We start from the raw sequence: 57,671 nt of genomic DNA, 5'->3' as shown, positions 1-57,671 counted from the left end.
TGACCAGGCTTCGTTTGTCGATCGGGTCGTCATGGGCCTGGGCGCTCTTTTCTTCCAGGATGATCTGGGTCACCACACGCATGTTGCTGTCGATGAATTCCGAGATGGACCGCGACGAGACCTCCAGGAACTCCTCGAGCACCCTGGGATCCTGCGTCAGGTTGAAGGCCATCTTCATCCATAGCTCCCAGGCGGTGTTCTGTGTCGACCTCGCGACATTCATCAGCAGCTCGGACAGCCCTCTGCGGGCGAGCTCCCTGGCCGTGTCCACCATGTCGGCCGAGACGTAGGGTTGCACCGGTTCTCCGGGGCGCTGCAGATTGGCGTTCGCCCAATGCAGCAACTCTGCGCGGTTGGCGCGCCGGCACGCCGCGAGGATGACCGGGTCCTCCAGCAGCTTGGCATCTTCCGGTGAAGAGAACAGCGCCTGATTGAGGCGCTCGACCCACTCCGGCGGCAGCGCCTGAGCGAGCTCGGCGCCTTTGCGCATGAGTTCACGAACGGCTTCCGATGGGCGTGGCCAGGAGGATGGCGTACTGGTCATGGGCGGTGCAAATCACTCAAAAATCACAGAGGAAATGGTGCAGTTCGTACCTTGGCGCAAGGTTGGGGGAAACCTAGCATGAACTCACTGCCTGAACAAAAAATACAAGGAGGCGCCGTGACGCTCCATGTTCTTTTTTTGGGGTTTAGCGCAGTGGCAAGCGGGCTTGTTCGCCGGTGCCCGTTGCCCGGACAGCGACCCGCCTGCGCCAACCGTTCCTTCAATCCGGAGTTCTTTCAATGTCAGCCTCTCGCGATACCTTCAGCCTGCCCGTCGTAACCCGCTCGACTCCAGCGCAAGAGATTGCACTGCTGAGCGACCAGGCAGGTGCGGTGATCATCCGCAACTTCATGACCCCCGAACAAGTCGCACGGATCAACAACGAACTGGACGCTCCCCTGGCCGCGCTCGAGGCCGGCTCCAAGCACCAGCACGAGCTGATCGCCGAGTTCCATGGCCGCCAGACCAAACGGCTCACCAACCTCGTCACCCACAGCAAGACCTTTCGCGAGGAGATCCTCGATGACGACCTCTTTCACGACCTGGGGAACGTGCTCTACGCCGCGGAGTGCGGTGACTGGTGGCTGACCACGGCCCAGTTGATCGAGATCGGCCCAGGCAACAAAGCGCAAATGCTGCACCGCGACATGGCGCAGTACCAACCGTTCGTGGCCATGAATAAACATGCGCCGCGCACCATCACCAACCTGATGCTGGCGCTGACCGATTTCACCGAGGAAAACGGTGCCACGCGCTTGATCCCCGGGAGCCAGGACTGGGATGACTTCGACGATGTAGGAACCCCAGAAATGACGATCCCTGCCCTGTTGAAAGCAGGAGATGCCGTGCTGTTCGGCGGGAAAGTCGTTCATGGCGGCGGGGCCAACGTGACCGCTGACTTCTACCGTCGCGGGCTGACCATCCCGATGCAGGCTTCGATCATCACGCCTGAAGAGGCCTACCCGTTGATCGTGCCGCTCGAACTGGTCAGAACGCTTGCTCCGCGCGTTCAGAAGATCCTTGGCTTCCGCTCCCAGTACCCCAATGGCAGCCCAGGCCTGTGGCAACATAACTACGCAGACCTGGCCGACTATCTCCAGCTCTAGAAGCCTTCCACGCTGGCTGGCCTGGCCCCGAAGGCGCCAGGCCCAACCGCGTCCCCGGACAAGCAAAGAGGCCGGTGAACACTTTCATTCCTGGCGGGGCATTACTCCGCGACGTGAAAACAGCAGCGGCGTGCCGTCGGCGTTGAACAGCGCCGCCGTCAGCGAGAGGCCGTCAGCCGTCGGTGCTTCCTGGAAACTGTTTCCACCATCCCTGCTCCGTACCTTCAGTCCGTCAAGCCCGACCGCCAATACCCGCGCGCCAGCCACTGCTATGGATGTGACAGAGCCCTTGCCTTGCGTTGGCACTCTGCGAAAAGCCTTGCCATCGGCAGAGCCCTGCAACAGGGTGCCACGCTGACCACCCAGCAGCAGACGCCCATCGGCCAGCACCGCGCCAGACCACAGGGTGCCTTCATAGCCGGTATCCAGGTAACGCCAGTTCTTCCCCTGGTCGTCGGAGCGCAGCACCTGCCCATGCTCGGCCGTGGCGTACAGGCTGCTGTGGTTGTCGGCAAACAGCCCCATCAGGTTGAGGTCGGCCCGCTTGGCTCCTGAAGGCGCTTGCAACGGCTGCTCCGTCCATGTCTTGCCGCCATCCTCGGTGGTCAGCACCAACGACCAGAGCCCTACCGCAACGCCCTGCCGGGCATCGAAAAAGTGCACGGCGAACAGCGGCCGGTCTTCTTCGCTCGACAGGCGCTGGACCTGCCAGGATTCCCCGCCGTCGGCGGTGGACAGGATCGCGCCCCAGTGACCCACCGCCCAGCCGTGCCTGGCATCCACGAAGGACACACCCGTCAATGGCGTGGATAGTGGGACCGAGCGTGCCTGGCGCCACTGCCTGCCCTGGTCGTCGGACAACAACACGACACCGTGGTCGCCCACGGCAACCACCCGCTCTCCGGCCCAGCCGGCGGCCAGCATGGTGGCCTGCGTGGCATTGCCCGCCTGCACGGCCGGCACGGCCTGCAACGGCGCGGCCTGGAGAGACATCAGCGGCAATCCTGCTGCGAGCAAGGCCGCGGTGAATGAAACCCTGAACTTCATGCTTCTCTCCTCAGTGCACCAGCGCGCCGATCATGCGCACGGGACGTTTGCGCGGGAACGCCCGCTCCAGCCATACGGCGAAGGCCGGCAGCACGGTCATGGCCATGACCATGTTGACGATGAACATGAAGGCCAGCAGCTTGCCCATGTCGGCCTGGAACTTGAGCTCCGAGAAGGCCCAGGTGGCCACGCCAACGGCCAGGGTGATGGCGGTGAAAATGGTGGCGACGCCCACCTCGAGCAGCGCGTACTCCACCGCCTTGGTGATCGTCTGGCCATGGGCCAGGTGCAGTTGCAGGCGGTTGTAGATGTAGAAGGCGTAATCGACGCCAATGCCCACTGCCAGCACCATCACCGGCAAGGTGGCGATGGTCAGGCCGATCTGCAGCTCCTTCATGAACCAGTAGCCAATGAAGGTGCCGATGGTCAGCGGCAGGCAACACACCAGGACCGCCCGCAAGTCGCGATAGACCACGAACACCAGCAAGGCGATGGCGGCATAGACGTAAAGCAGCATGGGGGTCTCGCTCTTCTCCACCTCTTCGTTGATCGCTGCCAGGACGCCGGCGTTGCCGGAGGCGAGGCGGATCGAAATGCCTGACATCGGATACTCGCTGCGGAAGGCCTTGGCGGCGTCCACCACTCGGTTGATGGTCGTGGCCTTGTGATCGGCCAGGTACAGGTGCACGGCCGACATGCTGCAATCGATGCGCATCAGCCCGGGGGTTCGCGCAACCTCGGTGGCCAGCGCGGCGTAGTTCATCGGGTCGATGGGCACCGCCGCCATCTTCGGGTTGCCTTCGTTGTAGCCCTCGTTGAACTGACGCATGGTGGTGGAGAAGGACGCGACCGAGAGGACGCCGGGCACCCCCTGCATGGCCCACACGAAACGATCCTGGTACTGGCCCAGGGCGACATCCTCGCAGGCCACCTCGGAAGGAGCCTTGTCGACTTCGAACACCACGCTGAGCCAGTCCAGGCCAATGTCGTAGTTGCTGGCGATGGAGACCGCGTCGCGATTGAAGCGCGAGTCCTCGCGCAACTCCGGCGCACCCGCCTGCAGCGTGCCGACGACGCGGTCATGGCTTTGCCAGATCGCCGCCAGGAACACCGCCAAGGCCGCGCCGAGCACCCACTGCGCCTGGGGTTTGGGGAGCAATGGAACCAAAAACCAACGTAAGCTCTGAATCCCACCGTAAAGGGGCTTTCCGATCTCCAGCTCACCCGCCAGGCATTACTCTCTGATCAGTGCCTCGATGATCGGGCAGATCGTTCCGCCGTCTCCCGCATCACATTGCTGCACCAGTTCGCCTAACAGTTGCTGCATGACGACCAAGTCGGCCATCTTCTGCTCGATCAACGCGAGCTTGCGTGCAGCCCGTGCTCGCGTTTCGGCACAGGCGCACGACTCATCCAGCGTCAGCAGTCCACCGACTTCCGAGAGCGTGAAACCCAGCGCCTGAGCCCGCTTGATGAAACGCAGTCGCTTCACCATGTCCACCGGATAGCGCCGATGGCCACCCAAGGGTTTGGCTGGTTCATCCAGCAGCCCGCGTCGCTGGTAGTAGCGGATCGTCTCGACGTTCACCCCGGCGGCGTCTGCCAGCTTGCCAATGGTCAGCTCTGTGGCCATCACTTTCTCCTTGATTCCGTACTTTGGTACGGAGTTTAGAATAGCACCTAGGCAATCAGGCTCAGGAGATGGGAATGGGGATGCAACTCACCGGGAAAGGCTCGCTGGTCGCGAGTTCGCTGACCGCCATCGGTGCGTCGGTGTGCTGTGTCGGGCCACTGGTGCTGTTGGCACTCGGTGTCGGCGGTACGTGGGTGGGCGCTCTGACCATGATGGAGCCACTACGCCCCCTCTTCATCGGGTTGACTCTACTGTTCCTGGGATTGGCATTCCGCAAGCTCTACCTGGTGCCACAGGTTTGTACGCCAGGTACACCCTGCGCCGATCCGCGCACGCTCGTGCGACAGCGACTCGTGTTCTGGATCGTCAGCGTGCTGCTGCTCGGCCTATTGGCCGTGCCGTGGCTCGCCCCGCTGTTCTACTGAAGGAGATTAACCATGCGCAAACTGCTGATCGCCGTGCTTTTCGCCTTGCCCTTCGTGGCGCTGGCGGCTCCCCCGAAAACCGTCACGCTCGACGTGCAGAACATGACGTGCGGACTCTGTCCGATCACGGTCAAGAAGTCGCTGGAGAAGGTGTCCGGCGTGAGTGACGTCCAGGTCAATTTCGACCAGAAGACGGCGACCGTCACCTACGATCCCGATAAGGCCCAGCCCGAGGCACTGACTGAGGCGACCGCGAACGCGGGATACCCCTCCACAGTGCAGAAGTGAGGTCACGATGAGCGCCATTGTCCTTGAGTCCGTGCTGACTTGCCCGCGCTGCGGCTTCGCCAAGCCGGAAACCATGCCCACGGACGCCTGCCAGTTCTATTACGAGTGCAGCAACTGCAAGGCGCTGCTGCGCCCCAACCCAGGGGATTGCTGCGTTTTCTGTTCGTTCGGCTCGGTGAAGTGCCCGCCGATCCAGCAGCAGCTTGGGTGTTGCTCATAGCGTTTAGGGGGATCACAGGTCGTCGTCTGGATTACGCAGTGGCCGCAGCTCGCCGCGCGCAACTTCTTCCGGTACCGCAAAGGAATACCGCCCGAGCATGTTGATGTGCTCGTAGATCAGCGGCGATAGCCGGGCCAAATCCTCTTCCAGCACTGGATAGCCGTGCTGCTTGAGCCGTTCCACGGCCGCCGTCATGTAGAGGGTGTTCCACAGCACGATGATGTTCACCACCAGGCCCAGAGCACCGAGCTGGTCTTCCTGGCCTTCGCGGTAGCGCTGGCGGAGCTCGCCGCGTTTGCCGTGGAACACGGCGCGGGCCAGGCTGTGCCGGCCTTCGCCTCGGTTCAACTGGGTCAGGGTGGCGCGGCGCTTGGACTCGTCGTCGATATAGGTCAACGTGTGCAGAGTCTTTTCGATCCGCCCGAATTCGGCCAGCGCCTGGGCCAGCCGGGTGGGTCTATCTCCCGTTTGCAGCGTGCGCATGATGCCAGTCGCCGGCACCCGGCCGAGTTTGAGCGAGCCGGCCAGGCGCAGCAGGTCGTCCCAGTGCTCGGCGATCAGGTCGAGTTTGACCGACTGGCGGGCCAGCCCGTTGAGCTTGCCGTAGTCCGCGTCCGGGCGCGTGCGCCAGAAGCGGGTACCGCCGACATCGGCCAGCCGCGGACTGAAGTGGTAGCCAAGTAGGCGGAAGAGCCCGAACACCACATCGCTGTAGGCCCCGGTGTCGGTCATGATTTGCGTCGGCTGCAACTCGGTCTGCTGTTCCAGCACGACCGCCAGCAACACCAGGCTGTCGCGCAGCGTGCCGGGCACGGTGATGGCGTTGAGGCCGGAGAATTGGTCGGAAATCAGGTTGTACCAGGTGACACCCCGGCCGGTGCCGAAATACTTCGGATTGGGGCCGGCATGCACGGTGCGCACCGGTACGACGAAGCGCATGCCATCGGCGGAGGCGACCTCGCCGCCACCCCAGACTTGGGCCAGTTCCAGTTGGCTTTGCGCTCCGACCAGGATGGCGTTAGCCGCTGACAGGGTGTCGTCGCGGATATAATTCTGGCTGACCCAGGACAGCCGGTCACGGCGCAGCGCCGGGTTGTCGGTGCGGATCAAGGGCTCCAGGCCGGTGTTGCAGGCCCCGCCCAACAGCACCGCGCAGAGGCTGGTGACCAGGTTGTCGGCGCGTGCATTGCGTTCGGAGACATGGGTGAAGGCCTCGGAAAAGCCAGTGCGGGCGGCGATTTCCAAGAGGATTTCCGGCAGATCGACACGCGGCATCAGGTCAGACACGGCCGCCCGCAGTTGCAGCAACGAGCAGGGCTCGTCCAGCTTGTCCAGCGCCCCGAGCGACAGTTCGGTCTTGCCCTCGGTGTTCTCGCTCAGTTGAATCGCCGGGTTGTCGGGCAGGCGCGCGGCTACTGCCAGCCAGGTTGCATCCAGCTCGACGGACAAGGCGTCCAGGGTGGTTTTGGCGTCGATGGTCAGGCCCAGTGACCGGCAGATGATCGGTCGCGCCGCCAGCCATTCGGCACCGTCGAGCAGGCCAAGGCGCGGGTCGGCATAGCGCCAACTGGGCGAGACGAAGACATCGCGGCGGCGCAGGGCCGTGCGCAGCGCATCGAGCGTGCAGAACACATAGGCACCCATGTCGAGGGAGCCATCTTCGCGGGTGATGTGCTTCTGCCAAGCCTTGGCCACGATCTCCTGCGGCGCGTCACCTCTGGCTTCCGGCGCGGCAGGTTCAGTTGCAGCCACTCCAGACTAGCCGCCACGCCCTTGCCGGCCGGGCTGAAGCCGAAGCGGATGTGCTTGAGCAGGTCGGGCAGGAAGCGGCGCACGCTGCGGTAGCGCGCTTCCAATGCAAGAAAATAGACGTCATCTACCGGGCGGATCAGCGCGTTGACCTCTTCCAGGGCCTTTTCCAGGGTGGTCCTCGGCAGGTCGTTGAACAGCCGGGCGCGCACGTTGTCATCGCTGATCGAGCTGTCCAGCACGACCTTGCACGCGGCGGCGAGCGTCGCGGCCGACCGATCCAGGTCTTTCAGGCTGCGCATGCGGGCTTTCTTGTCGGCCTTCTCCGCGTTGCTGAACAGGTCGCGCAGCAAGGCCTCCAGGACTTCCAGTGCGTCGTCGTGCGCAGTCGCCTCCAGGCAGAGTGCGAAGGCCACCAGTGTCGCCATCCGCCGCGACGCCGGCAGCCGATTAATCGCGGTGACCTTGGCCGTGTTGGCGAAGCGGGCCAGGGCGGCGATACGGCTGGGAGGGATGTGCGCCGCCGCCGGCAAGGTGATGCCGATGCCGCGCACGTCATCGAGCCGGCGCAGTGCCCGAATCAACGCGGGGCCACTGACCATGACCGGGCCGGAGCGCAATTGATCCAGCCGGGAGCTGCGGTTGCCTTCGGCCACCGTCAGCAAGTCTTGCAGTTGCAATCGCTGTTCCTCAGTCACGCTGCGGCCCAGCGTAAACCAGAGGCGTTCTTCGACCCGACTGCGCAACTGGGCGATAAAGCGCTCTAGTTGAGACACACCAGGCAGGAGGACTTTCTGTGTGAACAGCCACGAGGTGGCTCGCTCAAACAGCACTCCCGGCCGGTCGGTGCCCGTCCAGCAGAGGGCATACAGCCAGCGGCTCAAGCGAAAGCCGATGCCCGGATCGGTGAAATGACGATAGCCAAAGCGGTTCTGAATATCGGTGGCATGTATCCAGCGGCGATGATCGCTATAGCGCTGGAGGCAGTCGGGGTCTGGAATCGCCAGTTGTCGGCAAAGCACCTGCAGGACTTCCACCGGCACGGCGGCGGGCTTGTCCGGCAGAACGCCAACGAAGCGGACGGTGGTCAGCAGAACGGCATAACCCAGACGGTTATGGTTACCCCGCAGCACCTGGATGGCTTCACGGTCTTCATCGCTCAGGTGGAAGTAACGTTCCAGCTCTTCACGGCTGGGCGAATCAACATAGCGGCCAAAACCGTCGCGTTGCTCTTGAGTCAGAAAACCGACCGGCATTGATCACAGCACCTCGACGCAGAACACGGCGGGCGTGACGATCCGCGTGCGTTCGATGTGCCCGCGTTGCAGCAGGCCGGCGCGGCGATCACCGGTTACCAGGTAGTCCGCATCGCCCGCCAAGGCCATGGCCAGCAAAAACGAGTCATCCGGATCATCGGCTTCGACCTCGATGGTCAGGCGCTCCAGTACCACAGCCCGTTGCAGGTTATTGATCATGGCGCCCACCTTGGCGGGCTGTAGGATGGCCTGAAGCTTGGGATAGCGGCTGGCTCGACGAATTTCATCGAGTTGCATCCGCGAGGTCACCACCTCGAAACGCGCCGCCCGCCAGGCACGGTAGATCGCATCGGGCGCGCCATGTGGCGAGATCAGGGCGCTGAACAGGATGTTGGTATCCAACACGACCCGCATCAGCGCTTACGTGCCCAGTCGAGCGCTTCGTCAACCGCGTTGGTCAATTCTGCCTCACTCAGATGGGCGTTAGCGGCCTTGGCCTGCTCAGCGCTCAGCTCCAGGATGTGTGCCCGTACCGCTTCTTCGATGAAGCGCGACAGGTCGCCCTTACGGCCGCCGCCCTGGCTGGCCAGAAACATCCGAAGCGACTGGTCGGTGTCGGCCGAGACGGCGACATTCCAGCGAATGGTATTCATAGCGTTCTCCGCTAATAGGTGTTTGTGTGTTTATACGCCAATCACAAAGGGCGATGCAATGGTTCGACAAAACGAAGGTTTTGCCGAACTCTATCGAGGAATGGCTCGGTTCGTTAAGCTCCCCGCGCTACGGTTCAAATAACTGGTACGCTTAATCAAAGTTCAACTATTACTAACGTAGTCGAGTAAACAGTACTTTTGATGAAGATCGGTTATGCGCGAGTGAGCACTCGGGATCAGAAAGCCGACCTACAAGTCGATGCCCTGAAACAGGCCGGGTGCGAACGCATCTACCAAGACATCGCCAGCGGCGCGAAAAGCGCCCGGCCGGAGTTGGACAAACTGCTGGCCAACGTGCGGCCGGGTGATGCCGTGGTGATCTGGAAGCTGGATCGCCTTGGGCGTTCCCTCAAGCACCTGGTCGAGTTGGTCGGCGAGCTGGCAGAGCGCAAGGTCGGCTTACAGAGCCTGAATGACCCCATCGACACCACCCACGCCCAAGGCCGCCTGGTGTTCAACCTGTTCGCCTCGCTGGCGGAGTTCGAGCGCGAGCTGATCCGCGAGCGGACTCAGGCGGGTCTGTCGGCCGCACGGGCGCGTGGCCGGATCGGTGGCCGTCCCAAGGGCCTGCCAGCCAAGGCTGAGGCCACCGCCATGGCGGCCGAAACCCTCTACCGCGAAGGTCGCCTGAGCGTCAGCGCGATCGGCGAGAAGCTGCACATCTCCAAGAGCACGCTGTACAGCTACCTGCGCCACCGTGGTGTCGAGATCGGCGCGTACCAGAAGAGCGCCAGGTCACGCGACCAGCAGCCTTCGGCCGCGTCGCCGGCAGAGCCGCCCGCCGCCGAGCGGGTGGCCACCGTCACCCTGCGCCTCGCGGTGGTGAATAACAGCAAGTTCGTGCGCGGCCGGAAGCGGGCCACGGAGAACATTGAGCGCTACTGCCTGGAGCCCTATGGCATGAAGCGGCTGGATGCCGGCCACTATGAGTTGACCATTCCGTATCGGAGCGACGATGAGCTGGACAAGAGCGTGCATGACCTGCTGACCGAGATCAGCCAGGAGGCCGACATGCGCAACTGTTTTGTCGAGATGGGCGCCTGGGAAGAAGACACCGAAAAGCGTTGGTAGGGCTTACGTTGGTTTTTGGTTCCATTGCTCCCCAAACCCCTTCTCCTACAGGAGATTCTTGTTGTGCTGAGGATGAGTCTGCCCCGTGCGCCGGTGGCGACGAGCAGGGCAGAAGGTACGAAGGGGCTGGAATCCGGTGATATCAAAAAAGTGCAAATCGCTTGGATCAGGAAAGGCTTTCGCGTACGGCGCCATTCCTGGCGACTTGCATGGCGCACCAGAGGAATCCCAGGCCGGAGCCGAGGTACACGGCAATCAGCCCCCAACCGAGCACATTCATCAGCCCGGCCAGTTGCACCTGGACCAGCAAGGCCACGACGGAACAGTCGACTGCGGTCAGAAGCAGCGCGTTGCGCGCCGGCAGGTCTGAGTTGCTGCGGACGAACCACAGCTCGATGGCGATCCCCAGGTAGACCAGGCCCAGAATGCGGCCCAGCAACGTGCCGGCGTCACCCAGCACCAATCCCGTCCACTGGAAGATCAGGTTGGGGTCGAAAGCCAGCAGCAGGGCCAGACCGACAGTCAGCACGCTCTTGGGGCGAGTGAAGAGAGTGATGTTCATGACTAGCTCCTGTTCTGCTGTTCGAGGAAGCAGATGATGTTTTGCCGATCGTCCTGCTTGCGCAGGCCGCCAAACGCCATCGAGGTACCCGGCAGGAAATTCATCGGGCCGCTCAGGTAGGCATCGAGCTTTTCCGCGTTCCAGGTGAAGCCGGCCTGCTCCAGGGTCGGCGTGTAGCCAAAGCCCTGCGCCGTACCGACCTTGCGGCCATACACGTCATGCAGACGCGGACCGACCTTGTGCTCCGCCAGCGAATGGCAGGCGGTGCACTTGGACTCGAACAGCTTTTGGCCGGCCGCGGCATCGCAAGCCGCCGCGGCCGTGCCGGAGATGGCGCAGAGGCCAAGGGCGAGAAGGAAACCAAGCTGCTTCATCCCAGCAGCTCCTTGACGAGCAGGGCCGCCTTGCCGCCCCCGCCGATGGCGCCGTCGATGAATCCGCGCCAACCCTCGCCGTGGTCGCCCTGGGCGAAGAACATGCGGCTACCCGGAGCCTTGCCGAAGTGATCGGCATACTTGCCGTACCAGCCGGGTCGGTAGCTGGCCCAGGTTCCCCGGCTGTAGGGGTCGAGGTTCCAGTCGTAACCGAAGCAGTCTTCCACTTCCATTTCCGGGAAGAAGGACTGCATGACCTGCTGCACGGCGTCCCGATCCAGGACGTCGAGCTTGGCGGGATCGTCGCCAAAGCCGATGAACAGCGTGTGGTCCTCGGCCTTGGCGTAGGTGAACACCACATTGAGGGGATGATCCGAGTCGGCCAGACCATACAGCTTGCCTTCCCCACCGACCTTGCCCTTGACCTTGATGACCGCCTTGACTCCGGTGCCGGCGTGCCGTTCGTGAGCGGCCTCGATCAGCTTGGGGTCCAGCGCCGGAGAGAACTCGATGTTGGGCAGCACGTTCATCGGCAGCGCCAGGACCACGCTGCCCGCCACAATGCGCTCACCCTTCTGGGTGGTGACGACCACGTGGTCGCCCTTGTCCTCGACCTTCTTCACCGGCGTAGACAGCCGCACTTCGGGCTTGCCGTCTTCGATCATCGCGTTGATCAAGCTGATGGTGCCGTCCTTGAAGGTGTAGCGAGTGAGCGAGTCGTTGAGGACCGACAGGTTGTAACCCGGCAGGGCCCACCAACGTGCCATCTCGTTGTAGGAAACCTGGTCAGAGGGGCAATGGGACATACTCACCAGATACGAGTCCACGGCAGCGCGATGCACAGGGTTGAGCTTCAACTGGTCGAGGCGATCACGGGCACTCAGGCTGTCCTGCGCCATGAGCTTGTTCCAGCGGAAGCGGGAGTCGTAGGGACGTTCCCAGATGTCGCGAGCGTCCGCGAAGTAGGTATCGAACGCTTGCAGCACCGGCAGCAGCTCTTCGCCAGCAAGTTGCGTCCGCTTGCCTTCCGCCAGGATCACCATGGTTTCCAGTGACGATTCAGCGCGTTCCGGGGATTCGATGACCTTCAGGCCATAGCGCTGGGTCTCGGCCCAGACGAAGGGCTGGGTCCAGTGAATCCAGGTTCCGCCCAGCTCCACCTTGTGGCCGGCGAACTCGGTGCTGAAGGTGCGACCGCCAAGGCGATTGCGCGCCTCCAGCACCAGCGTCTTGTAGCCATTCTTGCGACAGTCACGGGCGGCGGTGACACCGGCGAAGCCGCCGCCGATCACCACCACGTCGTAATCGCAACCCGCGGTCTTGCAGCCTTTCTGTTCAGCGCCCATGGCATTTGCCATGACCCCTGCGCCTGCCACCACAACCGCGCCAGCCCCGGCGCCACGCAGGAAACCACGACGACTGACGCCCTTGGCGTCGTCTTTTTCATCGGCCATCGATCCACACCTCATTTGTCATTGTTCTTGAAGTGAAGGGCGCAAGAAGCTGCCAGCTGAGCGATGTACGTCAGCCTGAAGTCACGCCCATCTGCGGGGATAAGCTATGCGACGCCCCCAGGCGCAGGCTTGGCAGCTCATGACAAAATCGTTGGCAGCGGATGACAATCCGCTCGGAAGGTGGGCGGCTCGATTCAGGATCGGCCGCGTTGGCGGAACTGCTGGGGAGTCAGTTGGGTCCAGCGGCGGAAGGCTCGGCAGAAGGAACTGGCTTCGGAGTAACCGAGCAGCAGTGCGATCTCCGTCAGGCTGTAGTCGGATTGCATCACATAGCTCTCGGCCAGGGAGCGGCGCACATCCTCCACCAACTGGCTGAACTCGACGTTCTGCTCGGCCAAACGCCTCTGCAATGTACGAACGCCAATCTTCAGGTCGCTGGCCACCTGCTCCAGGCTGGCACAGCCACTGCTCAGGCTGCTGGCAATGTGGTGGGCGACCTGGCTGAGCACGTCTGTCGACGCCGCCCGGCTTTGCCGCTGCTGTTCAAGGAAGGGCTCGAGGGCCTGGAACAGGCGCTGATCGGCGGTGCGGATTGGCATGTCCAGCAACTCGCGTGAGAAGTACAGCCGATTGTCCGGCTGCTCGAAGCGAATGGGACACCCAAATACCTCGCGGTGGGAGGCCAGGTCGCTGGGGGCCCGATGCTCGAAATCCACTCGAACAGGTGACAGCTGCGGATTCCGGGTCACCTCACGAAGCAGGTTGAGGATGGTGCAAATGGTGAATTCCGCATCCTGGCGACGCTGCACGATGGACGCGTCGGTGACCCGATAGGCCAGGCTAATCCGCTTGCCGTTGTCCTCGAAGTCCAGTTGCGTGGCCTGGGTCAACACCACCATGAAGCGGCTCAGGCTCCGCAGTACCAATTGCATGGAAGGGGCACAGCGTATGGCATGGCCATAGGCACCGAGCTCACTGCTCTCAGTGCGCATGGCCACCTCCAGGCCAATGGTCGGTGAAACCTCGCTACCAAGCACCTCCCAGAGGGCGACGTACTTTGTCACTGGAATTTCTGATTCCGGTGCGCTGAGAATCTGCTCGCGCAGTCCGACAGCAGCGAGGTGCGGGCGAAACAACTCTGCGTTGCGACGGAAGAAGCTTTCGGCAAGGACGGTATGGCAGCTAGACGACGGCATTGAACGCCCTGGGATGTTGGTGCTGATGGAAAATTGACCCACCCTGCCGATTGAAATTTGACCCAGGGCGGATTGCTGATTTCTATATCAGCAACTGTGGATAAGTCTATCAGCGCAGCTGCTTTAAAATCCCTTCCTTTCGATCGCCCCAAGTGGCGACTGAAGACCTGCCACATGTCGTCATGCAGCAGGCCGTCGTCTCCATGAAATCAGAACGGCTCATCGTCCTCCGGTTCCTGGCCGCCCTTACGCTTTCGCTCCCGTGATTTGATCTTGGCCTGGGCCGCCAAGCTACTGTGTTGCAGGCGATAGGACTCGTTACCGGTTTCGACGATGTGGCAGTGGTGGGTCAGCCGATCCAGCAGGGCGGTGGTCATCTTGGCGTCGCCGAACACGCTCGACCATTCGGCGAAGCTCAGGTTGGTGGTGATCACCACGCTGGTGTGTTCGTACAGCTTGGACAGCAGGTGAAACAGCAACGCACCGCCAGCCTGGCTGAACGGCAGATAACCCAGTTCGTCGAGGATGACCAGATCCATGCGCAGCAGTGCCTGGGCGATCCGCCCGGCTTTGCCGTCGTGTTTTTCGCGCTCCAGCAGATTGACCAGATCGACCGTGGAGTAGAAGCGCACGCGCTTGCCGTGCCGGGTGATGCCGGACACGGCCAGCGCGGTGGCCAGGTGGGTTTTGCCGGTGCCTGGCCCACCGATCAGCACCACGTTCTGCGCGGTGTCGGTAAAGGCCAGGCTGGCCAGCTCGCTGATCAGGCGTGCGTCGGCGCTGGAGGCGCTGAAGTCGAAGCCGGCCAGATCGCGGTGCATCGGCAGCTTGGCCATGTTCATCTGGTGGCTCACCGAGCGCATGGCGCGATCTGTGTGCTCTTGTTCCAGCAGGTGTTCGAGCAGCCACTTGGACGAGGCTGTGTTCGACTCACCCTGTGCAGTTAACTCCGCCCAGGCCGTGGCCATGCCGTGCAGGCGCAGCTCCTTGAGTTCCGCCATCAAATCACGCATGACCGACCTCCTCGGCCTGGCCACGCAGGCGGTCGTAGCGCGCCGTGTTAGCGACGGGGGCTTCCTTGAGCGACAAGTGGGTTTCGACGCTGGGTGGTGGTTCGGTCGCTGTCAGCCGCGCCACGACATTGAGGATGTGTTCGGCGCTCAGGCTGCCGCTTTCCAGTACCAGCTCAACGGCCACCAGCACGGCATCGAGTCCGGCGACCGGTACGGCAGCCAGGACTTGCGCCATGATCCGGTCACCGCCGGCATGACGCCCCAGACCGTGCTTAAGCTGACGCAGCGGCGCTGGCAGATCAGCAAAGGGCGCGCCGTTGCGCAGCGCGCCGGGCTTGCGTTCGATCAGCGGGAGGTAGTGCTGCCAGTCATAGCTGACCTGGTCGCGATCCAGCAAGCGGACATGGCTGGCGATCAGCGCGTCGTCAGCCACCACCTCGATTCGCGTCGGATACAAACGGCTGCTGACCCACTTACCCGCGTACTCACACGGCACCGAGTAGCGGTTGCGCCCGACGCTGACCAGGCAGGTGCTGGAGACCCGCGCAGGCCGCTCGACGTAACCGTCGAATGGCGCTGGCACAGGCATCAGTTCAGCGCGCTCCAACTCCAGCACTTCGGCCACACTCAGCCCGCTGTATTGAGGGTGCGTCAGCTCGTTCCAAAGCGCGCGGCAGCGCTGGCCCAGCCAGGCATTGAGTTCCTCGAAGGAGTGAAACTGACAGTCCTGGGCGTCTAGCCAGATACGCCTGCGGCTGTCTTGCACGTTCTTTTCAACGATGCCCTTTTCCCAACCAGCGGCGACGTTGCAGAAGTCCGGATCGAACAGGTAGTGCGCGCACATCACCGCAAAGCGCGCATTCACCGCCCGGCCTTTGCCCTTATTGACCTTGTCGACGGCGGTCTTCATGTTGTCGTAGATGCCCCGGCGCGGCACGCCGCCCAAGGCGCCGAACGAGCGTGTATGGGCGTCAAATAACATCTCATGGCCCTGGCTCGGATACGCCACCAGCCAGAACGCACGGCTGGCACACAGCTTCAGATGTGCCACCTGCATACGCCGGTAAATGCCGCCGACCAGCAAGCCTTCCTCGCTCCAGTCAAACTGAAACGCCTCGCCAAGAGCAAAGGTCAGCGGCACAAAGGCCTGCGACGCCTTGCCCTGTCCCCCTCGCCAGGCACGGATAAACGCGGTGAGCTGGCTGTAGCCACCGTCATAACCATCGGCTTTGATTTGCGCCAACAGCGCCTTGGCACTGCGCCGCTGTTGCTTGGGCCGCAGCGAATCGGCTTTTAGCGCCTGCTCCAGCGTGGCGTGAAAAGGGCTGAGTTTGTTGAAGATCGCGCGGCGTTGGTACACCGGCTGCTTGGCCTCAGGTGCTCTGACCCACTTGCGAATCGTGTTGCGCGCCAACCCGGTGCGCTTGGCTATCTCATGCAGCGACAGCTTGTCGCGGAAATACATCCGGCGGATTTTGCCCATCATTTCCATACTGATCACCCTGTGTTCTCCTGCTCATAAATTGAGCAGGAGCAGTTGAGCACCTGGGTCAGTTTTCGATCGGCAGAACAGCCTCTACTGGGTCAGTTTTCGGTCAGCGGCAACACAGTGATCAACGCCAGCAGCAGGCCGTTGAACAGCACCAGCTTGAATCGCAATGACAACCTGGCGAACAAGGTACGCATCGATGCACTCCAGCCATGCAAGAAGACACGCGCCCCTTAAGAGTTCGTCGAGTATCTCAACGAGCAAACAAACTGCGGATGCGCGTACTGTCGAAGGGATGGCGTCGGTGCTATTCGTCATCGCCCTCCGACAAGGGCCATGACAAGGGTGACCGACGCGATGCGGACTATTGAGGTATTACCCCTGCCGCCCCAAACAGCAGCAGATGTCCTTCAGTGAGCGGCGCCAATGCGGAGATGTTCAGGCGGTCCTCACGCTGAGATGCGTTGAAGCGCTCCACCTTTGTATCCGAGAGCGCTACCAGCCCCCCATTGCCGACCAGCGCGACGCGGCCATCGGCCAGTTGAGCGACATCGGTGATCGCCTCGACCGTACCGCTGCTCAGTTCGCGCCAGCGTTTGCCAGAACTGTCGCCGAGCAGCACCCGCCCGCTCATGCCGACCAGCAGCGCTCGACCATCACGCAGCCCGACACCACTCCACAGAGAGCCGCTGACGCCGGTGTCGAGTGATTGCCAGCTGGCACCGCGATCAGCAGAGCGATAGGCGTTCCCCGCCTCAGCGGCGATTAACAGGCTGCCATCACGGGTGGCGAAGATATGGTTGAGGTGATAGTCGTCACCATCGGCACCCACGCTCAGTCGCTGCCAGCTCTGCCCGCCATCCTGAGTCTGCGCGGCGTATCCGTATGCCCCAACGACGATGCCGTGCTGGGCATTCTCGAACCACACCGAAAGCAATACCGGCTGCTCCTCCAGGAGTTGCTGCAGAGCCCAGGTTTCACCCCCGTCTTCGGTATGCAGCAACACCCCGCCATGGCCAACCGCCCAGCCCTGCCGCTCATCGATAAAGCTCAGGGCAGTGAGCAAGCCGTCCACCGGCACGCTGCTGGCCTGGCGCCAGGTCTCGCCATCATCGGACAACACGACAATGCCATGGTCACCCACGGCGACCAGACGCCGGCCCACCTGGCTCACCGCGACCAGTGGCGCATGCTGTGCGCTCTCCAGGGCGATAGCCGGAGCCTGCGCGTCAGCAGCCCACACATTACCGGTCACAGCCAATGCCAGGGCCACCAGCGGGAACTGCAGAAAACGAATCGCGAACATCATGCATGCTCCTCTATCAGTGCGCGATCAGGGGAGCACGCACCGGCCCCCGCCGCGGAATCAGGATTTCCAGTACCACGGCCAGCGCTGGCAACAGGGTGATGGCCATGATCATGTTGGCCATGAACATGAAGGTGAGCAGCAGGCCCATGTCGGCCTGGAACTTCAGCGCCGAGAATGACCAGGTGGCGACGCCGACGGACAGCGTCAAGGCGGTGAATACCGTAGCCACCCCAACCTCGCGCAAGGCTTGCTGGAACGCGCTGACGATGTGCTGCCCTGCGGCGAGATGCATCTGCAAGCGGTTGTAGATGTAGAAGGCGTAATCCACGCCGATGCCCACGGCAAGCACCATCACCGGCAGGGTGGCCACAGTCAGGCCGATATCCAGCTCCTTCATGAACCAGTAGCCGAGGAAGGTCGCCAGGGTCAGCGGCAGGCAGCAGGCGATCATGGCGCGCCAGTCGCGGTACACCAGAAACACCAGCAGCACGATGGTCAGGTAGACGTAGAGCATCATCGGCAGCTCTGAGGTCTCCACAATCTCATTCGTGGCTGCTTGTACGCCGGCATTGCCGCTGGCCAGACGTACCGTCACCCCCTCCAACTTATGTTCGGCCCGATAATCCTCGACCGCCTGCACTACCTGTTTCAGGGTGCTGGCCTTGTGGTCGGTGAGATAGAGGTTGATCGGCAGCAGTGTGCAGTCTGCGTTGTACAGGCGCAGGGCCTCGGGCACCTGGCGAACCGCTTCGCCTAGCGACAGCTCATCCAGCGGCAGCGCTGCCCACTTGGGGTTGCCTTCGTTGACGCCGGAGGCCGAAAGCTTGGTCAGCGCCGGCAGGGACTGCGCCGAGAGCACACCGGGCACATTGCCAAGATACCAAGTCAGGCGGTCGACATAGGCCATCACATCGTTGCGGTAGCAGCCGCCTGCAGGGGTTTCCACCGCCACGGTGAACAGGTCCAGGCCCAGGGCAAAGTGGTTGACCACACTCTGCACATCCCTGTTGTACTGAGAGTCTGCATGCAGCTCCGGCGCCCCTGGCAGCACATGCCCTACATGGCGCCCCTGGCTCTGCCATACCGCCAACGCCATCAGCGCTAGGCACAGCAACGTGCCGATGGCCGCATTTCGCGGCTCGGCGATACGCCCAAGGCTGACCATGGCGCCATCACGCCTGGCTCGCAGCCTTTCGACACGCGCCACATAGGCCTTGTCGAAGCTGAAATAACTGGCCAGCACCGGCAGCATGATCAGGTTGGTAATGATCTTGTAGGCCACCCCCACCGAAGCGGTAATGGCCAGCTCGCGGATCATCGGGATGGGCACCAGCACCAGGGTGGCGAAACCGACGAAAGCCGTGATCAGTGCCAGCGTGCCGGGGATGAACAGGCCGGTGAAGCTGCGCCGCGAGGCGGTCATGCCATCTACCCCGGTGCAAACTTCCTTGGAGATGAAATTGACCTGCTGTACCCCATGAGACACGCCGATGGCGAACACCAGGAAGGGCACCAGAATCGCCAGAGGATCGAGGCCGAAGCCCAGCAGAGTGACGGTGCCGAACTGCCAGACCACCGAGACCAGCGAGCAGAACAATGGTAGGAAGGTCAGCCGCCAGGAGCGGGTATACCAATAAACCGCCAGCGCGGTGAGTACGAAAGCCAGGCCAAAGAACTCCACCACGCTCTTGGCACCGGCACCGATATCCCCCATCTGCTTGGCGAAACCAATGATCTGCACGTCGTAGTTGGAGTCTGCGTATTTGCTGCGCACCTCGTCTTCCAGACGCTGGCTGAACTCCAGATAGTTCAGGCGCTTGCCGGTTTGCGGATCCGGATCAGCCAACTCCGCTACCACCATGGCACCGGAATGATCGTTGGCGACCAGGCTGCCGACGAAGCCACCGATGATGGTGCGCTCACGAATGCCAGCTATGGCTTGGTCGTCCAAAGTGCCTACCGTGACATCACCACCTACCACGTCCTCGGCCTTCATGCCCTCCTCGGTGATCTGCACCGCACGGGTATTCGGCGTCCACAGCGAGGTCACGCTGCGCCGGTCGATCCCCGGCATGAAGAACAAGGTCTGAGTCAGGTCGTACAGACGGGTCATCGCCTGCTTGTTCCAGATATCGCCCTGCTTGGCATGCAGCACCACGATGACGCGGTTGGCACCGAACAGCACATCGCGGTACTGGTTGAAGGTCTTGATGAAAGCGTGCTGTTGCGGAAGCTGCTTGTCGAAGCCGGCCGACATTTCCAGGCGTGACGCAAAGCCGCCCATGATCAGGGTAATGACGGCCAGCAGGCCAAGAGTCGCCAGACGATGGCGAAAGAAAAAGCGCTCGAGCGCCGACACCAGGAAAACCAACATGGAATGCCTCGATACAACGAGTGTCGCCAACGGCAAGCCGCGCAAGAGCGCGCACGGTTTGCCGCCAGCGAACTTGGGCTGGATTAGAACGAGTAGGAAATATTGCCGCTGAGGAAGTCGCGATCAGCCATCAGGTTGTTGTCGCCACCGCCCCAGTACTGCACCCACTGCAGGCCGCCCTTCCAGCGGTCACGGTAGTTGAACAGCAGAGAGGTGGTCAGCGACTTGCGACCTTCGACAAACGGCATCGCATTCGGCGTGGTGCCGTTGACGTCGTGACTGAAGTCCAGCTGCGGAGTGACGGTAACGCCGCTGTCGAAGAGGTTGGGATAGTTCATCCCGATCTCGGCCACATAGCCCCAGGACGTTTTGTTTGGTACCGAGTAATCGGGCAGGAAGTAAGGCACCTTGCCGCTGGTATCCAGTCCCGGGTAATGGGTTACCACTGCTTCGGCCATGATGAAGCCCTGGGAGGCCCCCAGTGCGCTGGGGATAAAGCCAAGCGGATCGCTGGCCGAGAAGGTGTAGATGGCATTGATGTCCGCCTGCCACTTTTCCTCTTCGACAAAGCCCTTGTTCACTCCGGTATCGAACACGCTGTACTTGTTGTAGCTACCGGTGAGCCCACTACCGAAGGGAACGGTGGGGTCGATACCGACACTGTCATCGGGACGATAGGACAGCTCGCCCGCAACAGCTACCGGGCCCACCATGGTGCTCATGGAGAGACCGAACAGATCCTTGTCTTCGCCGTAGTTGATGAAATAGTTGTCCACCACCAGGTTGTTCGGATTGCTCCGCGCGGTGTAGCCCACGAAAGGTGTCTTGTCGTGGTAGCGCTGGTAGAAGAGGCCAAAGTCGGTGCCGATGCTCTCCGCGGTCCAGCGCAGTGCCACGCCATACTGGCCGCTGTTCTTCGCCTCACGCTCGCCGGCGTAGGGAATCGCCAGACCAAAAGCCACCAGATCGGCATCGCTCAGACCACTGATACCGGGGGCACCGCACTGACCGGTTGGCGTCAGATCGGCGCAAGTGAGTCCGAGCAGCGGGCCATAGATATTGTTCACGTAGTTCGTCGGGTAGTAGATCGGGCGACGCCCCTCTCCCGCTATATCCGCCGAGGAGAAGTAGGTTCCCACCGGATCGAGCGAGTAGGCATTCCACTTGAACTGGTAATACCCCTCCAGGCTCAGCGTCTCGGTCAGCCCGATATTGAAGGAGGCCATCGGTGCCGGGATGAACACCTCCTTCAGCTGGGTTCCAGGCGTGTGGTACTTGGGCAGGCTGAGGGCGTTGATCTGGTTGATGCCGCCGGGCACGAAGATCTCGGCGCCCCAGCTGATTACCTGGTTGCCCACTTTGACCTTGGCGGGCATCTCGCCGATATCAAAGCTTTTCGCTACCCACAGGTCGAGCAGATCGAAGCGCTCGGTGGCATCGCGCTCGGCCTGGTCGTCCAGTTCCGTGGTGCGCACGTTGTCCATCTTGAAGTCTTTGGCCCAAGCCACCCGACCCAGAGCACTCCAGCCATCACCGAAGCGCAGACTTAGTTCATGAGTTCCCTTGAGCACGTGAGAAAACACATCGTGTTTGTCGTAGTTCAGGTTGCCGTCATCGGCATTGCTGTAGTTGATATCGGCGTTCGCATAGCCGTTGCCACGCGACAGGTTGTAGTACCGACCAAGCTCGTTGTTGGTGCCGGGATTGCACCCACCACTGTCACCACCGAGTAAATGACAGTCGGGAGACTGCAAACGGGTGGCGAAACCATATGACAGCGTGGAGTCGAAGCTGCCGGATATCCCTTCCTCACTGCCGAACAGAACGGCGTAGCTCGGCTGAGTCCAGAGCAGGCCAGATGCAAGCGCGATCGACAACGCCAGAGGGTTATGCAGGCACGGCTTTGCCTGCAGCGCAGCCGCGCCGCATGTTTTTTGCTTTTTCATATTGTTGTGCTCCGGACCGGTCAACGCTCGCCGCGACGGCGCAGCTCGTTGGAGTTGAACATCTTGTCGCTCACACGCCCTTGCAGCCCTGCGCCGAGATCGAGCGACAGGCCTTCCTGAGTGAAGCCGTCGGCGATGTAACGGCGGGCGATCAGGTCGTAGCTGACGTACTCGAAGCTTGTGCAGGCCTGGATCTCGGGATCGGCCCACAGGCTGCCCTCCTGCACGCGCCAGAGATTGCCCTTGGCGTCGTACATATCGACATGCAGCAGGCTCCAGCTATCTTCGTCGAAGAAGAACACCCGCTTGGCGAAGGAGTGGCGCTTGTCGGCCTTGACGGTTGCCTCGACCACCCACACGCGGTGCTTCTCGTAGCGCTGCACGTCGCGATTCAGGTAGTCCTGGCCGATCAGTTGCTCATACTTGTTGGACTTGTCGACCAGCTTGTACGAGTTGTACGGCACCAGCATTTCCTTCTTGCCGACCAGCTTGAAGTCGTAACGATCCAGAGCGCCGGTGAACATGTTGATCTGGTCGACGAAGTACAGGTTGTCCGAGCCGGCAATCGGATTGTCGTAGGCGAAGGAAGGAGCCAGACGAACACGACGCTGTCCGGGGAAGTAGATCCACGAGCTCTGCGCCTTATCCAGGAAGGAGTGCACCAGATACATCTCGCCCGCCCGGGAAGAAGGTGACAGTACGTCATAGAGCAGCTTGGCCTCGATTCCGCCGGTATCGCTCGGGTCCCTCACAGCAGCATCGTTATAGGGATAGTACTCATGCGCCCATTGCCGAACCTCGGTCAGCGCGCCCCCCTTCTCACGAAGCAGGATCGAGACCTGCGCACGCCGCCCCTTGGCCATGTAGCGCAGCTTGTAGTTCCACATCACCTCGATGCCACTCTGCGGTACCGGGAATGGCACAGCGGCGCCGACAGCCTGCTCCAGGCGCCAGCCATCGCTGCCAATACGCGCCTGGCCGGCATACGCCTTGGTGCGCTCAGCCACTTCGGAAGGAATCGCACAGCTGCGGTGCGTGGGATAGACATCCAGGCGGTAACCCGGATAGGTCTTGATCAGCGCGACCTGCCCTTCCGGCAAAGAATTCTGGTACTTGGCCACATTGCTCGCGTCGATAGAGTACAGCGGCTTTTCACTGGCATATGGATCTCCTTTCCCTCGCGACCATCCAGCAGGGGCTTGAATCAAGCCGCCACTCCAGGCGGGGATGCTCCCATCGGCATTACCGGCCTTCTCTGCCCCAATCGGGGTTAGCTCACTCCCGAGCTTACTCAGGTCAGGCGAGGTTGCCGCCTGCAAGTGACTGGTACCAAGGAGCGCCAACAGCGCACCACCCAAAAGTGAAAACTGGAGGTTTTTCATGAACTTCTCCTGGAGGGAGCTTTTTTGTGGTTATTGGGAAGCAGTTCGAAGCGACCCAAGGGAGCCGCTGAAGGGAAATCCGCTTTGAGCGGGCCTAGAAAGGCCCGACGCTCTTGACACAGCACTGCGCGTAAAGCGCCCCAAAGCGAATTGACTGACGCTGTGGACGAACACTCTGTTCGCGACCATTCACCGGCCCTCTTGCTGAATTTCTTGTTGTTTTTGAATAGGCGGGCTGGACCGAAAGGAAAAAAGAGGGCTGATCAAAATCTAGCCCTAAGCGTTCCTGCCCACCTGGCTGGAAAACTATCCAAATGCCGCTCAAGGTGGATTGCCCGCGCATGCCAGACTCATTGATATCTGATGCCAATCGGGCCTGAGCACAGGCTTGGAGGTAGGAGCGGAACGATGAGGGAAGAGAGTCCGTACGCGGCCAGCATCTTGATCGGTCAGCAGTCGACTGCCAACACAGCAGGTCAGCGGTAGCGCAGCCGATGGCCCCGATGCCCTATGGATTGATTACCAGCAATGGCCCGCCTCTTGCTTGCCACGCACCTAGGCATAAGCAGCACTCAACTGAGCGATGCATGCCGAGTCATCCAATCGAGAGTAAGATGTGGAAGGCGATTACCCTCAGGGGTAAGTCTTCAGCATAAGAACAATCACCGACCGAGCCGCCCCTGACAGCGGGCACTAGGCCAGGAAAGGGATAGAAGTAAAGGCTGCAGCACAATGAAATCCGGCCGCACAGTGGTTTCCGAAAACTTCTTCCGCAGATTCAAGGAAGTGTTTGCCCCCTATCTATCCATGCTTGACGTCGACTCTCGCGTCTTAGAGCGCGCAGACATAGAGATACCCGTCGAGCAATATCTAGCTCTATGGGAAGCTGCGGGAAAGGTCAATCCCAATGTTGGGCTTGAGCTCGGCATGCAGTCCGAGCCAGACGACATCGGCGCGCTGGGCCATGCTATCCACTGCGCGCCCAGCGTCGAGAAGATGCTACGGACACTCCAGCAGTTCATCGTTGTCTTCGCGCAGGAGTCGGTCGTCCAGATAGAAATCGACTCACGCACGGTCAATGTCGGCTATCAGGTGATTGCCCCCACCATCATCCAGCGCCGGCAGGATGCAGAGTTCGCCATCGCTGCGATCCTGCGCCAACTCAGCCTGGCAACCGAGAACGCCATCAAGCCCATTCGCATTGATTTCGAGCACAGCAAGCCGGCGGACATCACGGCGCACAAGCACACTTTCCAGTGCCCGATTTATTTCAGCCAGCCTACCAACCGCCTGTGCCTGTCCATCGACACCCTGCAATTGACTGTGGCTCGTGGCAATGAGCGCCTGTACAAGGCCCTTGAACCCTATCTGGAAAAGGAGCGGCAGCAGCGATCGGTATCGGATGAGCTACTCCCACAGATCACCCGGATAGTCGCCGCCGAGATGAGCAGCGGGGCCCCCTCCATCGACGAAATCTGCAATCAACTGAACCTGAGCCGGCGTACGCTCCAGCGCCGGCTGAAAGAGCATGGAATCGAATTTTCAACGCTGATTGAAGATGTCCGTCGAGAGCTCGCCCTCTCGTACATCAAGGAATCGAACTACTCCATGACGGAAATCTCTCTGCTGGTGGGCTATTCAGAATCGGCCTCCTTCACCCGCGCCTTCCGACGCTGGACCGGACAATCGCCCCAGCAGTATCGCGCGGCCCACTTGGCATCCTGACCCCTCCCGTCCGCTTGGCACCTGCTGCCGGAAGAACTGGCACTGCCAGACAATCTCTCGCGCTCGCCAAGCTCTAAGCTGACCCTGTCACGGCACCCACAAGGTCATCATCCCCATTGCCATGGGCACTCCTGAGACCCTGCGCGCCATGACTGATGGGTGAGACTACGCTCAGCCACCCAGCCCCAGCCAATCTCTCACCGTAAGGGGATCAGCATGAGCAGCACTGAACAATCGTGGGACGTCATCGTCGTCGGAGCAGGTGTGTCCGGCCTCAGAGCCGCACTCGATCTGAAAAAAGCAGGCCAGCACGTCTTGGTGCTTGAGGCCAGAGACCGTGTGGGTGGGCGCTCGATGCCCGGTACGGTGGCCGGCCAGACAGTCGACTTTGGCGGCCAATGGCTTGGTGCTGAGCACCATCTTTTCCGTGAGCAGGCTCAAAGCCTTGGTGTCGAAATCTACCCTCAGTACACCGAAGGCAATAACCTCGTCAGCCTGGATGACAGCATTCAGTCCTACGGTTCGCAGCTGCCCAAGCTGCCCTGGTCCGCGTTGCTGAGCCTGGGCATCGCCGATCAGGTTCTACAGCACGACCTGCGACAACTCGGACACCGCGCGCCGTGGCAGGCGGAAAACGCCGCCGAACTCGACAGGGAGTCGCTCGAAGCCTGGATCGACAGGAAGGTTCACACCAAGGCCGCCAGAGGCCTGATACAACTGATCGCCAAGGCCATTCTGTGCGCCGAACCCTCTGAAGTGTCCTACCTCTTCTTCCTGGAGGTGCTGCGCCAAGGTCATGGGCTGGAGAAGATGATCGGGGTGCAAGGCGGCGCTCAGCAGGACAAGTTCGTCGACGGCGCCTGGCAAGTACCCAAGCGCATGGCCGACCTGCTCACCGAACAGATACGACTCGATTGCCCGGTGCACGCCATCGAGCAGGACGCACAGGGCGTGCGCGTGCTCTGCAGCCAAGGCGAGTTCCGGGCACGACGGGTCATCATGACAGCGCCACCGGCGCTGGCCTCCCGCATTAGTTATGAACCTGCGCTACCGGCCAAACGGGCCAGCCTGATCCGGCGCATGCCGATGGGCTGCGTGATCAAGATTCATGCGGCGTATCCCACCGCCTTCTGGCGCTCTCGCGGCCTGAGTGGCGCGGTGGTCAGCCCTGACCGAGCACTCAGCATGGTCTTCGATCAAACGCCACCCAGTGGTGAGGTCGGGATCCTCGTCGGCCTGATTGAAGGCGCACATGCCGTTGAGCTCAGCGAGATCGGGCCAGATGCCCGCCGAGCGCACGTCATAGCCGATCTTGTGCACTATTTCGGCGCCGACGCGGCCCAACCACTGGAGTACGTCGACCATGACTGGATCCATGAGACCTGGACAGAGGGCGGCTACGGGGCCCACATGCCGCCGGGAGTCATGACGACCTACGGCGAGGCCATTCGCGAACCGCATGGCCGCATTCACTGGGCAGGGACTGAGACCGCCACGGAGTGGATGGGCTACTTCGAGGGCGCCATGCAGTCCGGCATCCGAGCCGCCAGCGAAGTGCTCGAAGCCGAGCGCCAAACAGCCGCCTAAGCCTCCCCCAATCCTTCTGGGGCGTGTCGGAACGGCCGTCCCTCCCCTCTCCTCGTCCCGTGCCGATCCAACGCGAACGTATTGGCACGATCTGCTGAAAAGACTGGCACTGCCGGACAATTCCAACGCCAGCCGCACCGATACCCTCCCGACATCACCACTGCATCTCTGAGCGCACGCGAGGCGGCGCTTCAGGGGCAACTGCATCTGCCCAGCGTCAGGAGACACATCGCAATGAACACCGCAGCCCAGATTGGCCATGCCTTAACTAGCGAAGCAGAGGCTGTGCGTATATTCACCTTGCAACGGGCCGCGCATCGCGAACATCCCATCCCCAGCCTGGAGATTCGCCGCAAGAATCTCAAGCGTCTGGAAATGATGCTGCTGGAGAACCAGGACGCCATCTGTGCAGCCATCAGCCAGGACTTCGGCAACCGCGCCCACCAAGAAACCAAGTTGCTCGAACTGTTCCTGACGGTCGATGGCATCCGCGACTGCCACAAGCGCTTGTCCAAGTGGATGAAGCCGCAACGCCGCAACGGCTCTATTTGGTTCTTCGGTGCCCGTAACTCGGTGATTCCCCAGCCCAAGGGCGTCGTGGGGGTCGTAGCCCCCTGGAACTACCCACTGTTTCTGGTGATGGGGCCGGTAACAAGCGCACTGGCAGCGGGCAATCGCTGCATGGTGAAAATGGCCGCGAACTCTCGTCATCTCTGTGCACTGCTACAGCGCCTGGTGGCGCAGAATTTCGACGAGCACACCCTGGCCATCGTGCCTGGTATCAGTGGCTCGGTCTTCTCAAGCATTCCCTTCGATCACCTGATCTTTACAGGGTCGGCCGAAACCGGGCGCTGGGTCATGCGGGCCGCGGCCGACAATCTGACACCAGTAACGCTTGAGCTGGGCGGAAAATCCCCGGTGATAGTCGCCGAGGACTTTGACCTAAAGACGGCGGCCGCGCGGATTCTGCAGATGAAGACGGTCAACGCAGGACAGACCTGCGTGGCACCGGACTATCTGTTCGTCCATGAGAGCCAGCTGGAGGCATTCGTAGAGCACTGCCGCGCCATCACCCCCCAGCGCTACCCGTCGCTGCTGACCCAAGACTACACCTCGATCATCGATCAGAGCGCTTATGGGCGGCTGATGGAGTATCTCGACGACGCCGAAAGCAAGGGCGCTCAAATCATCAATCTGCTGCCCGGCAGCATCGGTAACGAAGCCGTCCGCAAGATCGCCCCGGTCCTGGTGCTAGGAGCTACCGATGACATGCGCGTCATGCATGAAGAGATCTTCGGCCCGATTCTGCCGATCAAGACCTATCGCAACCTGGATGAGGCGCTGGACTACATCAAGAACCGGGATCAGCCGTTGGCCCTCTACCTGTTCACCAATCAACGCCAGCTACAGAAACGGGTAGTAGCCCTGACGCAGTCCGGCGGTGTCGGGATCAACGACTGCGGGCTGCATGCCGCCCAGCATGACCTGCCGTTTGGCGGTGTCGGTGCCAGTGGCATGGGCCACTACCACGGCTACGAAGGCTTCCTTGAGTTCTCCAAGCTGCGCCCGATCTTCAAGCAGTTTTCGCGCCCGGCATTTCCGCTCCTGTATCCCCCCTACGGAGCGCTCTTCGACCGGCTGATTAAGCTGATGCTCGGGCGCTAACCCGCGACCTAAGGCTTGTTGCAGGCCCCTGCAGCAAGCCCTGATTACCAGCAACCCTCCAGCACTGTTGCTCCGCAACTTGGCATAGCCACCAACAAAGAGAATGAAAGGCATGACCGCTATCAAAGACTCGCATCTGGAAAACCAGTCCTTCTGGCAACATGACTACGGCCACCACCCGATTCTCCAGCCTCTTTGCTACGTCCACAACAAACGCAAGGAACTGAAGATCGAGGCCTTCCTCAACCTCATTCATGATGTCGTCGGCAACGCCCTCAGCTTCTCGACCAAACTGCATTCCTGCATCAGCCATTTCGAACAGTAGCTGAGCCGCTGGCTTTCTCTCCGAGGTATAGAAAATGTCCGACTCTTGCTCGATCGCGGCTATTTGGTTAGCCGGCGCTTCGTGTGCTGAATCAGCATCTTCATCATCGTCAAGCGGCACCGGCGGTGGCAGGTGACTGCTTTTTTCTGGGGGCGGAAGTGACTTATTGGACAACGCAGGTTTCGCTCTGCCCTCCTCTCTCATGTCCTTCGCGGCCTTACGTATTGCCTTAGGCCCGCGGCTACACAACTCTTGCTGAGCCTCTTTCTCGAGCTTACCCTGTGTCGCCTTCACAGCCTGCTTACAGGCCTGGACTCCATTCCAAGCGAGCCTGCTTGGTAGTCAGATCCACCAGAAGGCGCCGGTTGTGATGCTTTGTGGAACGGCCAGCCGAAATGCCACAGGAGACTGACAACCATGACCTCTGAAGCATTTACTTAAGACGACCCGCCAGTCTTTGCGAGTCATTGGGACGCGTTAAAGGCTCAGGGAGGTTGGCCAAGAGGTCGTTTCACTCATTGGTCTGGCAACCTTTTCGCCCTTTTACGCCACTTAGCTACGTCCTCAAAGATGCGATCAAGCTCATGCATATCTTCCATAGGCGCAATCAGCCCCCTAGGCCCATGGAACCCTGGAGTGGCAAAATTTTGAGTCGTTTTCCCTTCAGGAACCAGCTTGAACGCTCCCGGTATCTGACCGCACATACCTTCATAGATGCTGATTACCAGCGCTAGATCGCTTTGAAGACGCTCAATTGTGGCTTGTAGTACCTCACTTCCTCCAGAACCTTCAAAAGAAACCCCAGAGTCGATGGCGAGTATCTTCTGCTCAAGCCACTGGTTTTTCTTGCGCAGGCTTGCGATCTCAAAATTAAGAGCCTCACTATCCGAAATGCTTAAATTTGTAGTGTCCGGATTTTCCTGCTTAATCTTCAAAAATCTTTCAAGCAGATCTCTATAAGTTTTATTTCGCAAAAGAGTCACGTGGCTCATGGGCTTTTGAGGCACGACCACCACACCATCCTGCGAGGAAGTTTTCCGATTTGACTCAAACTCCGTAACCAATTTTGCCACATCCTTAGCAAAGCTAGTTACGTTAGAAAATTTTGCATTTGACAGAATTTTTATAGCGTCAGTTATGAGCTTAAGTCTTTCGGCTTCATGCTTACGTCTATACTCATCAAAAGTTTGAGACCGTTTCAATTACACATCCCCAGGGGAATTAAAAATTAGACTGGGTTTAACTTCGGGTTCTTCGATGACTAACGCCTTAACGGGATCACTAGCGATCCGGAAAACATCCATAGCGTCTAGCGAGCCGGTAGAAATCATGCTGGCAATCTGAGTAGCGAGCGCCATACCTGGAGTTTTGGGGGTTGGCTTGAAACCTTCCAGCATATTTCCCTCCTTCATGAGCATCACCGCGCGCATATAGGCAAACTGAGAGTCCAACTCTGGACTGGAGGTGTCAGGAAAATTTTGCACATCAACCAAGCGTTTTATCAAATGCTCAGCAGACGTTAATTCCACGCGTTCAAAATGCGAGAGTAACTGCTCCTTCTCCTGCAAGAAAAAGCCTTCTCCCTGCCCATTCCTAGACATCATGTAAAGCTGCTGCTCGATGGCTTCGTAAGCATAGACCTCACGAGTATAGCGATCATGCTCACTTTCAAGGTTATCCATAACCTGTTTATCCTGAGCAGACGGCTTTCGAAGGCGATATTCATTCAGTTTCTTTAAAATACCAGCCATCATTTCCTTGCACTTATCCTTCTCAGCACAAATTGCAGGAAGATGGACAATACCACGTATCGCATATACACACAGTGAGCAGATCCTCTCACCACCAAGCGCCCGAACCACTTCCTGAGGACAGTTATTGTTGAATGGACAGATGTGACACGGATTGTACGCAAGCTCAGTGAAATGCTTACCACGGAGCACTCCTAGTCCATCTTTGTCTTCTTTAACCCCGGTCAAGCTCATGAGACCGTGAGTATGAATCGCTGCCTCGGGATCAGCCGTAATGTCGCTCATGAGCTTGGCGTTCACACGGAGAACCGCCTCAGCCAACTCCGGTGCATGACCGTCATTAAGCTTGTCCATATTCTTGATTAGATAATTTTCAAGCAACTGCTGATGGCTAGGCATACTGTCTGTATCAGAAACTGTGTAGTACCACACCAACGACTCTGTTTGACCGGTCATCATTGAGCCAATGATTGACGCTGGAAGCCAGTTCATCGCTTCAGATACGAAGCCCGCACGAAGTCCATGTGGAGTATGATCACTCCTCACAGAGGATTTACCAATACCACTGAGAAACTTTGAAGAGTAATCATCAAAAGGCAGCTTGTTTTTCCCTTCTTTTAGATAAACAAGATCTGCACCGTCTTTATCTCCAAGTTGAACCTTAATGAAATATTGCAGAATGAGCAGCAGCGTTGGGAAAATATGGAAATTGTACCATAGGGTCTGATTTGATTTGGGCAATCGGAACAACGGCTTGTATCTGCCGAATCGCGCTCCTTCTTTCAACCCGTACCACAAATCTTCCTGATAACTTGGATCGCTACATTGATCGTACCAAGTTCTCTGCCTATCCAGAACCTCGTAAACACGACGAGACACAATTGCCGTCCAGGCTCCGTGGGATTTATCACTGCTGACAAACAGCGGCGCGAGCTGGCTCTGATTGTAGCGATCAAGAACACAGTCATACTTGTCTTTATTAAGCCAAATAAGGTGCGCTTGACGCAGCCCCGTTTCACACATCAATTGCGTGACCCGTATGTGATTTGGAACAATCCGCTCTTGCCAGCTCCCGTCAATTTGATAACTCGAAAAAGAGTAAAATCTAGGCAGGAACTCAAACCTCTGAACTTTTCCCTCATGAAAAAAAATAGGGCAGTAGTTAAGAGCATCTAGATCCACTAAACTATAACTTTGCCCTTCTTTGCCCCAAATCCCTTTCCAGGCAATATTCTCTCGAAGCTCACCTAACGTAGGCTTGTACAGAGCGCCATTAAGAATCCCGAAATTACCCAGATATCCAGCTTTTCCTGCGTCGTTGACGACATCCTGCACCAACATGTCATTTATATGCATTACCAAGTATTCAAGCGAATACAGCATGCTAATAAAAGTTGAGAAATAAGATCTGGGAATTGGCTTCTTAACTGTGCCATACCGCTTCTGAATTTTTGGATAACATGCAGGCGAAAACGTGCTTTTGAATTTATCACATTTAGGTATGATCGAATTATGATCTTCTACATATTGGCACCACTGCTCCAGCATTAGGACGCGGCTATAATGTGTATCCTGTGTCCATTCATATTGTTTTGCGCACAGATCAAGATAGTTAAGAAATGTCATCGGCATTTCTTTACTTGCCTTTAGTACGCGATCAGAGATCGTCGCTTCACGAGTAATAAATAAGGAGCATTGGAAATCATTCATGGACGTCGGATAGTCATCCAGCGATTGATCTCGCCGAAAGTAAAAGCTAGGAAGATAGACAGCAGCATAACTCATAACGAGATTCAGGAGAAATATCGGCTGAGAATCTTTCTGATAGTTCTTTGACTTCAAAAACGACCTGAATAACTCGTTTAATAAGTCAGAAAAATCGTCCACCTTTTTTGGTAGGCGCGAATAAATTGGCGAGTTATCGATTCCATCTTCACGATTGAAAATGAATTTAATCCGACTTGGCTTTAAATGATTTTTGATAAAATCAGTTAAGGATAATGCAGATTCACCAGAAGAATATTCAACGGCGACAGCCATTGATTGATTAATCAGCAATGATTGGTTATTTCTTTTTTTGCGTTCCTGAGGCTCATGCATCCGCGCATGCCTTGCCTTCTTTGTAGAAGCCTGCTCTCTTTCTTCTTTTTTTGCAATTTTGTAGTCTGAAATAATTTTCTCGACCACATCTGCAATCGAAGGTGTGTTTCTAGAGAGAGTCACCAAGAAATCGTTAACATAATGACGCCTGAGTGGTAGATCACCTACACCATTGGCAGCCCCGAATAAAACCTTGATATCAGCCTCATTCATATCTTCAACAGAATAAAATGTTGTGCTCAGCAACAATCGCAGCCAAAAACCTAACCGACCACTACCGTCGTCCTTCAGAGGATTACTGCTGGGCAAAGCAGACTGGGGGCTCATCGAGCGAAGCAGTATTAGCGTCTCTACCCCGGAGTCAAGGCTAAGTGCGTCATATAATTCATTTTGGTGCAGCACACCCATCAATGAGAGTGGCGCAAGGAATTTTTTCCTGGCCCAAAGATCAATGAACGCAAACCTGAAGAAATTAGAGAGGGTTTGAAGGTGTGTAGGTTTCAACTGTGAAAAGCGAGCATCGACATCAGACAATTTGACAGACGTTTTCTTGAAGCCGTACGTGATCAGTTGTTCGACTTGTTTTCTTGTGAACCCTTTTAGATCAATCCCCAATTCAAAAAATTTGCGCAGCTTATTGGGTGATGAAGTTCTACCCGCAAGAACATTTGACTCTGGCAGACTGAAAAATAACTTCCTAACATTAGTCACTGACCTGTTAAACTCAACTCCAACCTGGCTATCATCGACAAACCATACGGCAGCGTTTTTATCGAGATTAATCATAGCCAACCTCCAAACCAATAGACTTCTTCATATTACCCAACTGGTTTTCGAGGTATTTTATTTGCGAATTAGCAACGCTAAATGAATCGTCCCTCAATCTGAGCATATTGATTGAGGAGAGTGTAAACTCCAGCAGCTTGGCATCTTTTCTGGCATAACGCTGCGTTGCTTCAATAGTTTTATGCCCCATGAATTTCTGAACCATTTTAAGGTCTAGCCCGAATTTATTCGGACTAGACGGATTCGGGCAGAAATTCACTAAGTAATAGCCATACATATGCCGTAAAGAATGAAAGCCATAGCTATTCAGCCCAAGCTCTTTTGTCGCCTTATTGAATCGTTCCCAAGTCGCTTGATAGGACGAGGGCATGGCATCACCGTTTTTCAGATTGCGGAACAAAAAACGATGCCTTTTGGGCCTGAGGCGGAGAGACTCTTTTTCCCGTTCCTCCTGAATATATAAATCTAGATTGATCCAAAACATAGATGCAAATGGCTCTATCAAGAATGTATCTTCTGTAATCCGCCCCTTGTGATCAAGCTTTTCAATCTCACTTGTAGACATATACTTTGCGAGAATGTCTTTTCTAGTGTTAGGGTCAACAATTCTAACCTTGCCTTCACTGGGGTTAATATCATCAACCAGCAATGTCAGGGCTTCAGATATCCTGCAACCTGAAGCCGCGATAAAGCTCCACAAGACTTTATCTCGTAAACATTTCGCGCTATCTATGAGCGCTTTGCATTTGTCTATTGGGAAAACAAGGTCGTCACCACCATTGCAATCGGTGTATGCAATAACAGAATTTTTAGCCTTAGCGACCAGCCCCTTTACCTTAATAGACTTGAGCCCGCCCGCAATACAGCCAGCAAGCCAGCTTTTTGACTTTATAGCCTGTTTTATTTTGAGTGGGGCCTTTTGATATCTTTCCATCGAAAGCGGTAAGACTGAAAAACTAGAGTCAGACAGATATCCAGCTTGCTCTAACTGCTGGAGACCGATCCGCAACCTTTCGCTAGCATCAATGAAGTTATTAATCGCGACGAAATGCAGGTCTATGGAGCTAGCGCCAATACCACCTGTCCCAAGAGCTTTGGCCGTCGACGCAGCCAGTGGAGCCTCACTGTCAGCGCCATATGCCAAGTAGCTCTCGTAGGAGTCCAAGGCATCTCTGAGTAGGATCGGTGTCAGGAACCCCTGCTGCGCAATCACTTCGTAGATGTAATTGAGAAAACGGCTGACCGCGTAGCAATAGGCCTTGACCGTTCTGAATTTTTTGCTGATGGCCAGCTGGTACGCCCACTCATCAAAAAACTCGCACATCATTTCGTCATCGGCTAGCAGGCGAAAGGTCGCCTTGCCGTTACGTGTGGTTTCTTTGATGTCAAGGTGGCCAGGGTGTGCTTTCAAGCGGCTCAAAATTCTTCTTCCCGTCATGACAAGATGCAACAAGGGGTGAGTCTTGTACAACAACATGCAACTTAATGCAACAGAATGCAACTTTTCTGTTGCATGTTGTTAGACTCCAAGCCCTTAAGCTCTTGATCGCACCCCTGATACGAAAAAGCCAAAAAAAAGGGCCTAGATTTTCATCTAAGCCCTTGTTTTTTCAGGTGTATGGCGGGAAACGGGGGATTCGAACCCCCGGGACGCGTTAGCGTCCGCCGGTTTTCAAGACCGGAGCATTAAACCACTCTGCCAATTTCCCATTTTTACTACGTTGCTACTTGAGAACCAGTCATAAGATGCAACTGAATGCATCCTAGTATAAGAACTCACGGATAGTTGCCCATCGACGGTTTTCAAGACCGTTGCCTTAAACCACTCGGCCACGCTTCCAGATTCTTGAGTGCGGAGGCTAACGCTCAAACCTCCGCAGCAGTGCGGGCGGCAATCTTACCGGAACGAAACACACTGTCAAACTCTAAGTCTTGGCAGGCAATCCCGCTCTGCTATGATCCGATACATTCGAATTTGAAAGCCTCTTACAACAGGAGCGTCGCCATGCAAGAGCGAGATTATGCACTCAACCATTCTCAGGTTGAGCAACAGGAAGTCAGCAGCGTTCTGCGTAATACCTATGGCCTACTGGCCATCACCCTGGCCTTCAGCGGCCTTGTGGCGTTCATCTCGCAGCGCGCCAACGTTCCTTATCCGAACATCTTTGTCGTACTGATCGGTTTCTACGGCCTGTTCTTCCTCACCGCCAAGCTGCGCAATTCTGCGTGGGGTCTGCTTTCTACCCTCGCGCTGACCGGCTTCATGGGTTACACCCTTGGCCCGATCCTCAACCGCTACCTGGGCATGACCAACGGCGCTGAGGTCATCAGCTCCGCCTTTACCATGACTGCGCTGGTGTTCTTCGGCCTGTCTGCCTACGTGCTGACCACCCGCAAGGACATGAGCTTCCTCAGCGGCTTCATCACGGCAGGCTTCTTCGTTCTGCTGGGCGCCGTGGTTGCCAGCTTCTTCTTCCAGATCAGCGGCCTGCAACTGGCGATCAGCGCTGGCTTCGTGCTGTTCTCCTCGGCCTGCATCCTGTTCCAGACCAGCGCCATCATCCATGGTGGTGAACGCAACTACATCATGGCCACCATCAGCCTGTACGTATCGATCTACAACCTGTTCGTCAGCCTGCTGCAGATCTTCGGCATCATGGGCGGCGACGACTGATAGCTTTCGTCCCCCTTCAAGCCCGCTTCGGCGGGCTTTTTCTTGCGCGGCCATCAGTTGCCTTTGTTTGCCGGGCACCCTGGCCTTATCATTGGCACAGTTTTGCCTCGCCGGAAACGCCATGAAGTTTGCCATTGCCCTGTTCGCTGCTCCTCATCTGCCTGCCTCGCGACGCGCACTGCGTTTTGCCCAGGCGGCGCTGGCGGACGGCCACGAGATCGTTCGCCTGTTCTTCTATCAGGACGGCGTGCATAGCGCCGCTAGCAACGTGGTCAGCCCGCAGGACGAGCTCGATCTGCCCGGCGAGTGGCGCGAGTTCGTCACTGCCAACGGGCTGGACGCGGTGGTGTGTATCGCTGCTGCACTGCGTCGCGGCGTACTCAACGCCGAAGAAGCGCAGCGCTATGCGCGCCCTGCGGCCAATCTGCAGGCCCCGTGGGAGCTTTCCGGCCTTGGCCAATTGCATGAAGCGGCGCAACAGGCCGACCGCCTGATCTGCTTCGGAGGCCACTGAATGAGCAAGTCGCTATTGATCATCAGCCGCCAGGCGCCCTGGAGCGGCCCTGGAGCCCGCGAGGCGCTGGATATCGCCCTGGCTGGCGGCGCCTTCGACCTGCCCATCGGCATGCTGTTTCTCGACGATGGCGTGTTCCAGCTAAGCAAAGCGCAGCAACCTGGTGCACTACAGCAAAAAAACCTTGGCGCGAACCTACAGGCGCTGCCAATGTTCGGCGTAGAAGATCTGTACGCCAGCCAACGCAGCCTGGCCGAGCGCGGCCTGAGCGATGCCGAACTGAATCTGGCGGTAGAGCGACTGGACGACAGTGCGCTGACCGCCCTCCTTGATCGTTATGACCAGGTGATCACCCTCTAATGGCCACCCTGCACATACTTTCCCATTCGCCGTTCGCCGATAGCCGCCTGGCTAGCTGCCTGCGTCTGTTGGGTGCCGCTGATGGTCTGTTGCTCAGCGGCGATGCGGTCTACGCGCTACAGCCCGGCACAGCCAACCTGCAGGCTCTGCAACTGATGCCCGCCAGCGTTGCGCTCTATGCACTGGGCGAAGACCTAAGCGCCCGCGGCCTGCAGGCGCCCGAGCGCGCACAGGTCGTGGACTATCCAGAGTTCGTCGAGCTATGCATCCGCTACGCCAAGGTCAACAGCTGGCTATGAGCACGCTCAACGTCGCCGGACGTGAAATTGCCCTGGACAAGGACGGCTACCTGCTCGACCTGCAGGATTGGTCACACCCCGTAGCCGAGGCGCTGGCCGCAGCTGAAGATTTGCAGCTGAGTGAAGAACACTGGGAAATTCTCGACCTGCTGCGCGCTTTCTACGCCGAATTTCAGCTATCACCGGCCAACCGCCCACTGATCAAGTACGTGGCATTGAAGCTCGGTCCGGAGAAAGGCAACAGCCTGCACCTAAACCGCCTGTTCAAGGGCACGCCCGCCAAACTCGCCGCCAAGCTTGCCGGCCTGCCAAAACCGACCAATTGCCTATGAACCTGATCACCCCCGCCGAACATCCCTTCGCCCAGTTCGTGCGTATTCTCGGCAAGGGCAAGCGCGGCGCACGTGGTCTCACCCGCGAGGAAGCCCGCGAGGCCATGGGCCTGCTGCTCGACGGCAAGGTGGAGGACACTCAGCTCGGCGCTTTTCTGATGCTGCTGCGGCACAAGGAAGAAAGCGCCGAAGAACTGGCCGGCTTCACCGAGGCAATCCGTCAGCGCCTGCCCACGCCCAGCGTTGCAGTGGACCTGGATTGGCCCAGTTATGCCGGCAAGAAACGTCATCTGCCCTGGTATCTGCTGGCGGCCAAGGCGCTGGCCGCCAGCGGCACGCGCATTTTCATGCACGGTGGCGGCGCTCATACCGCAGGGCGGCTGTATACCGAACAACTGCTAAAGCAGCTGGATATAGCCAGCTGCGATAACTGGCAGGCCGTGGAAGAAGCGCTCGACACGCACGGCCTGGCCTACAGCTACCTGGGCAACTGGATGCCGGCGCTACAGCGCATGATCGACCTGCGCAACACCCTTGGTCTGCGTTCGCCGATTCATTCCCTGGCACGGGTAATCAACCCACTGAACGCCCACTGCGGCCTGCAGAGCATTTTTCACCCCGGCTACCAGGCCGTGCATCGTGAAGCCAGCCGGCTACTGGGCGATCATGCCATCGTGATCAAGGGCGAAGGTGGCGAGATCGAGGTCAACCCCGATGTCGCCTGCCATCTGTATGGCACCCGCAATGGCGAGGATTGGGACGAAGAATGGCCCGCGCTGTCGGCACAGCGTCACGTCAAGCCCGAGCGGCTCGACCCGGCCGTGCTGGTCGCGTTCTGGCGCGGTGAACATGATGATGCCTACGGTCGCCTGGCCGTGATCGCGACCATGGCAACCGCGCTACGTGGATTGGGCCTGAGCCGCGATGAGGCCATGCAACAGGCTCGACAACGCTGGGATGCACGCTTTCAATCCAACTGATCGATCAGTTAAGCCAGCTTTTTCCACCTTTCCATCGACCCCACAACGCTAGACTCCAGGTTCATTCAAGACGGAGGCACGTGTTATGGGCTTGTTGATCGATGGCCGCTGGCATGATCAGTGGTATGACACCGGCGACAGCGGCCGCTTCCAACGCGAAAGCGCACAACGGCGCAACTGGGTGACCGCCGATGGCAGTGCCGGCCCGAGTGGCAGCAGCGGTTTCAAGGCGGAGGCCGGGCGCTATCACCTGTATGTTTCACTGGCCTGCCCCTGGGCTCACCGCACCCTGATCCTGCGCAAGCTCAAAGGCCTGGAATCGCTGATCGACGTCTCGGTGGTCAGTTGGCTGATGCGCGAGCAAGGCTGGACCTTCGACCGCATCACAGGCTCCAGCGGCGATCACCTCGATAACCTGAGCTACATGCACCAGCGCTACACCGCCGATGACCAGCATTACACCGGGCGTGTAACCGTGCCTGTATTGTGGGACAAACAAACGGGCGGCATCGTTAGCAATGAATCGGCGGAAATCATCCGCATGCTCAACAGCGCCTTCGATGGCCTGACTGGCAACGCTCTGGACCTGTATCCCGAAGCCCTGCGCGAACGCATCGACTCACTCAATGAGCGCATCTACCCGGCGGTGAACAACGGCGTCTACCGCGCGGGCTTTGCTACCACCCAGGACGCTTACGAAGAAGCCTTCGACGAATTGTTCGTCATGCTCGACGAACTGGAGGCATTGCTGGCTGACACACGCTATCTGGCCGGTGAGTACCTGACCGAAGCCGATATTCGCCTGTTCACCACACTGATTCGCTTCGATGCCGTCTATCACGGGCACTTCAAGTGCAACCTGCGACACATCGAGGACTACCCGAACCTGTCCAACTGGCTACGCGAGCTCTACCAGTGGCCAGGCATCGCCGAGACGGTGGACTTCACCCACATCAAGTCGCACTACTACGCCAGCCACGCCAGCATCAACCCTACGGGCGTGATACCCCAAGGGCCGCGGCAGGACTTCATGCGCGCACATGACCGCCAACGCCTGCCGGGCAAAGGTGTGTTCCAGCGTTAGAAACGCGATGGCTGGTGACTTGAAGCCTCGACAACGAGGCTTCAGTCGCGGGGTTTCAGATGCTGTTCTGAGCGCCTTCGAACCAAGCGAGCTTGTCACGCAGAGTGACCACTTCCCCGACGATCACCAGGGTTGGCGCATGTACTTCATGCGCTGCTACCAACTCCGGCAGGGTCGCCAGAGTGCCGGTAAACACGCGTTGATTCTGCGTCGTGCCTTGCTGCACCAAAGCCGCTGGCGTGGCGCCTGAACGGCCGTGTGCGATCAATTGCGCGCAGATGCCGGGCAGGCCAACCAGCCCCATGTAGAACACCAGGGTTTGTCCCGGCGATACCAGATCCTGCCAGGGCAGATTGCTGCTGCCATCCTTGAGGTGGCCGGTAACGAAACGTACGGACTGCGCATGATCGCGATGAGTCAGCGGAATCCCGGCATAGGCTGCGCATCCTGAAGCTGCGGTAATACCCGGCACCACCTGAAACGGAACGCCTTTGGCAGCCAGTTGCTCGATCTCCTCACCGCCCCGGCCGAAGATGAACGGATCGCCACCCTTCAGGCGCAGCACCCGCTTGCCCTGCTTCGCCAGGTCGATCAATAGCTGATTGATCTGCTCCTGCGGTACGGCATGATCGGCGCGGCGCTTGCCGACGTAGATACGCTCCGCATCACGGCGGCACAAATCGATGATCGCCGGCGCCACCAGACGGTCGTACAGCACCACGTCGGCCTGCTGCATCAGGCGCAGCGCCCGAAAAGTCAGCAGATCGGGGTCGCCGGGGCCGGCGCCGACCAGATACACCTCACCCAGCGCACGTGGCGCAGCACCGGCCAGACGCGCCTCCAGCAGACGCTCGCCCTCTTCCAGTTTGCCGGCAAAAACACTCTCGGCGATCTGTCCCTGGAACACATCTTCCCAGAATACACGGCGCTGCTGTACGTCGGGGAACAGCTGCTTGACCCGCTCACGAAAGCGCTTGCCCAGGTTGGCCAACTGGCCATAGGTGGCCGGAATCCAGGTTTCGATCTTGGCGCGGATCAAGCGCGCCAGTACCGGTGCGTCACCACCGCTGCTGACCGCGACGATCAGCGGCGAGCGGTCGACGATGGCTGGGAAGATCACGCTGCACAGAGCCGGCGCATCCACCACGTTGACGGGGATACCCAACGCCTGGGCCTCGGCAGAGATTCGCGCATTGAGCGGCTCGTCGTCGGTCGCGGCAATCACCAGGCCAACGCCCTGCAGATCATCGCTCTGGTAACCGCGCAGGAAAACACCCTGCTCGCCGGCCATGGCCTGCAGCTCGCGACGGACATCGGGCGCCACAACCCGCAGGCATGCGCCCGCTTCGGCCAGCAGGCGCGCTTTACGCAGCGCCACCTCGCCGCCGCCGACGACCAGCACCGGGCGACCCTGCAGCTTGTGGAACAGCGGAAGAAATTGCATAAAGTCAGCCTCGAATGAGGTGGGAAGGCGAACGACGGGCACGTAGGGTGCGCCATGCGCACCCTACGTCCATCGCCAGGCGCGCCGCTTGTAAACGGGGCAGCCGCACCACCCCGTTTTAGTAGCGGCTCAGCCGATTACTTCAATGCCGCCCATATAGGGTTTCAGAACCTCGGGCACACGAATACTGCCGTCAGCCTGCTGATAATTCTCCAGTACCGCCACCAGGGTGCGACCAACTGCCAGGCCGGAGCCATTGAGGGTGTGCACCAGCTCCGGCTTGCCGGTTTCCGGATTGCGGTAGCGCGCCTGCATGCGACGCGCCTGGAAGTCGCCGCAGTTGGAGCAGGAAGAAATCTCGCGGTACTTGTCCTGGCTCGGCACCCAGACTTCCAGGTCGTAGGTCTTCACCGCGGAGAAGCCCATGTCGCCGGTGCACAGCGCCAGCTTGCGGTACGGCAGATCCAGCAGTTGCAGCACGCGCTCAGCGTTTGCGGTCATGCTTTCCAGAGCCTCGAAGGACTTGGACGGCTCGACGATCTGCACCATCTCGACCTTGTCGAACTGGTGCTGACGGATCATCCCACGGGTGTCTCGGCCGGAGGCGCCCGCCTCACTGCGGAAACATGGGGTATGGGCGACGAACTTCAGTGGCAGCTGTTTGGCATCGAGAATTTCGCCGGCGACGATATTGGTCAGCGACACCTCGGCAGTCGGGATCAGGTACAGGTCGGCCTGGTCTTCGCGACGGATTTTGAACAGGTCTTCCTCGAATTTCGGCAGCTGACCTGTGCCCTGCAGCGCCGGAGCCTGCACCAGGTACGGGGTGTAGGCCTCTTCGTAGCCATGTTCGCCGGTGTGCAGGTTGATCATGAACTGCGCCAGGGCGCGATGCAGGCGCGCGATGGGGCCGCGCAGCAGGGCGAAACGCGCGCCGGACAGCTTGGCAGCGGTCTCGAAGTCCAGCCAGCCGTGCTGCTCGCCCAGGGCCACATGATCCTTGATCTCGAAATCGAAGCTGCGCGGCGTACCCCAGCGCGCGACCTCGACGTTGCCGTCCTCATCCGCGCCAACCGGCACAGACTCGTGCGGCAGGTTGGGAATGTTCAGCAGCAGGTTGTCCAGCTCGTTCTGGATGGCGTCCAGCTCGCGCTTGCCGGCCTCCAGGTCGCTGCCCAACTGATCGACCTCCGCCAGCAGCGGCGCAATATCCTCGCCGCGCGCCTTGGCCTGGCCAATGGACTTGGAACGGCTGTTACGCTCGGCCTGCAGCTGTTCGGTGCGTACCTGCACCGACTTGCGCTGACTCTCCAGGGCCTCGAAGCGGGCGACGTCGAGGACGAAGCCACGGGTGGCGAGGCGCTCGGCGATTTCGGTGAGTTGCGTGCGGACGAGTTTGGAATCGAGCATGTTCGGGTCTCAATACATCGGCGAAAAAAGGTTGCGGCCACCAGCGTGACGCGGGTTGCCGAGTGTAAAGCCTTAGCAGGCTGTTGAAAAACCACCTGCGCTCTTTTCAACAGCCTGCTGCCAGGTCAGGCAGCCAAACGAGCCAGGCTCAAACCTGCCCAGGCCGCCAGCAGACCGCCGATGATGCTGAACGCCAGGTAGCCGAGCGCCTCGACTGCGCGACCACCCTCGATCAGTTTCATGATTTCCAGGCTGAAGGATGAAAAAGTGGTGAAACCGCCCAAAACGCCGGTAATCAACCCCGTGCGCAGCTCCTGTGGAAGATCGGTACGCGTGAGGAACAGCCCCGAAAGCAAGCCGATCAACAGGCAGCCAACGAGGTTGACGGCAAAGGTGCCCAGATAAAAGTGCCTGGGCCAATTGCCCGCGACCCAGCTGGAAGCCAGAAACCGCAGCACCGAGCCAACCGCGCCCCCAGCAGCTACGGCAAGCGCGACGCGGATCATGGTGCTCTCCTCCGCCTTGGGCTCGCAGCGTCCAGGCTGCGCAAATGCAGCAGCTTGTCGCGAATCTTCAGCTCCAAGCCGCGCGGCACAGGGTCGTAGTACTGACGCGGCTGCAAGCTCTCGGGGAAGTAATCCTCGCCCGCCGCATAGGCATCCGGCTCATCGTGCGCGTAACGATATTCGTCACCGTAGCCGAGCTGCTTCATCAGCTTGGTCGGTGCGTTGCGCAGGTGCAGCGGCACCTCCTGCGAACCCTGCTCGGCCGCATCACGCATGGCTGCCTTGAAAGCTGTGTACACCGCGTTGCTCTTCGGCGCACAGGCCAGATAAACGATGGCCTGTGCCACGGCCAGCTCGCCTTCCGGGCTGCCCAGGCGCTCCTGCACGTCCCAGGCATTCAGGCACAGGGTCAGGGCGCGCGGGTCGGCGTTGCCGATATCCTCGCTGGCCATGCGCACCACACGGCGGGCGATGTACAGCGGGTCGCAGCCGCCGTCGAGCATGCGTGCGTACCAGTACAACGCGCCATCCGGGCTGGAGCCGCGTACCGATTTGTGCAGGGCGGAAATCTGATCGTAGAAAGCTTCGCCGCCCTTGTCGAAACGGCGGCGGCTGTCGCCCAGCAGGTTCTGCAGCAGCTCCACCCCAATTTCGCCACCGTCCTCGGCCAGGTCTGCAGCGTTCTCGAGGAAGTTGAGCAAACGACGGCCATCGCCATCGGCGGCAGCCAGCAGAATCTGAAAAGCCTCGTCCGGCAGGCGTAGATGGCGTTCGCCCAGGCCTTTCGGGTCGGTCAGAGCGCGATTGACCAGCTTGCGCATCGCCGCCTCATCGAGGCTCTTGAGCACGTAGACGCGGGCCCGCGAGAGCAGCGCATTGTTCAGCTCGAACGAAGGATTCTCGGTAGTGGCACCGATGAAGATCAGCGTGCCGTCTTCCACGTAGGGCAGAAAGGCGTCCTGCTGGCTCTTGTTGAAGCGGTGCACTTCATCGACGAAGAGGATGGTACGCCGGCCATACTGCGCCGCGTGCTGCTGAGCCACTTCGACGGCCTGGCGAATCTCCTTGACCCCGGACAGCACGGCCGAGATGGTCTCGAAATGAGCATCGGTGACCTTGGCCAGCAGGCGCGCCAGGGTCGTCTTGCCCACCCCGGGCGGCCCCCAGAAGATCATCGAGTGCAAGGCGCCCTGCTCCAGCGCCTCACGCAGCGGTTTGCCCGGCGCCAGCACATGCTCCTGGCCGACGTACTCGTCCAGGCTGGTAGCACGCAAACGCGCAGCCAGGGGCTGCGCGACGGGTTGGCGACTGAACAGATCCACGCCTTACTCCTGGATGACGTCCGCACCTTCCGGAATGTCGAAGGTGAACTGCCCATCATCGACCGGCTCGTTCATCTTCACATTGAGGAACAGGATGTTGGTGCGCTGGCCGATGCTGTCGATCAGTTGCATGTCGTTGAGCACGCGGTTGCGGAACGACAGACGCAGGCTGTCGAACAGGCTGTCCTTGGCCTTGGGCTTGAGAATGAAGTCGACCACGCTGCCGCCTTCCTTGTAGTCGATCTCGAAGTTCTCGCGAATCTGCGAGACATCACCGGACAGCAGCAATGCCGGGGTATGGGTCAGGCGCTGATCGAGTGTCTGAATGGTGACCTGCTCCAGATCCGGGTCGTACAGCCAGACCTTCTCGCCATTGGAGACCAGCAACTGCTCCATGGGTTGATCGGTGTGCCAACGGAACATGCCCGGACGCTTGAGCGCCAGCTGCCCTGCAGTTTCCTGCAGCTGAGTGCCGCTGGCGTCGAGGGTCAGCTGAGAGAAGCGCGCACTGATGGTTTGCGCCTGGCTGAGCAATTCGCTCAAGCGCTTGGTGGCCGCCTCTTCATCAGCCTGGGCGGTCAGCAGGGTAAAGCTCAAAGCAGCCAGCATCAGCAGGCGAATAACACGCATATAAACCCCTTGAGTCCGTATGAGAATGGCGAGGCGACTCGGTACCCCGCATTGCTCGGCAGCACCTGGGCTGCCGTGAATCCTGTAGACCGCGAACTCAGCGGTTTATCCGCGAGACGCAACACTCAGTCACGAGATGAACCGGGCGCGAGCACCTCGCGTGAACCGTTGGTATTCATCGAGCTGACCACGCCAGCCATTTCCATCGCCTCGATCATCCGTGCTGCGCGGTTGTAGCCGATCTTCAGCTTGCGCTGCACGGCGGAAATGGAGGCACGGCGGCTTTCCAGCACGAAGTTGACGGCCTCGTCGTACAGCGGGTCTTCCTCGCTGCCCTCACCGCCTTCACCGCCGCCACCTTCGAAGCTACCGCCACCCTCTTCGGCCCCGGCAAGAATGTCTTCGTTGTAATCCGGCGCGCCACGCAGCTTCCAGGCCTCGACCACGCGATGCACTTCATCGTCGGAGACAAAGGCGCCGTGAACACGAATAGGCAAGCTGGTGCCGGGCGGCATGTAGAGCATGTCACCGTGGCCAAGCAATTGCTCAGCACCGCCCTGGTCGATGATGGTGCGCGAGTCGATCTTGCTCGAGACCTGGAACGCCATGCGGGTCGGGATGTTGGCCTTGATCAGGCCGGTGATCACGTCCACCGAGGGGCGCTGGGTGGCGAGAATCAGGTGAATACCGGCCGCACGCGCCTTCTGCGCAATACGCGCAATCAGCTCTTCGACCTTCTTGCCAACGATCATCATCATGTCAGCAAATTCGTCGACCACCACCACGATGGTCGGCAGCGGCTTGAGCAGCGGTGCTTCATCGTCCAGGTTTTCCCGGCGAAACAGCGGGTCAGTCAGCGGCTCGCCAGCCTCGATGGCATCCTTGACCTTGCGGTTGAAGCCCGCCAGGTTGCGCACGCCCATCTTCGACATCAGCTTGTAGCGACGCTCCATCTCGGCGACGCTCCAGCGCAGGGCGTTGGCCGCCTCCTTCATGTCGGTGACCACCGGGCACAGCAGGTGCGGAATGCCCTCGTAGATCGACAACTCGAGCATTTTCGGGTCGATCATGATCAGTTTGGCGTCTTCCGGGCTGGACTTGAACAGAATCGACAGAATCATCGCATTCACGCCCACCGACTTACCGGAACCGGTGGTGCCAGCCACCAGCAGGTGCGGCATCTTGGCCAGATCGGTGATCACCGGTTTGCCGCCGATGTCGTGCCCCAGTGCAAGGGTGACCGGCGACTTGGCCTCGTCATACTCGGGGGTCGACAGCACTTCGGAGAAACGCACGATCTGGCGGTTCTCGTTGGGAATCTCGATACCGACGGTGGTCTTACCCGGAATGACCTCGACCACACGCACGCTGGTCACGGCCAGCGAGCGCGCCAGATCCTTGGCCAGGTTGGCGATGCGGCTGACCTTAACCCCGGCAGCCGGCTGAATTTCGTAGCGGGTGATCACCGGGCCCGGGTGGATCGAATCCACCGCCACTTCGACGCCGAACTCCTTGAGCTTGATTTCCAGCAGATGGCCGACGCCCTTGAGCGACTCCGGCGAATACTCGACCTTCTTGGCTTCCGCCGGGTCGAGCAGGGAAATCGGCGGCAAGGTGCCTTCCACCGCGCTGTCAACAAACAACGGCGCCTGTTTTTCCTTCTGCACGCGCTTGCTAGGCTCTGGCGCCTTGACCACTGGCGGCGTGGCGATGACCGGCGCAGGGCGCCTCTCGCGCTCGCTCATGTGCTTGCTCAGCGACTCTTCGCGCTCGAGCAGACGCTCCTTGACCCTGGCCTGCTCACGACGATCGGACACCACCGGCGCGGCCACCTCGATAACGCGTTCGTCCAGCTCGCGCAGCTGGATCTTCATCTGCTTGCGTTCGCTGCGGGCGTTCCACCAGCTGGTGATGGCACCATGAATCAGCTCGAGCAGATCGAGGGTGATCTTGCCAGTCAGATCCATCACGCGGAACCAGGACAGGTCGGTGAATACGGTCAAACCGAACAGGAACAGCGCCAGAAAAATCAGCGTACTGCCCTGTACGTTCAGCGCATGCACGGCCAAATCGCCCAGGCTGGCACCCAGCATGCCGCCGCCGGAACCCTGCATGCCGGCCGCGGCGGCAAAATGAATGTCACCCAACGCTGCGCCGGAAAGAATCAGAAAGACCAGACCGATGCTGTGCCAGGAAAACAGCCAGCCATTCCAGTGCCAGGGTTGATTACGGGTGCGAAACACCTGCCAGGTCTTGGCGGCCAGCAACAGGGGGAAGATGTAGGCGAAGTAACCCAGGGCGCCGAACAACGCGCTGGAGAGCCAAGCACCAATACTGCCACCGGCATTGATGATGCGCTCGACCTGCACGCTGTTGTCCCAGGCCGGATCAGCCACGTTATAGGTCAACAGTGCCATCAGCAGGTACAGGCACATCGCGCCCAGGGCGATCAACGCGCCTTCCTTCAGTCGATACTGAAGCTTGTGGCGCCAGTCGGTAATCTGGGTGGTGGAATTCTTCAAAACAGCCATTTCCTGCGCCCTTGGCGCGTCCATCTGGTGGTTGATCACAAGCGACTTATTGTAGGGCCAGCCTGACGCCGAGGCCAATTGCCAAGCTCCCGCACCCACCCTGCTTCGGTGTAGCATAGCCGCCAGCAGCTTCCATGCGGCTCAATTGGAGCACGCATTCTCTTTTGTGACAAAGGCTTATGGGGTTTTTTTATGAGCGAAGTCAAGCATTCCCGCCTGATCATCCTGGGTTCCGGCCCAGCCGGTTATAGCGCTGCCGTGTATGCTGCGCGCGCCAACCTGAAACCCGTCGTGATCACCGGCATCCAGCCTGGCGGTCAGCTCACCACCACCACCGAAGTGGACAACTGGCCGGGCGACGTCGAAGGCCTCACCGGCCCGGCGCTGATGGAGCGCATGCAGAAGCATGCCGAGCGCTTCGACACCGAGATCATTTACGACCACATCCATACCGCTGAGTTGCAGAGCCGTCCCTTCGTGCTCAAGGGTGACAGCGGCACTTACAGCTGCGATGCCCTGATCATTGCCACCGGCGCCAGTGCCCAGTACCTCGGCCTGCCATCGGAAGAGGCGTTTTCCGGCAAGGGCGTTTCGGCCTGCGCCACCTGCGACGGCTTCTTCTACCGCAATCAGGTGGTCGCCGTGATCGGCGGCGGCAATACCGCCGTCGAAGAGGCGCTGTACCTGTCGAACATCGCCAAAGAAGTGCACCTGGTGCACCGCCGCGACAAGCTTCGCTCGGAGAAGATCCTGCAGGACAAACTGTTCGATAAGGTCGAGAACGGCAACATGCGCCTGCACTGGAACCACACCCTGGATGAGGTGCTGGGCGACCAGAGCGGCGTCACTGGCGTACGCCTGAAAAACACCCTCGACGGTAGCACCAAGGAGCTGGCCCTGGCTGGCGTGTTCATCGCCATCGGCCACAAACCCAATACCGAGCTGTTCGTCGGCCAGCTGGACATGCATGACGGCTACCTGAAGATCAAAGGCGGCAGCGAAGGCAATGCCACTGCTACCAGCATCGAGGGCGTATTCGCCGCCGGCGACGTGGCCGACCACGTCTACCGCCAGGCCATTACCTCGGCCGGCGCCGGCTGCATGGCCGCACTGGACGTCGAGAAGTTCCTCGACAGCAACTGATGGACAAGGGCGAGCCGCCCCGCTCGCCCTCCCCCGCCCCAATGGACAAGCGCGCATGCTGACCTGGCTGCAACGTGACTCCCTGCAGTTCCCGCCACTGGCAAAAGCCATGCGCGAACCCAACGGCCTGCTCGCTGCTGGTGGCGACCTGAGCGCCGACCGCCTGATCAGCGCCTATCGGCACGGCTGCTTTCCCTGGTTTCAGGATGGCCAGCCGATTCTCTGGTGGTCACCCGATCCGCGTACCGTTCTGTTCCCCGAGGAGCTGCATGTCTCCCGCAGCCTGGCCAAGCTGCTGCGCCAGCAGCGCTACCGCGTCACCTTCGATCAGGACTTCGCCGCCGTCATACAGGCCTGCGCCGAGCCGCGCACCTACGCCGATGGCACCTGGATTACCCGTAGCATGCAGGAGGCTTACCTGCAGCTGCATGAGCGCGGCATCGCCCACTCGGTGGAAGTCTGGCAGGAGGATCAACTGGTCGGCGGGCTTTACGGCCTGGCGATGGGGCAGCTGTTCTTCGGCGAATCCATGTTCAGCCGCGCCGACAATGCCTCGAAAGTCGGTTTCGCCACACTGGTCGGCAAACTTCGAGACTGGGGCTTTGTACTCATCGACTGCCAGATGCCCACACAGCACCTGCGCAGCTTCGGCGCCAGGGCCATACCGCGCGCCAGCTTCGCCGAATACCTCAAGTGTCACCTCGATCTGCCCACCGGAGCAGATTGGCTCGCCTAGTCGATCTTCGCAGCCTGGCATACACTCTTTATCAGGCTTCCCCGAGACACCGCCATGACCGAGCTGGCCCGCCTGAAGTTCTATGCCACTCAACCCCATCCATGCAGCTATCTGCCGGAAGAACAGGCCACCACCCTGTTTCTCGACCCCAGCCAGCCCATGGATGTGCTGGTTTATGCAGAACTTTCGGAAATGGGCTTTCGCCGCAGCGGCGACCACCTCTACCGACCGCATTGCCAGCAGTGCACCGCCTGCATTCCTGCACGCATTCCTGCTGCGCGCTTCACACCTAACCGCCAGCAGCGGCGCATCCTCAAACGCAATGAAGACATCGTAATTCGCTGCGTGCGCCCGGCATTCACTGAAGAGTATTACGATCTCTACGTGGGCTATATCGAGCAGCGCCATGCCGATGGTGACATGTACCCACCGAGCCGTGACCAGTTCTCGACCTTTCTGATTCGCGACCTGCCGTTCTCACGCTTCTACGAGTTTCGTCTGCAAGGCAGATTGGTCGCCATCGCAGTCACTGACGTTCTGCCAAACGGTCTGTCAGCGGTTTATACCTTCTATGACCCCACCGAAGAACGCCGCAGCCTGGGGCGATTCGCCATCCTCTGGCAAATCGGCGAGGCCGAGCGCCTGGGGCTGGAGGCCGTCTACCTCGGCTACTGGATCAAGAATTGTCGGAAGATGAACTACAAGACCCAGTACCGCCCCATCGAACTATTCGTTAATCAGCGCTGGACACTGCTTACCTAGGGTCTGTTGCCGTTTCGCGCACGGCCGCAACGGAGCCAGTTTTTGCGTGGGGCTAGGCGCGAGACGCGAAGTTTGGTCGCCCAAATGAGCCGTCGAGTAACGACGTACCACGCAAAAACTGGCCGTCCCTTCGGGTTGCGCGGCAAATTGCGCCATGCGTCGTTGCGGGATTTGGCAAGGGAACGACCATTACCTGCATCCCGCGCCTCGCGTGGCGCAATTTGGCGCAGCAACGCGGCTCGCGTCGAAACGGCAACAGACCCTAACCTCTCAGCCACCATCCCAGTCAGTTCGACACTCCAAGCCACTTGGCGCAGCCCACTGTTTTCGGGCACAATGCACGCCGCTTTTGCCTGGCGCCAGTTGCACCGGGCCATTTCCTGGATACCGAGGGCTTTACTGCATGTCGAAAGAAGACAGCTTCGAAATGGAAGGCACTGTCGTCGACACCCTGCCCAACACCATGTTCCGCGTGGAGTTGGAAAACGGGCACGTCGTTACCGCGCACATCTCCGGCAAGATGCGCAAGAACTACATCCGCATTCTCACTGGTGACAAGGTGCGCGTTGAGCTGACGCCTTATGACTTGAGCAAGGGCCGCATTACCTACCGCGCCCGTTAAGCCAAGCACCAAACGAAAACGCCCGGCATATGCCGGGCGTTTTCGTTGACTTACTGAAAGCCACCAGGGCTTTCAGTGCACTTGAGGCCATTCGATCAGGCGACCTCTGCCGCCGTCTCGAACTCGAAGCTGGGCTCGCCACCCTTGATGTCGATGTGCACCACACCGCCATGCTCGGCCAGCTCGCCGAAGAGGATTTCCTCCGCCAGCGGACGCTTGATCTTGTCCTGGATCAGGCGTGCCATCGGTCTGGCCCCCATCATCACATCGTAACCGCGCTCGGCCAGCCAGCTGCGCGCCGCATCGCTGACTTCCAGCGTGACACGCTTGTCTTCGAGCTGCGCCTGCAGCTCGGTGAGGAACTTGTCGACGATGCTCTTGATAGTTTCGTGACTGAGACGACCAAACTGGATGATAGTGTCCAGACGGTTGCGGAACTCCGGCGTGAAGCTCTTCTTGATGACTTCCATGGCATCGGTGGAGTGATCCTGCTGGGTGAAACCGATCGACGCACGCGAAGCGGTTTCCGCACCGGCGTTGGTGGTCATGATCAGGATCACGTTGCGGAAGTCCGCCTTGCGTCCATTGTTGTCAGTCAGCGTGCCGTGGTCCATCACCTGCAACAGCAGGTTGAAGACTTCCGGATGCGCCTTCTCGATCTCATCGAGCAACAGCACGCAGTGCGGCTGCTTGGTGATCGCCTCGGTCAGCAAGCCACCCTGGTCGAAACCAACGTAACCGGGCGGCGCACCGATCAGGCGCGATACGGTGTGACGCTCCATGTACTCGGACATGTCGAAACGCACCAGCTCGATACCCATGGCCTTGGCCAACTGCCGCGCCGCTTCGGTCTTGCCCACGCCCGTGGGGCCGGCGAACAGGAAGGAGCCGACCGGCTTGTCCGGCGCCTTGAGTCCGGCGCGCGACAGCTTGATCGCAGTGGCCAGCGAGTCGATGGCAGCATCCTGGCCGAACACGGTGAGCTTGAGATCACGCTCCAGGTTACGCAGCAGTTCCTTGTCGGAACTGGAGACATGCTTCGGCGGAATCCGCGCGATCTTGGCGACGATATCCTCGACCTGTGCTACCTCAATACGCGCCACGCGCTTGTCTTCCGGCTGCAGGCGCTGGTAGGCGCCGGCCTCGTCGATGACGTCGATGGCCTTGTCCGGCATGTGCCGATCATTGATGTAGCGCGCAGCCAATTCAGCCGCTGCACGCAGAGCTTCGTCACTGTATTCGATGTGGTGATGCTGCTCGAAGCGCGCCTTGAGCCCCTTGAGAATGCCGACGGTGTCCTCTATCGAAGGCTCGACCACGTCGACCTTCTGGAAGCGTCGCGCCAGCGCACGGTCCTTCTCGAAGATGCCGCGGAATTCCTGGAAGGTGGTGGAACCGATGCAGCGAATCTCACCCGAGGACAGCATCGGCTTGAGCAGATTGGAGGCATCCATGACCCCGCCCGACGCCGCGCCAGCACCGATGATGGTGTGAATCTCGTCGATGAAGAGGATCGCATGCGGCCGCTTGCGCAGCTCATTGAGCAGCGCCTTGAAGCGCTTCTCGAAGTCGCCGCGGTACTTGGTGCCGGCCAGCAGCGCACCGAGATCCAGAGAATAGACCACGCTGTCAGCCAGCAGGTCGGGCACCTGCTCGTCAACGATACGCTTGGCCAGGCCTTCGGCGATGGCTGTCTTGCCGACACCGGCCTCGCCTACCAGCAGTGGGTTGTTCTTGCGCCGACGCGCGAGAATCTGCGCAACACGCTCGACTTCATGCTCGCGACCGACCAGTGGATCGATACGTCCCTGACGAGCCAGTTCGTTGAGGTTGCTGGCGTAGGCATCCAGCGGATTGCCGGACGCTGAGGACTCACCGCCCTCCTCATCCTGCATGTCCTGATCATTTTCGTGGTGATCGCCATGCCCAGGCACCTTGGAGATGCCATGGGCGATGTAGTTGACCACATCGATGCGCGCCACGCTCTGCTGCTTGAGCAGGAACACGGCCTGACTTTCCTGCTCGCTGAAGATCGCGACCAGGACGTTGGCGCCGGTCACTTCACGCTTGCCGGAGCTCTGCACATGGAAGACAGCACGCTGCAGAACGCGCTGGAAGCCCAGAGTCGGCTGGGTTTCGCGGTCTTCATCGTGCTGAGGAATCAGTGGCGTGGTGGAGTCGATAAACTCCTGCAGATCGTGGCGCAGCTTGTCGAGGTTGGCCCCACAGGCCCGCAGCACACTGGCGGCTGCCTCGTTATCCAGCAAGGCGAGCAGCAGGTGCTCGACCGTCATGAATTCATGACGCCTGGCACGGGCCTCCTTGAAAGCCAGATTGAGGGTGACTTCGAGCTCTCGATTCAACATAGCTTCACCTCATACCCAATTGGCCGGCGTTAACCGTCCTTCTCTATTTCACAGAGTAGCGGATGCTGGCTCTCTCGCGCGTATTGGTTGACCTGCATTGCCTTGGTCTCCGCAATATCACGGGTGTACACACCACACACCGCACGCCCTTCTGTATGGACGGCCAGCATGATCTTGGTCGCCAACTCCCGGTTCATGCCAAAAAACGTTTCGAGCACTTCGACAACGAAATCCATCGGGGTGTAGTCGTCATTGAATAAGACCACCTTGTACATCGGTGGCGCCTGCAATGCTGGCTTGGATTCCTGAACAGCGATACCAGAGGAGTCATCCTCATGCTCTGCCGGGTGATCCTGATTGAATGTTAGTCGAATCTGGCTACTTGCATGCATGCTGAAATCAGAGGTTCAGGGCCGGGCGAACGGGGATGCTAGAAGGAGTTTGACTGAGTTCTCAGCCATCCGCCGTATAGCCTTGACTAACGGCAAAAGGGTGTTACAACAAATGAGTACCCATACGCGGGTATCAGGGATTCCGCACCTTCGCCCAGCCTGGTCGGTTATCGCGCGGAATCAGGGTGGATGATACTCCAGAGATGGAGTCCTTTGCAGAGGGATATCAGCATGCTCAGCGGTAAGGTCAAGTGGTTCAACAACGCCAAAGGTTATGGATTCATCCTGGCCGATGGCCGAGATGAGGACCTGTTCGCCCACTACTCGGCTATCCAGATGGACGGTTACAAAACGCTCAAGGCCGGCCAACCGGTTCGCTTCGAGATTGTGCAAGGCCCCAAGGGCCTGCATGCCATCAATATCAGCGCGGTTACCGCCAACCAGGGCGCCCCAGCGGCCTTACCCCAGGCGCACACTGTCGCGAGCCCTGTCGAAGCCTGAGCATTCTGGCAAATCGTCACGAAAAGGCCGGTCATTTGACCGGCCTTTTTTTCACACCTGAATCAGCCTACATATGGCTGATCATCGCATCGCCAAATTCGGAGCATGACATCAACTTCGCTCCTTCCATCAGGCGCTCGAAGTCATAGGTGACCGTCTTCGCAGCGATGGCGCCATTGGTGCCCTTGATGATCAGATCGGCAGCCTCGGCCCAACCCATATGACGCAGCATCATTTCGGCAGAAAGGATGATCGAGCCCGGGTTGACCTTGTCCTGGCCAGCGTACTTGGGCGCCGTACCGTGCGTCGCTTCGAACATGGCCACCGAGTCGGACAGGTTGGCACCCGGCGCGATGCCGATACCCCCCACCTCGGCCGCCAGCGCATCGGACAGATAGTCGCCATTGAGGTTTAGGGTAGCGATCACGTCATATTCAGCCGGACGCAGCAGAATCTGTTGCAGCATGGCGTCGGCGATCACGTCCTTGACCACGATATTCTTGCTGGTGCGCGGATTCTTGAACTGCATCCACGGGCCGCCATCGAGCAACTCGGCACCGAATTCCTCACGGGCAATCTCGTAACCCCACTCCTTGAAGGCACCCTCGGTGAACTTCATGATGTTGCCCTTGTGCACCAGGGTCACCGAGCTGCGGTCGTTATCGACTGCGTACTGCAGCGCCTTGCGCACCAGGCGCTTGGTACCCGCTTCGGAGACCGGTTTGATGCCGATACCGCACATATCAGTGAAGCGGATCTTCTTGACGCCCATTTCCTCGGTGAGGAACTTGATGACTTTCTCGGCTTCAGGGCTGCCGGCCTTCCACTCAACGCCGGCATAGATGTCTTCGGAGTTCTCGCGGAAGATCACCATGTCCACGTCACCCGGTTTCTTCACCGGGCTGGGTACGCCCTCGAACCAGCGCACCGGGCGCAGGCAGACATAAAGGTCGAGCTCCTGGCGCAGGGCTACGTTCAATGAACGGATGCCGCCGCCTACGGGCGTGGTCAGCGGGCCTTTGATCGAGACCACGTAATCACGCACGGCCTCGAGGGTTTCTTTCGGCAGCCAGGTGTCCTGATCGTAAACCTGGGTCGCCTTCTCACCGGCATAAACTTCCATCCAGGAGATCTTGCGGGCGCCGCCATAGGCTTTTTCGACGGCAGCGTCGACCACCTTGATCATCACCGGGGAAATATCGACACCAATACCGTCACCCTCGATGAACGGGATGATCGGATTGTCTGGAACATTCAGCGACATATCGGCGTTAACGGTGATTTTGTCACCGCTGGCTGGCACCTGGATCTTTTGGTATCCCATGCTGGACTCCATCTTGTGGTTAGGCAGTGTGCATCTCCGAGAGTAGCGCAAACCGCTCAAGGAGACACATGTGCAAAGGTCTTATGCAACTGGGCATTCTGTGGCGAGGTGTCGCAGTGGTATACTGCTTAGGTGACTAACGAGTCATAAGGGGCGACCTATCTGGAACCAGACAGCAACCTCTTGAACCCGGTAAACGGCCACCACTGTCTGCCGGCTCGAAATGCTCGACACTCTACGGGTGCATCCAACATCACCGCGGCGAGTCCTCGACCCGGCCCCGCCATCATGGGGCTCAAGCGCCTACCCGCGCAGGTCGAGTTTCTATGCGCGCTCAGCAAAGAAGAGAGTTAACCCTAAATGTCCACCCCTTCGAAGATCATCTACACCTTCACCGACGAAGCTCCGGCCCTCGCTACCTATTCGCTTCTGCCAATTGTAGAAGCCTTTGCCGCCTCGGCTAACATCTCCGTTGAAACCCGCGACATCTCTCTTGCTGGACGGATCCTGGCAAGCTTTGCCGACCGCCTGGACGCCGACAAGCGCATCGATGACGACCTGGCCAAACTGGCCGAGCTGACCCTGCAGCCGGACGCCAACATCATCAAACTGCCGAACATCAGCGCCTCCGTACCTCAGCTCAAGGCTGCCATCGCCGAGCTGCAGGCTCAGGGCTATAACATTCCGGACTTCCCGGAAGATCCGCAGAGCGACGAAGACAAAGAAGTTCGCGGCCGCTACGCCAAAATCCTGGGCAGCGCCGTGAACCCGGTTCTGCGCGAAGGCAACTCCGACCGCCGCGCCCCGGCCGCGGTCAAGGCCTATGCACGCAAACACCCGCACAGCATGGGCAAGTGGAGCATGGCCTCGCAGTCCCACGCCGACTACATGCGCGGCGGCGACTTCTTCTCCAGCGAGCAATCGATCACCATGGCCAAGGCCGGTGACGTGCGCATCGAGTTCGTCGGCAAGGACGGCAAGGTCGAGGTCAAGAAACAACTCGCCCTGCAGGAAGGCGAAGTGTTCGACAGCATGTTCATGAGCTGCCGCAAGCTACGTGACTTCTTCGAGAAGACCCTGCAGGACTGCAAGGAAACCGGCGTGATGTGGTCCCTGCACGTCAAGGCGACCATGATGAAGGTCTCCCACCCGATCGTCTTCGGTCACGCCGTCAGCGTTTACTACAAGGACGTGTTCGACAAGTACGGCGAGCTGTTCAAGGAACTGGGCGTCAACCCGAACAACGGCATCAGCAGCGTTTACGACAAGATCAAGGCCCTGCCGGCCTCGCAGCAGGAAGAAATCCTGCATGACATCCACGAGGTTTACGCCCATCGCCCGGAAATGGCCATGGTCGACTCGGTCAAGGGCATCACCAACCTGCACATCCCGAGCGACGTGATCGTCGACGCCTCGATGCCGGCGATGATCCGCAACTCCGGCCAGATGTGGGGCAAGGACGGCAAGCAGAAAGACACCAAGGCCGTCATGCCTGAGAGCACCTACGCGCGCATCTATCAGGAAATGATCAACTTCTGCAAAACCAACGGCGCCTTCGACCCAACCACCATGGGCAGTGTGCCGAACGTCGGCCTGATGGCGCAAAAGGCCGAGGAATACGGCTCCCACGACAAGACCTTCGAAATGACCGCCGACGGCACCATGCGCGTCGTCGCCGCCGACGGCACCGTGCTGATGCAGCACCAGGTCGAAGCCGGCGACATCTGGCGCGCCTGCCAGACCAAGGACGCGCCGATTCGCGACTGGGTCAAGCTGGCCGTTACCCGCGCCCGTCAGTCCAACACCCCGGCGATCTTCTGGCTGGACCCGGAGCGCGCCCACGACCGCGAACTGCAGAAGAAGGTCGAGCTGTACCTCAAGGACCACGACCTGACTGGCCTGGATATCCGCATGATGGGCTACAACGAAGCCATCCGCGTATCCATGGAGCGCATGATCCGCGGCCAGGACACCATCTCGGTAACCGGCAACGTACTGCGTGACTACCTGACCGACCTGTTCCCGATCATGGAGCTGGGCACCTCGGCCAAGATGCTGTCCATCGTTCCGCTGATGGCTGGCGGCGGCATGTACGAAACCGGCGCCGGCGGTTCGGCGCCCAAGCATGTGCAACAGCTGGTCGAAGAAAACTACCTGCGCTGGGATTCCCTGGGCGAGTTCCTGGCCCTGGCCGTGTCGCTGGAAGAAACCGGCATCAAGACCAACAACGCCAAGGCCAAGGTACTGGGCAAGACCCTGGATCAGGCTACCGGCAAGCTGCTGGACAACAACAAGTCCCCGGCGCGCAAGGTCGGCGAGATCGACAACCGCGGCAGCCACTTCTACCTGGCACTGTACTGGGCACAAGCCCTGGCCGAGCAGAATGACGATGCCGAGCTGAAAGCCCATTTCGCCCCGCTGGCCAAGCAACTGACCGAGCAGGAAGCGACCATCGTCGCCGAACTGGCTGCCGTACAAGGCAAGCCGGTCGACATCGGCGGCTACTACCGCTCCAACCCTGAGCTGACCAGCAAGGTGATGCGCCCCAGCGCCACCTTCAATGCCGCTCTGGCTGCACTGAATGCCTGATAAGGCTTGAGTGTCAAAGAACCCCGGCCTTGCGCCGGGGTTCTTTATTTATGGATCTGG

At 59.6% G+C, this 57,671-nt stretch carries 49 protein-coding genes, 1 tRNA gene and 2 pseudogenes (1 of these 52 running past the window's edge); 22 read left to right on the top strand and 30 right to left on the bottom strand.

Features of this window, described 5'->3' with window-relative positions:
- Positions 1 to 490, bottom strand: partial view of a PucR family transcriptional regulator gene (locus N5J71_RS12285; RefSeq protein WP_126543470.1) — the 5' portion only. 707 nt of this gene lie to the left of the window's left edge; only the first 490 of its 1,197 coding nucleotides appear in the window; its start codon is at positions 488 to 490; the stop codon falls past the left edge of the window.
- Positions 491 to 783: 293 nt separating this feature from the next.
- Here N5J71_RS12285 and N5J71_RS12280 point away from each other — a divergent pair, with 293 nt between their 5' ends.
- Positions 784 to 1,650: a phytanoyl-CoA dioxygenase family protein gene (locus N5J71_RS12280; RefSeq protein ID WP_003089190.1), complete on the top strand. Its 867-nt coding sequence runs from the start codon at positions 784 to 786 to the stop codon at positions 1,648 to 1,650.
- 84 nt (positions 1,651 to 1,734) lie between these two features.
- Here the strand turns inward: N5J71_RS12280 and N5J71_RS12275 are convergent, their stop codons facing one another.
- The 3 genes and pseudogenes from N5J71_RS12275 to merR form a co-directional block, all read right to left on the bottom strand.
- Positions 1,735 to 2,697, bottom strand: a complete 963-nt coding sequence (locus N5J71_RS12275; RefSeq protein WP_021264772.1) for a WD40/YVTN/BNR-like repeat-containing protein — start codon at positions 2,695 to 2,697, stop codon at positions 1,735 to 1,737.
- A 10-nt stretch (positions 2,698 to 2,707) separates the two neighbouring features.
- Positions 2,708 to 3,841: pseudogene (locus N5J71_RS12270) on the bottom strand (efflux RND transporter permease subunit); the annotation flags it as partial.
- Positions 3,842 to 3,931: 90 nt separating this feature from the next.
- Complete coding sequence (gene merR, locus N5J71_RS12265; protein ID WP_003089120.1) at positions 3,932 to 4,330, bottom strand: mercury resistance transcriptional regulator MerR; 399 nt, start codon at positions 4,328 to 4,330, stop codon at positions 3,932 to 3,934.
- A 74-nt stretch (positions 4,331 to 4,404) separates the two neighbouring features.
- Here merR and N5J71_RS12260 point away from each other — a divergent pair, with 74 nt between their 5' ends.
- From N5J71_RS12260 to N5J71_RS12250, 3 genes are read left to right on the top strand one after another with little or no spacing between them, the layout of a single operon-like run.
- Positions 4,405 to 4,755 (top strand): mercuric transporter MerT family protein, encoded by a 351-nt coding sequence (locus tag N5J71_RS12260; RefSeq protein WP_003089115.1) that lies wholly within the window; start codon positions 4,405 to 4,407, stop codon positions 4,753 to 4,755.
- A gap of 12 nt (positions 4,756 to 4,767) precedes the next feature.
- A complete protein-coding gene (gene merP / locus N5J71_RS12255) occupies positions 4,768 to 5,043 on the top strand; it encodes a mercury resistance system periplasmic binding protein MerP (RefSeq protein WP_003150552.1) in 276 nt (91 codons plus the stop codon).
- A 7-nt stretch (positions 5,044 to 5,050) separates the two neighbouring features.
- Entirely contained in the window at positions 5,051 to 5,263 is a 213-nt protein-coding gene (locus N5J71_RS12250; RefSeq protein ID WP_003089113.1) for a GDCCVxC domain-containing (seleno)protein, read from the top strand.
- 12 nt (positions 5,264 to 5,275) lie between these two features.
- On the opposite strand, the pseudogene N5J71_RS12245 reads toward N5J71_RS12250, so the two are convergent.
- The 3 genes and pseudogenes from N5J71_RS12245 to N5J71_RS12235 all read right to left on the bottom strand — a co-directional run bounded on the left by N5J71_RS12245 (position 5,276) and on the right by N5J71_RS12235 (position 8,921).
- A pseudogene (locus N5J71_RS12245) lies at positions 5,276 to 8,268 on the bottom strand (Tn3 family transposase).
- Between the two features lie 3 nt (positions 8,269 to 8,271).
- A complete protein-coding gene (locus N5J71_RS12240; RefSeq protein WP_003150546.1) occupies positions 8,272 to 8,682 on the bottom strand; it encodes a putative toxin-antitoxin system toxin component, PIN family in 411 nt (136 codons plus the stop codon).
- Positions 8,682 to 8,921 carry a ribbon-helix-helix domain-containing protein gene (locus tag N5J71_RS12235; protein WP_003089107.1) on the bottom strand — a complete coding sequence of 80 codons (240 nt, stop codon included), beginning with the start codon at positions 8,919 to 8,921 and terminating at the stop codon, positions 8,682 to 8,684. Before N5J71_RS12235 ends, N5J71_RS12240 begins: the two co-directional genes overlap by 1 nt.
- Before the next feature lie 201 nt (positions 8,922 to 9,122).
- Here N5J71_RS12235 and N5J71_RS12230 point away from each other — a divergent pair, with 201 nt between their 5' ends.
- Positions 9,123 to 10,052, top strand: coding sequence for a recombinase family protein (locus N5J71_RS12230; protein ID WP_003150544.1), 930 nt, complete (start codon positions 9,123 to 9,125; stop codon positions 10,050 to 10,052).
- Between the two features lie 166 nt (positions 10,053 to 10,218).
- On the opposite strand, the gene N5J71_RS12225 is transcribed toward N5J71_RS12230, so the two are convergent.
- The 10 genes from N5J71_RS12225 to N5J71_RS12180 form a co-directional block, all read right to left on the bottom strand.
- Complete coding sequence (locus N5J71_RS12225; RefSeq protein ID WP_023082849.1) at positions 10,219 to 10,614, bottom strand: hypothetical protein; 396 nt, start codon at positions 10,612 to 10,614, stop codon at positions 10,219 to 10,221.
- Positions 10,615 to 10,616: 2 nt separating this feature from the next.
- Entirely contained in the window at positions 10,617 to 10,988 is a 372-nt protein-coding gene (locus N5J71_RS12220; RefSeq protein WP_279916932.1) for a c-type cytochrome, read from the bottom strand.
- The gene (locus N5J71_RS12215; protein WP_279916931.1) at positions 10,985 to 12,442 is read right to left on the bottom strand and encodes a flavin monoamine oxidase family protein; all 1,458 of its coding nucleotides are present in this window, start codon (positions 12,440 to 12,442) and stop codon (positions 10,985 to 10,987) included. Before N5J71_RS12215 ends, N5J71_RS12220 begins: the two co-directional genes overlap by 4 nt.
- Before the next feature lie 194 nt (positions 12,443 to 12,636).
- The gene (gene qhpR / locus N5J71_RS12210) at positions 12,637 to 13,638 is read right to left on the bottom strand and encodes an AraC-like transcriptional regulator QhpR (protein ID WP_023082852.1); all 1,002 of its coding nucleotides are present in this window, start codon (positions 13,636 to 13,638) and stop codon (positions 12,637 to 12,639) included.
- A gap of 209 nt (positions 13,639 to 13,847) precedes the next feature.
- A complete protein-coding gene (gene istB / locus N5J71_RS12205) occupies positions 13,848 to 14,651 on the bottom strand; it encodes an IS21-like element ISPst3 family helper ATPase IstB (RefSeq protein ID WP_010454871.1) in 804 nt (267 codons plus the stop codon).
- Entirely contained in the window at positions 14,644 to 16,143 is a 1,500-nt protein-coding gene (gene istA, locus N5J71_RS12200) for an IS21-like element ISPst3 family transposase (RefSeq protein WP_279916943.1), read from the bottom strand. Before istA ends, istB begins: the two co-directional genes overlap by 8 nt.
- 361 nt (positions 16,144 to 16,504) lie before the next feature.
- The gene (locus tag N5J71_RS12195) at positions 16,505 to 17,449 is read right to left on the bottom strand and encodes a YCF48-related protein (protein WP_023082859.1); all 945 of its coding nucleotides are present in this window, start codon (positions 17,447 to 17,449) and stop codon (positions 16,505 to 16,507) included.
- A 13-nt stretch (positions 17,450 to 17,462) separates the two neighbouring features.
- Positions 17,463 to 19,823, bottom strand: a complete 2,361-nt coding sequence (locus tag N5J71_RS12190; protein ID WP_023082860.1) for an efflux RND transporter permease subunit — start codon at positions 19,821 to 19,823, stop codon at positions 17,463 to 17,465.
- An 83-nt stretch (positions 19,824 to 19,906) separates the two neighbouring features.
- Positions 19,907 to 21,769, bottom strand: a complete 1,863-nt coding sequence (locus N5J71_RS12185; RefSeq protein WP_023082861.1) for a DUF1302 domain-containing protein — start codon at positions 21,767 to 21,769, stop codon at positions 19,907 to 19,909.
- Between the two features lie 20 nt (positions 21,770 to 21,789).
- Complete coding sequence (locus N5J71_RS12180) at positions 21,790 to 23,151, bottom strand: DUF1329 domain-containing protein (protein WP_279916930.1); 1,362 nt, start codon at positions 23,149 to 23,151, stop codon at positions 21,790 to 21,792.
- Positions 23,152 to 23,883: 732 nt separating this feature from the next.
- On the opposite strand from N5J71_RS12180, the gene qhpR (N5J71_RS12175) reads away from it, so the two are divergent.
- The 4 genes from qhpR (N5J71_RS12175) to N5J71_RS12160 all read left to right on the top strand — a co-directional run bounded on the left by qhpR (N5J71_RS12175) (position 23,884) and on the right by N5J71_RS12160 (position 28,453).
- A complete protein-coding gene (qhpR, locus tag N5J71_RS12175) occupies positions 23,884 to 24,876 on the top strand; it encodes an AraC-like transcriptional regulator QhpR (protein WP_279916929.1) in 993 nt (330 codons plus the stop codon).
- Between the two features lie 216 nt (positions 24,877 to 25,092).
- A complete protein-coding gene (locus N5J71_RS12170; RefSeq protein ID WP_279916927.1) occupies positions 25,093 to 26,463 on the top strand; it encodes a flavin monoamine oxidase family protein in 1,371 nt (456 codons plus the stop codon).
- Between the two features lie 234 nt (positions 26,464 to 26,697).
- On the top strand, positions 26,698 to 28,128 hold the full coding sequence (locus tag N5J71_RS12165) for a coniferyl aldehyde dehydrogenase (protein WP_023082865.1): 1,431 nt from the start codon (positions 26,698 to 26,700) through the stop codon (positions 28,126 to 28,128).
- A gap of 112 nt (positions 28,129 to 28,240) precedes the next feature.
- On the top strand, positions 28,241 to 28,453 hold the full coding sequence (locus tag N5J71_RS12160; protein WP_279916926.1) for a hypothetical protein: 213 nt from the start codon (positions 28,241 to 28,243) through the stop codon (positions 28,451 to 28,453).
- Positions 28,454 to 28,968: 515 nt separating this feature from the next.
- On the opposite strand, the gene N5J71_RS12155 is transcribed toward N5J71_RS12160, so the two are convergent.
- The 4 genes from N5J71_RS12155 to N5J71_RS12140 all read right to left on the bottom strand — a co-directional run bounded on the left by N5J71_RS12155 (position 28,969) and on the right by N5J71_RS12140 (position 34,799).
- A complete protein-coding gene (locus N5J71_RS12155; RefSeq protein ID WP_279916925.1) occupies positions 28,969 to 29,655 on the bottom strand; it encodes a hypothetical protein in 687 nt (228 codons plus the stop codon).
- Positions 29,656 to 33,090, bottom strand: a complete 3,435-nt coding sequence (locus N5J71_RS12150) for a hypothetical protein (protein ID WP_279916924.1) — start codon at positions 33,088 to 33,090, stop codon at positions 29,656 to 29,658.
- Positions 33,083 to 34,543 carry a tyrosine-type recombinase/integrase gene (locus N5J71_RS12145; protein WP_279916923.1) on the bottom strand — a complete coding sequence of 487 codons (1,461 nt, stop codon included), beginning with the start codon at positions 34,541 to 34,543 and terminating at the stop codon, positions 33,083 to 33,085. Before N5J71_RS12145 ends, N5J71_RS12150 begins: the two co-directional genes overlap by 8 nt.
- Positions 34,544 to 34,709: 166 nt before the next feature.
- Positions 34,710 to 34,799, bottom strand: a tRNA-Ser gene (locus tag N5J71_RS12140).
- A 296-nt stretch (positions 34,800 to 35,095) separates the two neighbouring features.
- On the opposite strand from N5J71_RS12140, the gene N5J71_RS12135 reads away from it, so the two are divergent.
- From N5J71_RS12135 to N5J71_RS12105, 7 genes are all read left to right on the top strand, one after another.
- The gene (locus N5J71_RS12135) at positions 35,096 to 35,764 is read left to right on the top strand and encodes a Bax inhibitor-1/YccA family protein (RefSeq protein WP_003460410.1); all 669 of its coding nucleotides are present in this window, start codon (positions 35,096 to 35,098) and stop codon (positions 35,762 to 35,764) included.
- A 121-nt stretch (positions 35,765 to 35,885) separates the two neighbouring features.
- Complete coding sequence (tusD, locus tag N5J71_RS12130; RefSeq protein WP_017677050.1) at positions 35,886 to 36,278, top strand: sulfurtransferase complex subunit TusD; 393 nt, start codon at positions 35,886 to 35,888, stop codon at positions 36,276 to 36,278.
- A complete protein-coding gene (tusC, locus tag N5J71_RS12125; RefSeq protein WP_003460412.1) occupies positions 36,279 to 36,638 on the top strand; it encodes a sulfurtransferase complex subunit TusC in 360 nt (119 codons plus the stop codon).
- A complete protein-coding gene (gene tusB, locus N5J71_RS12120) occupies positions 36,638 to 36,937 on the top strand; it encodes a sulfurtransferase complex subunit TusB (protein ID WP_003460413.1) in 300 nt (99 codons plus the stop codon). Before tusC ends, tusB begins: the two co-directional genes overlap by 1 nt.
- Positions 36,934 to 37,269, top strand: coding sequence for a TusE/DsrC/DsvC family sulfur relay protein (locus N5J71_RS12115; RefSeq protein WP_003460414.1), 336 nt, complete (start codon positions 36,934 to 36,936; stop codon positions 37,267 to 37,269). The genes tusB and N5J71_RS12115 overlap by 4 nt, the downstream gene beginning before the upstream one ends.
- A complete protein-coding gene (locus N5J71_RS12110) occupies positions 37,266 to 38,249 on the top strand; it encodes a glycosyl transferase family protein (protein WP_003460415.1) in 984 nt (327 codons plus the stop codon). Before N5J71_RS12115 ends, N5J71_RS12110 begins: the two co-directional genes overlap by 4 nt.
- 85 nt (positions 38,250 to 38,334) lie before the next feature.
- Positions 38,335 to 39,333: a glutathione S-transferase family protein gene (locus N5J71_RS12105; RefSeq protein ID WP_003460417.1), complete on the top strand. Its 999-nt coding sequence runs from the start codon at positions 38,335 to 38,337 to the stop codon at positions 39,331 to 39,333.
- A gap of 55 nt (positions 39,334 to 39,388) precedes the next feature.
- On the opposite strand, the gene cysG is transcribed toward N5J71_RS12105, so the two are convergent.
- The 6 genes from cysG to N5J71_RS12075 form a co-directional block, all read right to left on the bottom strand.
- On the bottom strand, positions 39,389 to 40,777 hold the full coding sequence (cysG, locus tag N5J71_RS12100) for a siroheme synthase CysG (protein ID WP_003460418.1): 1,389 nt from the start codon (positions 40,775 to 40,777) through the stop codon (positions 39,389 to 39,391).
- A gap of 129 nt (positions 40,778 to 40,906) precedes the next feature.
- A complete protein-coding gene (gene serS, locus N5J71_RS12095) occupies positions 40,907 to 42,187 on the bottom strand; it encodes a serine--tRNA ligase (RefSeq protein ID WP_279869932.1) in 1,281 nt (426 codons plus the stop codon).
- A 125-nt stretch (positions 42,188 to 42,312) separates the two neighbouring features.
- Positions 42,313 to 42,693, bottom strand: a complete 381-nt coding sequence (gene crcB, locus N5J71_RS12090) for a fluoride efflux transporter CrcB (RefSeq protein ID WP_003460420.1) — start codon at positions 42,691 to 42,693, stop codon at positions 42,313 to 42,315.
- A complete protein-coding gene (locus tag N5J71_RS12085; RefSeq protein ID WP_003460421.1) occupies positions 42,690 to 44,015 on the bottom strand; it encodes a replication-associated recombination protein A in 1,326 nt (441 codons plus the stop codon). Before N5J71_RS12085 ends, crcB begins: the two co-directional genes overlap by 4 nt.
- Positions 44,016 to 44,018: 3 nt before the next feature.
- Positions 44,019 to 44,645, bottom strand: coding sequence for an outer membrane lipoprotein periplasmic chaperone LolA (gene lolA, locus N5J71_RS12080; protein ID WP_003460422.1), 627 nt, complete (start codon positions 44,643 to 44,645; stop codon positions 44,019 to 44,021).
- A gap of 125 nt (positions 44,646 to 44,770) precedes the next feature.
- Positions 44,771 to 47,176, bottom strand: coding sequence for a DNA translocase FtsK (locus N5J71_RS12075; RefSeq protein WP_003460423.1), 2,406 nt, complete (start codon positions 47,174 to 47,176; stop codon positions 44,771 to 44,773).
- 192 nt (positions 47,177 to 47,368) lie between these two features.
- Here N5J71_RS12075 and trxB point away from each other — a divergent pair, with 192 nt between their 5' ends.
- The 4 genes from trxB (at position 47,369) to infA (ending at position 50,439) form a co-directional block, all read left to right on the top strand.
- Positions 47,369 to 48,319 (top strand): thioredoxin-disulfide reductase, encoded by a 951-nt coding sequence (gene trxB, locus N5J71_RS12070; RefSeq protein WP_279916922.1) that lies wholly within the window; start codon positions 47,369 to 47,371, stop codon positions 48,317 to 48,319.
- A 55-nt stretch (positions 48,320 to 48,374) separates the two neighbouring features.
- Positions 48,375 to 49,055: a leucyl/phenylalanyl-tRNA--protein transferase gene (gene aat, locus N5J71_RS12065; protein ID WP_074858399.1), complete on the top strand. Its 681-nt coding sequence runs from the start codon at positions 48,375 to 48,377 to the stop codon at positions 49,053 to 49,055.
- 54 nt (positions 49,056 to 49,109) lie between these two features.
- Positions 49,110 to 49,817 (top strand): arginyltransferase, encoded by a 708-nt coding sequence (locus N5J71_RS12060; protein ID WP_003460426.1) that lies wholly within the window; start codon positions 49,110 to 49,112, stop codon positions 49,815 to 49,817.
- Between the two features lie 403 nt (positions 49,818 to 50,220).
- The gene (infA, locus tag N5J71_RS12055; protein ID WP_002553999.1) at positions 50,221 to 50,439 is read left to right on the top strand and encodes a translation initiation factor IF-1; all 219 of its coding nucleotides are present in this window, start codon (positions 50,221 to 50,223) and stop codon (positions 50,437 to 50,439) included.
- A gap of 95 nt (positions 50,440 to 50,534) precedes the next feature.
- Here infA and clpA read toward each other — a convergent pair whose 3' ends face one another.
- Entirely contained in the window at positions 50,535 to 52,805 is a 2,271-nt protein-coding gene (gene clpA / locus N5J71_RS12050; protein WP_074858402.1) for an ATP-dependent Clp protease ATP-binding subunit ClpA, read from the bottom strand.
- Between the two features lie 29 nt (positions 52,806 to 52,834).
- On the bottom strand, positions 52,835 to 53,197 hold the full coding sequence (gene clpS / locus N5J71_RS12045; RefSeq protein WP_003460431.1) for an ATP-dependent Clp protease adapter ClpS: 363 nt from the start codon (positions 53,195 to 53,197) through the stop codon (positions 52,835 to 52,837).
- A gap of 231 nt (positions 53,198 to 53,428) precedes the next feature.
- On the opposite strand from clpS, the gene cspD reads away from it, so the two are divergent.
- A complete protein-coding gene (cspD, locus tag N5J71_RS12040; protein WP_003460433.1) occupies positions 53,429 to 53,698 on the top strand; it encodes a cold shock domain-containing protein CspD in 270 nt (89 codons plus the stop codon).
- A gap of 67 nt (positions 53,699 to 53,765) precedes the next feature.
- Here the strand turns inward: cspD and icd are convergent, their stop codons facing one another.
- The gene (gene icd, locus N5J71_RS12035) at positions 53,766 to 55,022 is read right to left on the bottom strand and encodes an NADP-dependent isocitrate dehydrogenase (RefSeq protein WP_003460435.1); all 1,257 of its coding nucleotides are present in this window, start codon (positions 55,020 to 55,022) and stop codon (positions 53,766 to 53,768) included.
- Between the two features lie 360 nt (positions 55,023 to 55,382).
- Here icd and N5J71_RS12030 point away from each other — a divergent pair, with 360 nt between their 5' ends.
- Positions 55,383 to 57,611, top strand: a complete 2,229-nt coding sequence (locus N5J71_RS12030) for an NADP-dependent isocitrate dehydrogenase (RefSeq protein ID WP_074858406.1) — start codon at positions 55,383 to 55,385, stop codon at positions 57,609 to 57,611.
- Positions 57,612 to 57,671: the final 60 nt, after the last annotated feature.

The organism is Ectopseudomonas oleovorans (genome assembly GCF_029845265.1).
Lineage (GTDB): Bacteria > Pseudomonadota > Gammaproteobacteria > Pseudomonadales > Pseudomonadaceae > Aquipseudomonas > Aquipseudomonas oleovorans.
The sequence above is the reverse complement of the archived record's forward strand: the minus strand, read 5'-3'. Positions and strand labels throughout refer to the sequence as shown.

Coding starts and splice junctions, on each gene's coding strand:
- N5J71_RS12280 (WP_003089190.1), top strand. CDS start 784: ATGTCAGCCTCTCGCGATACCTTCAGCCTGCCCGTCGTAACCCGCTCG.
- N5J71_RS12275 (WP_021264772.1), bottom strand. CDS start 2,697: ATGAAGTTCAGGGTTTCATTCACCGCGGCCTTGCTCGCAGCAGGATTG.
- merR (WP_003089120.1), bottom strand. CDS start 4,330: ATGGCCACAGAGCTGACCATTGGCAAGCTGGCAGACGCCGCCGGGGTG.
- N5J71_RS12260 (WP_003089115.1), top strand. CDS start 4,405: ATGGGGATGCAACTCACCGGGAAAGGCTCGCTGGTCGCGAGTTCGCTG.
- merP (WP_003150552.1), top strand. CDS start 4,768: ATGCGCAAACTGCTGATCGCCGTGCTTTTCGCCTTGCCCTTCGTGGCG.
- N5J71_RS12250 (WP_003089113.1), top strand. CDS start 5,051: ATGAGCGCCATTGTCCTTGAGTCCGTGCTGACTTGCCCGCGCTGCGGC.
- N5J71_RS12240 (WP_003150546.1), bottom strand. CDS start 8,682: ATGCGGGTCGTGTTGGATACCAACATCCTGTTCAGCGCCCTGATCTCG.
- N5J71_RS12235 (WP_003089107.1), bottom strand. CDS start 8,921: ATGAATACCATTCGCTGGAATGTCGCCGTCTCGGCCGACACCGACCAG.
- N5J71_RS12230 (WP_003150544.1), top strand. CDS start 9,123: ATGAAGATCGGTTATGCGCGAGTGAGCACTCGGGATCAGAAAGCCGAC.
- N5J71_RS12225 (WP_023082849.1), bottom strand. CDS start 10,614: ATGAACATCACTCTCTTCACTCGCCCCAAGAGCGTGCTGACTGTCGGT.
- N5J71_RS12220 (WP_279916932.1), bottom strand. CDS start 10,988: ATGAAGCAGCTTGGTTTCCTTCTCGCCCTTGGCCTCTGCGCCATCTCC.
- N5J71_RS12215 (WP_279916931.1), bottom strand. CDS start 12,442: ATGGCCGATGAAAAAGACGACGCCAAGGGCGTCAGTCGTCGTGGTTTC.
- qhpR (WP_023082852.1), bottom strand. CDS start 13,638: ATGCCGTCGTCTAGCTGCCATACCGTCCTTGCCGAAAGCTTCTTCCGT.
- istB (WP_010454871.1), bottom strand. CDS start 14,651: ATGCGTGATTTGATGGCGGAACTCAAGGAGCTGCGCCTGCACGGCATG.
- istA (WP_279916943.1), bottom strand. CDS start 16,143: ATGGAAATGATGGGCAAAATCCGCCGGATGTATTTCCGCGACAAGCTG.
- N5J71_RS12195 (WP_023082859.1), bottom strand. CDS start 17,449: ATGATGTTCGCGATTCGTTTTCTGCAGTTCCCGCTGGTGGCCCTGGCA.
- N5J71_RS12190 (WP_023082860.1), bottom strand. CDS start 19,823: ATGTTGGTTTTCCTGGTGTCGGCGCTCGAGCGCTTTTTCTTTCGCCAT.
- N5J71_RS12185 (WP_023082861.1), bottom strand. CDS start 21,769: ATGAAAAAGCAAAAAACATGCGGCGCGGCTGCGCTGCAGGCAAAGCCG.
- N5J71_RS12180 (WP_279916930.1), bottom strand. CDS start 23,151: ATGAAAAACCTCCAGTTTTCACTTTTGGGTGGTGCGCTGTTGGCGCTC.
- qhpR (WP_279916929.1), top strand. CDS start 23,884: ATGAAATCCGGCCGCACAGTGGTTTCCGAAAACTTCTTCCGCAGATTC.
- N5J71_RS12170 (WP_279916927.1), top strand. CDS start 25,093: ATGAGCAGCACTGAACAATCGTGGGACGTCATCGTCGTCGGAGCAGGT.
- N5J71_RS12165 (WP_023082865.1), top strand. CDS start 26,698: ATGAACACCGCAGCCCAGATTGGCCATGCCTTAACTAGCGAAGCAGAG.
- N5J71_RS12160 (WP_279916926.1), top strand. CDS start 28,241: ATGACCGCTATCAAAGACTCGCATCTGGAAAACCAGTCCTTCTGGCAA.
- N5J71_RS12150 (WP_279916924.1), bottom strand. CDS start 33,090: ATGATTAATCTCGATAAAAACGCTGCCGTATGGTTTGTCGATGATAGC.
- N5J71_RS12135 (WP_003460410.1), top strand. CDS start 35,096: ATGCAAGAGCGAGATTATGCACTCAACCATTCTCAGGTTGAGCAACAG.
- tusD (WP_017677050.1), top strand. CDS start 35,886: ATGAAGTTTGCCATTGCCCTGTTCGCTGCTCCTCATCTGCCTGCCTCG.
- tusC (WP_003460412.1), top strand. CDS start 36,279: ATGAGCAAGTCGCTATTGATCATCAGCCGCCAGGCGCCCTGGAGCGGC.
- tusB (WP_003460413.1), top strand. CDS start 36,638: ATGGCCACCCTGCACATACTTTCCCATTCGCCGTTCGCCGATAGCCGC.
- N5J71_RS12115 (WP_003460414.1), top strand. CDS start 36,934: ATGAGCACGCTCAACGTCGCCGGACGTGAAATTGCCCTGGACAAGGAC.
- N5J71_RS12110 (WP_003460415.1), top strand. CDS start 37,266: ATGAACCTGATCACCCCCGCCGAACATCCCTTCGCCCAGTTCGTGCGT.
- N5J71_RS12105 (WP_003460417.1), top strand. CDS start 38,335: ATGGGCTTGTTGATCGATGGCCGCTGGCATGATCAGTGGTATGACACC.
- cysG (WP_003460418.1), bottom strand. CDS start 40,777: ATGCAATTTCTTCCGCTGTTCCACAAGCTGCAGGGTCGCCCGGTGCTG.
- serS (WP_279869932.1), bottom strand. CDS start 42,187: ATGCTCGATTCCAAACTCGTCCGCACGCAACTCACCGAAATCGCCGAG.
- crcB (WP_003460420.1), bottom strand. CDS start 42,693: ATGATCCGCGTCGCGCTTGCCGTAGCTGCTGGGGGCGCGGTTGGCTCG.
- lolA (WP_003460422.1), bottom strand. CDS start 44,645: ATGCGTGTTATTCGCCTGCTGATGCTGGCTGCTTTGAGCTTTACCCTG.
- N5J71_RS12075 (WP_003460423.1), bottom strand. CDS start 47,176: ATGGCTGTTTTGAAGAATTCCACCACCCAGATTACCGACTGGCGCCAC.
- trxB (WP_279916922.1), top strand. CDS start 47,369: ATGAGCGAAGTCAAGCATTCCCGCCTGATCATCCTGGGTTCCGGCCCA.
- aat (WP_074858399.1), top strand. CDS start 48,375: ATGCTGACCTGGCTGCAACGTGACTCCCTGCAGTTCCCGCCACTGGCA.
- N5J71_RS12060 (WP_003460426.1), top strand. CDS start 49,110: ATGACCGAGCTGGCCCGCCTGAAGTTCTATGCCACTCAACCCCATCCA.
- infA (WP_002553999.1), top strand. CDS start 50,221: ATGTCGAAAGAAGACAGCTTCGAAATGGAAGGCACTGTCGTCGACACC.
- clpA (WP_074858402.1), bottom strand. CDS start 52,805: ATGTTGAATCGAGAGCTCGAAGTCACCCTCAATCTGGCTTTCAAGGAG.
- clpS (WP_003460431.1), bottom strand. CDS start 53,197: ATGCATGCAAGTAGCCAGATTCGACTAACATTCAATCAGGATCACCCG.
- cspD (WP_003460433.1), top strand. CDS start 53,429: ATGCTCAGCGGTAAGGTCAAGTGGTTCAACAACGCCAAAGGTTATGGA.
- icd (WP_003460435.1), bottom strand. CDS start 55,022: ATGGGATACCAAAAGATCCAGGTGCCAGCCAGCGGTGACAAAATCACC.
- N5J71_RS12030 (WP_074858406.1), top strand. CDS start 55,383: ATGTCCACCCCTTCGAAGATCATCTACACCTTCACCGACGAAGCTCCG.